At 63.1% G+C, this 57,671-nt stretch carries 45 protein-coding genes and 1 tRNA gene (2 of these 46 cut by a window edge); 23 read left to right on the top strand and 23 right to left on the bottom strand.

The window, feature by feature from the left end:
• From NUW13_08800 to NUW13_08735, 14 genes are all read right to left on the bottom strand, one after another.
• On the bottom strand, positions 1-1,485 hold the 5' portion of the coding sequence (locus NUW13_08800) for a DUF1080 domain-containing protein (GenBank protein ID MCR4439125.1). The gene continues 372 nt to the left of window position 1, outside the view; the window shows 1,485 of its 1,857 coding nt (coding positions 1-1,485); the start codon lies at positions 1,483-1,485; its stop codon lies beyond the left edge, outside the window.
• A 38-nt stretch (positions 1,486-1,523) separates the two neighbouring features.
• On the bottom strand, positions 1,524-2,351 hold the full coding sequence (locus NUW13_08795) for a sugar phosphate isomerase/epimerase (GenBank protein MCR4439124.1): 828 nt from the start codon (positions 2,349-2,351) through the stop codon (positions 1,524-1,526).
• A gap of 57 nt (positions 2,352-2,408) precedes the next feature.
• The gene (locus NUW13_08790; protein MCR4439123.1) at positions 2,409-3,659 is read right to left on the bottom strand and encodes a Gfo/Idh/MocA family oxidoreductase; all 1,251 of its coding nucleotides are present in this window, start codon (positions 3,657-3,659) and stop codon (positions 2,409-2,411) included.
• Positions 3,660-3,686: 27 nt separating this feature from the next.
• Positions 3,687-4,898: an MFS transporter gene (locus tag NUW13_08785; protein ID MCR4439122.1), complete on the bottom strand. Its 1,212-nt coding sequence runs from the start codon at positions 4,896-4,898 to the stop codon at positions 3,687-3,689.
• Positions 4,899-4,937: 39 nt separating this feature from the next.
• Complete coding sequence (locus NUW13_08780) at positions 4,938-6,539, bottom strand: Gfo/Idh/MocA family oxidoreductase (protein MCR4439121.1); 1,602 nt, start codon at positions 6,537-6,539, stop codon at positions 4,938-4,940.
• 17 nt (positions 6,540-6,556) lie between these two features.
• The gene (locus tag NUW13_08775) at positions 6,557-7,078 is read right to left on the bottom strand and encodes a DoxX family membrane protein (GenBank protein ID MCR4439120.1); all 522 of its coding nucleotides are present in this window, start codon (positions 7,076-7,078) and stop codon (positions 6,557-6,559) included.
• Positions 7,079-7,367: 289 nt separating this feature from the next.
• Complete coding sequence (locus tag NUW13_08770) at positions 7,368-8,828, bottom strand: pyridoxal-dependent decarboxylase (GenBank protein ID MCR4439119.1); 1,461 nt, start codon at positions 8,826-8,828, stop codon at positions 7,368-7,370.
• 25 nt (positions 8,829-8,853) lie between these two features.
• Entirely contained in the window at positions 8,854-10,518 is a 1,665-nt protein-coding gene (locus NUW13_08765) for a solute:sodium symporter family transporter (GenBank protein ID MCR4439118.1), read from the bottom strand.
• A gap of 369 nt (positions 10,519-10,887) precedes the next feature.
• Complete coding sequence (locus NUW13_08760; protein MCR4439117.1) at positions 10,888-12,363, bottom strand: rhamnulokinase; 1,476 nt, start codon at positions 12,361-12,363, stop codon at positions 10,888-10,890.
• Between the two features lie 27 nt (positions 12,364-12,390).
• Positions 12,391-14,208, bottom strand: coding sequence for an L-fucose isomerase (locus NUW13_08755; GenBank protein MCR4439116.1), 1,818 nt, complete (start codon positions 14,206-14,208; stop codon positions 12,391-12,393).
• 48 nt (positions 14,209-14,256) lie between these two features.
• Positions 14,257-15,459 carry an acetate/propionate family kinase gene (locus NUW13_08750; protein MCR4439115.1) on the bottom strand — a complete coding sequence of 401 codons (1,203 nt, stop codon included), beginning with the start codon at positions 15,457-15,459 and terminating at the stop codon, positions 14,257-14,259.
• Between the two features lie 29 nt (positions 15,460-15,488).
• On the bottom strand, positions 15,489-17,561 hold the full coding sequence (locus NUW13_08745; protein MCR4439114.1) for an alpha-L-fucosidase: 2,073 nt from the start codon (positions 17,559-17,561) through the stop codon (positions 15,489-15,491).
• Between the two features lie 402 nt (positions 17,562-17,963).
• Positions 17,964-19,022 carry a galactose mutarotase gene (locus NUW13_08740; protein MCR4439113.1) on the bottom strand — a complete coding sequence of 353 codons (1,059 nt, stop codon included), beginning with the start codon at positions 19,020-19,022 and terminating at the stop codon, positions 17,964-17,966.
• Between the two features lie 126 nt (positions 19,023-19,148).
• Complete coding sequence (locus NUW13_08735) at positions 19,149-21,617, bottom strand: PA14 domain-containing protein (GenBank protein MCR4439112.1); 2,469 nt, start codon at positions 21,615-21,617, stop codon at positions 19,149-19,151.
• Between the two features lie 563 nt (positions 21,618-22,180).
• Here NUW13_08735 and NUW13_08730 point away from each other — a divergent pair.
• Positions 22,181-23,002 carry a nucleotidyl transferase AbiEii/AbiGii toxin family protein gene (locus NUW13_08730; protein MCR4439111.1) on the top strand — a complete coding sequence of 274 codons (822 nt, stop codon included), beginning with the start codon at positions 22,181-22,183 and terminating at the stop codon, positions 23,000-23,002.
• Positions 23,003-23,016: 14 nt separating this feature from the next.
• Complete coding sequence (locus NUW13_08725) at positions 23,017-23,625, top strand: type IV toxin-antitoxin system AbiEi family antitoxin domain-containing protein (protein MCR4439110.1); 609 nt, start codon at positions 23,017-23,019, stop codon at positions 23,623-23,625.
• Between the two features lie 193 nt (positions 23,626-23,818).
• Here the strand turns inward: NUW13_08725 and NUW13_08720 are convergent, their stop codons facing one another.
• Both NUW13_08720 and NUW13_08715 read right to left on the bottom strand, forming a co-directional pair.
• Positions 23,819-25,792: a glycoside hydrolase family 97 protein gene (locus NUW13_08720; GenBank protein MCR4439109.1), complete on the bottom strand. Its 1,974-nt coding sequence runs from the start codon at positions 25,790-25,792 to the stop codon at positions 23,819-23,821.
• A gap of 63 nt (positions 25,793-25,855) precedes the next feature.
• Positions 25,856-26,452, bottom strand: coding sequence for a DedA family protein (locus NUW13_08715; protein ID MCR4439108.1), 597 nt, complete (start codon positions 26,450-26,452; stop codon positions 25,856-25,858).
• A 770-nt stretch (positions 26,453-27,222) separates the two neighbouring features.
• Here NUW13_08715 and NUW13_08710 point away from each other — a divergent pair.
• The 17 genes from NUW13_08710 to yihA all read left to right on the top strand — a co-directional run bounded on the left by NUW13_08710 (position 27,223) and on the right by yihA (position 44,910).
• Complete coding sequence (locus tag NUW13_08710) at positions 27,223-27,792, top strand: sigma-70 family RNA polymerase sigma factor (protein MCR4439107.1); 570 nt, start codon at positions 27,223-27,225, stop codon at positions 27,790-27,792.
• A 3-nt stretch (positions 27,793-27,795) separates the two neighbouring features.
• Entirely contained in the window at positions 27,796-28,290 is a 495-nt protein-coding gene (locus tag NUW13_08705) for an anti-sigma factor (protein ID MCR4439106.1), read from the top strand.
• Between the two features lie 39 nt (positions 28,291-28,329).
• Complete coding sequence (locus NUW13_08700; GenBank protein ID MCR4439105.1) at positions 28,330-29,271, top strand: carboxypeptidase regulatory-like domain-containing protein; 942 nt, start codon at positions 28,330-28,332, stop codon at positions 29,269-29,271.
• Between the two features lie 543 nt (positions 29,272-29,814).
• A complete protein-coding gene (locus NUW13_08695; protein ID MCR4439104.1) occupies positions 29,815-30,930 on the top strand; it encodes an exonuclease SbcCD subunit D in 1,116 nt (371 codons plus the stop codon).
• Positions 30,931-30,979: 49 nt separating this feature from the next.
• Positions 30,980-33,463 (top strand): primosomal protein N', encoded by a 2,484-nt coding sequence (priA, locus tag NUW13_08690; GenBank protein ID MCR4439103.1) that lies wholly within the window; start codon positions 30,980-30,982, stop codon positions 33,461-33,463.
• Between the two features lie 254 nt (positions 33,464-33,717).
• Entirely contained in the window at positions 33,718-34,446 is a 729-nt protein-coding gene (locus NUW13_08685; GenBank protein ID MCR4439102.1) for a metallophosphatase family protein, read from the top strand.
• A 68-nt stretch (positions 34,447-34,514) separates the two neighbouring features.
• Entirely contained in the window at positions 34,515-35,024 is a 510-nt protein-coding gene (locus NUW13_08680) for a roadblock/LC7 domain-containing protein (protein ID MCR4439101.1), read from the top strand.
• 8 nt (positions 35,025-35,032) lie between these two features.
• Positions 35,033-35,653, top strand: a complete 621-nt coding sequence (locus tag NUW13_08675; GenBank protein MCR4439100.1) for a GTPase domain-containing protein — start codon at positions 35,033-35,035, stop codon at positions 35,651-35,653.
• Positions 35,654-35,666: 13 nt separating this feature from the next.
• On the top strand, positions 35,667-36,110 hold the full coding sequence (locus NUW13_08670; GenBank protein ID MCR4439099.1) for a hypothetical protein: 444 nt from the start codon (positions 35,667-35,669) through the stop codon (positions 36,108-36,110).
• A 72-nt stretch (positions 36,111-36,182) separates the two neighbouring features.
• Positions 36,183-37,964, top strand: coding sequence for an MFS transporter (locus NUW13_08665; protein ID MCR4439098.1), 1,782 nt, complete (start codon positions 36,183-36,185; stop codon positions 37,962-37,964).
• A 168-nt stretch (positions 37,965-38,132) separates the two neighbouring features.
• The gene (locus NUW13_08660; protein MCR4439097.1) at positions 38,133-38,684 is read left to right on the top strand and encodes a hypothetical protein; all 552 of its coding nucleotides are present in this window, start codon (positions 38,133-38,135) and stop codon (positions 38,682-38,684) included.
• A gap of 524 nt (positions 38,685-39,208) precedes the next feature.
• Positions 39,209-40,567, top strand: a complete 1,359-nt coding sequence (locus NUW13_08655; protein ID MCR4439096.1) for a sigma-54 dependent transcriptional regulator — start codon at positions 39,209-39,211, stop codon at positions 40,565-40,567.
• A 170-nt stretch (positions 40,568-40,737) separates the two neighbouring features.
• Positions 40,738-40,824: transfer RNA gene (locus tag NUW13_08650), tRNA-Leu, on the top strand.
• A gap of 149 nt (positions 40,825-40,973) precedes the next feature.
• The gene (tig, locus tag NUW13_08645) at positions 40,974-42,311 is read left to right on the top strand and encodes a trigger factor (GenBank protein MCR4439095.1); all 1,338 of its coding nucleotides are present in this window, start codon (positions 40,974-40,976) and stop codon (positions 42,309-42,311) included.
• Positions 42,312-42,341: 30 nt separating this feature from the next.
• Entirely contained in the window at positions 42,342-42,944 is a 603-nt protein-coding gene (gene clpP, locus NUW13_08640; protein ID MCR4439094.1) for an ATP-dependent Clp endopeptidase proteolytic subunit ClpP, read from the top strand.
• Between the two features lie 49 nt (positions 42,945-42,993).
• Entirely contained in the window at positions 42,994-44,235 is a 1,242-nt protein-coding gene (gene clpX, locus NUW13_08635; GenBank protein ID MCR4439093.1) for an ATP-dependent Clp protease ATP-binding subunit ClpX, read from the top strand.
• Positions 44,236-44,310: 75 nt separating this feature from the next.
• Complete coding sequence (yihA, locus tag NUW13_08630; protein MCR4439092.1) at positions 44,311-44,910, top strand: ribosome biogenesis GTP-binding protein YihA/YsxC; 600 nt, start codon at positions 44,311-44,313, stop codon at positions 44,908-44,910.
• Between the two features lie 5 nt (positions 44,911-44,915).
• Here the strand turns inward: yihA and NUW13_08625 are convergent, their stop codons facing one another.
• From NUW13_08625 to NUW13_08615, 3 genes are read right to left on the bottom strand one after another with little or no spacing between them, the layout of a single operon-like run.
• Positions 44,916-46,094 (bottom strand): iron-containing alcohol dehydrogenase, encoded by a 1,179-nt coding sequence (locus tag NUW13_08625; GenBank protein MCR4439091.1) that lies wholly within the window; start codon positions 46,092-46,094, stop codon positions 44,916-44,918.
• A complete protein-coding gene (locus NUW13_08620; GenBank protein ID MCR4439090.1) occupies positions 46,094-46,402 on the bottom strand; it encodes an antibiotic biosynthesis monooxygenase in 309 nt (102 codons plus the stop codon). The genes NUW13_08625 and NUW13_08620 overlap by 1 nt, the downstream gene beginning before the upstream one ends.
• 19 nt (positions 46,403-46,421) lie before the next feature.
• Entirely contained in the window at positions 46,422-48,047 is a 1,626-nt protein-coding gene (locus NUW13_08615) for a C69 family dipeptidase (GenBank protein MCR4439089.1), read from the bottom strand.
• Between the two features lie 442 nt (positions 48,048-48,489).
• Between NUW13_08615 and NUW13_08610 the strand changes: the two genes are divergently transcribed.
• The 4 genes from NUW13_08610 to NUW13_08595 all read left to right on the top strand — a co-directional run bounded on the left by NUW13_08610 (position 48,490) and on the right by NUW13_08595 (position 50,352).
• Complete coding sequence (locus NUW13_08610; protein MCR4439088.1) at positions 48,490-48,939, top strand: hypothetical protein; 450 nt, start codon at positions 48,490-48,492, stop codon at positions 48,937-48,939.
• Positions 48,940-48,943: 4 nt separating this feature from the next.
• Positions 48,944-49,192 carry a hypothetical protein gene (locus NUW13_08605; GenBank protein ID MCR4439087.1) on the top strand — a complete coding sequence of 83 codons (249 nt, stop codon included), beginning with the start codon at positions 48,944-48,946 and terminating at the stop codon, positions 49,190-49,192.
• Positions 49,171-50,028, top strand: a complete 858-nt coding sequence (locus tag NUW13_08600; protein ID MCR4439086.1) for a hypothetical protein — start codon at positions 49,171-49,173, stop codon at positions 50,026-50,028. Before NUW13_08605 ends, NUW13_08600 begins: the two co-directional genes overlap by 22 nt.
• A 69-nt stretch (positions 50,029-50,097) precedes the next feature.
• Positions 50,098-50,352, top strand: coding sequence for a hypothetical protein (locus tag NUW13_08595; protein ID MCR4439085.1), 255 nt, complete (start codon positions 50,098-50,100; stop codon positions 50,350-50,352).
• Positions 50,353-50,505: 153 nt separating this feature from the next.
• On the opposite strand, the gene NUW13_08590 is transcribed toward NUW13_08595, so the two are convergent.
• The 4 genes from NUW13_08590 to smc all read right to left on the bottom strand — a co-directional run.
• Positions 50,506-51,459: a radical SAM protein gene (locus NUW13_08590; GenBank protein ID MCR4439084.1), complete on the bottom strand. Its 954-nt coding sequence runs from the start codon at positions 51,457-51,459 to the stop codon at positions 50,506-50,508.
• A 156-nt stretch (positions 51,460-51,615) separates the two neighbouring features.
• The gene (gene asnB / locus NUW13_08585) at positions 51,616-53,427 is read right to left on the bottom strand and encodes an asparagine synthase (glutamine-hydrolyzing) (GenBank protein ID MCR4439083.1); all 1,812 of its coding nucleotides are present in this window, start codon (positions 53,425-53,427) and stop codon (positions 51,616-51,618) included.
• A gap of 101 nt (positions 53,428-53,528) precedes the next feature.
• A complete protein-coding gene (locus tag NUW13_08580) occupies positions 53,529-54,953 on the bottom strand; it encodes a GWxTD domain-containing protein (GenBank protein MCR4439082.1) in 1,425 nt (474 codons plus the stop codon).
• Positions 54,954-54,966: 13 nt separating this feature from the next.
• On the bottom strand, positions 54,967-57,671 hold the 3' portion of the coding sequence (gene smc / locus NUW13_08575; protein MCR4439081.1) for a chromosome segregation protein SMC. It continues 874 nt past the right edge of the window; only the last 2,705 of its 3,579 coding nucleotides appear in the window; its start codon lies beyond the right edge, outside the window; the stop codon is at positions 54,967-54,969.

Below are 57,671 nucleotides of genomic sequence, written 5' to 3'. Positions count from 1 at the left end.
GATGCCAAGACCGTTGTTAGCACCCGGCGTGAGCCGGAACTCAAAGCGCAGGATAAAGTCCTGGAACTCGTCGGCAGTGTACAGGTTGGCATGGACCCCCTTGGGGCAGACGATGGCACCGTTGCGCACGTAGTAGGCGTTCGTGGCTCCCACCCAGCCGCTGAGGTCGGTGCCGTTGAAGAGCTGGCGCCACTCCCCAGGTCGCGGTATTTCCCGGATGAAGAGGTTGCGAAAGTAGAGCTTGGTGCCGTGGCTCTGCAACTCGATCTGGCCGGCGGGGAAAATCGGCTGCGCGCGGTCCCAGTAGTTCTCCATGACCACGTTGTCCACCACGAGTTTTCCGTTCAGGAGCACGGTAACTCGCTCGCCGACCATGGTGATGTCGAAGGTGTTCCATTGCCCTACCGGGCGGTCTGCGCACACCAGCGGCTTGCTGGGATGAACCTGATTGTTGTACAGTCCCCCTGAGCCTTCCGGATGGCGGTTGGCGTCCCAGATTTGCACCTGTGGGGAGCCACGCAGGTAGATGCCGCTGTCCCCGTCGCGCTCGATTTTCCAGTCGACCAGGAGTTGAAAGTCTTCATAGTCGCGGGCAGTGCAGAGGTGGCTGCCTTTGCCGTCGAAGACCAACACGCCATCCACCACGTGCCAGTGGGCGCGCATGGTGTCGTCGGCTGCGGCTTGTGCCTGGGCCAGTTCGTCGCGGCTCATCTGCGCGCGCGTGAGCGGATTGCCCACCAGGCCCTTCCAGCCGGTGAGATCACGGGCATTGAACAGAGCGACAAAGCCTTCCGGCGGCACGTTCTGCTCCTCCGGGAGGCGACGGATTCTGATGTTGCGGTACCAGACCTCCTCGCCGTGGTGTTGGAGGGCGATGTGTCCCTGCCTTGCCAAGGCAAACCAGGGGTAGTCCTTGAACTTGCTTCCGGCGATGAGGTGCCGCAGGGAGTCGCTGGCCAGGTCATAGGCCACCACCTTCGCGCCGTTCAGCCAATGCTCCACCTTAGTGCCCTGCACCACGATGCGCGCCTGGTTGTACTTTCCCGCCGGGCGCAGACGCTTGCCCAGCGGCGCGATGAGGCCGTAGAGAGCGCCGGCGGAGGTCTTTGGTTCGCGGCCGTCGGGGTGGCGTTCGTCGTCCAACACCTGCATCTCCGGAGCAGACTGCCAGACGGCGTCGGCCTCCTCAGTCACGCGGTAGAAGATGCCGCTGTTGCCCCCGGGGGCCACCTTCCATTCCAGGACCAACTCGAAGTTGCGATAGGTCTCTTTGGTGATGATGTCCACATGCTCGCCGCCGCCGATGGTCTTCAGCGCTCCGTCTTGCACGGTCCAGCCTTCGTTGGGGAAGTTCGCGCGGTGAAAGCCTCGCCAGGCCTCCACGGAGCGCCCATCGAACAGCGTGACCCATTGGTGATTTCTGCAGGCGGCAAGGCACAGGATCGCCGCCGCGGCGCTCATCAGGCAAAGCCGATGTGCCTTCATGATAAATCCTACCTCCGCATGCTGCCGAAGGCTCAGCCTCAGCGGCAGCCCAGTTTGTTCAGATACGCAATGCTCCGCCGCACAGCCGGCGACGGATTGTCGCGCTGCTCTTCGTTCTCGTACTCGATGCACAGGTAGCCGTCGTACCCTTGGCGGCGCAGTTCGGCCACCACCGCGCGGATATTGGCCTTCCCCTGGCCGCAGGGCACGTCAGTGGCGTCGCGCCTGGCAAAGGCGTTGAGGTCCTTGAGGTGCACGTCCAGGATGCGGCCACGCAGCAGGCGCAAGGCCTCCACCGGCACCACTCCGCTGCGCAGCCAATGGCCGGTGTCGGCGCAGGCGCCCAAGTGGTGGTCGCGCTGGCGGATCTGCTCGTTGAGGGTCTCCGGGCGCGCGTATCGGGATGGCGCCGGATGATTGTGGATGGCCACGCGGATGTCATATTCCTTGGCGATGCGTTCCAGCAGTGGCAGAGCCTCGAACTCGGGCTCGGCGACTACGGTGGGAATGTGCAGCCTCTTGGCAAAGTCGAAGACCGGGCGCATACTCTCCTCGTCCCGGCCGACGTCCACCACCCCGTAGGCCACCAGGCGCAGGCCGCGCTCAGCGAGCGCCTTTTCCACCCAGTTGACCTGCTCTTCCGGCATGCGGTGGTCAAAGACCGCCCCAGGCAGGTTTGCAGCGAGCGGTTGTCCTGGGTAGGCCTGCACTGCGGACAGGCCCAGCTCTTGAATCCGGTCCAGCGCCTCGATGAAGGTGAAGGCCCGGAACGTCCAGCACTGCACGGCCAGAGGAGGCGCCGGCGTGCGGGTGGCGCACCCTACCCAGCTGGCCAGCAGCAGAGCAGCACACAGTGTTCGCGCCATGATATTCATCCTCAAGGATGCGGGTTGGTTATTGCCGCGCTAGGTGCCGAGCTTGGCCTATAGCTTGCGCGGATTCCACCTGCCTTGCGCCACCGCTGGGACGAAACTGTCCAGACCAGGCGGCGGGAAGGAGAGCGTCTTCTGTTGCTCGGCGCTCATGTAGGCAGTCATGAGCAGCTCGGTCACGCTCAGGCCGTCGTCAAAGTTCTCCATGGGCCGTTTGCCGGCCAAGAAGGACTGCACCATGTGGCGGTTTTCCGCCTCGTAGCCGTACTCGCTCTCCTCGTTGCTCACCACCGGCATCAAGCCCATCTCGGCGTTCTGCTTTTCCACCAAATCCTCGCCCTGCTCGCCTTTCACCTTTCGGCTGAAGAAGACCCGCAGCCCGGACTCGAGGGTGTTGATGGCCAGAGAATACTCCGGCCCCAGAAGCTCCATGCTCAGACGCAGCCCGGCGCCCACGTAGCACCAGGAGGTGGTGGTTTCGACAATCAGCGGCTCGCCGTGCTCGTCGTGGTACTCGATGAGCGACCTGGCAAAGTCCTCGGCAGGACGCCGGCGGTAGTCCAGCTTGCCCTCGCTATACTTCTTGAGGTGACGGACGTACTCCGGACGTTGCCACTTCAGGCAAGAGGTGTGGGCGGTCACCTTGACCGGGGTGAGCACGTTGCGCGGCGCTCCTGGCGGGGTGAGCAGGAAACGCGCCGCTTCCACGGAGTGGCACATCATGTCGTTCAGTACGCCGCCGCCCTGCAAGGTGCCCTCCCAGAACCACGGCATGTGCGGTCCGCTGTGCTCCTCGGCGGCCCGCGCCAAGTACGGCCTGCCGGCAATGGCCGCTCCGCGGGACCAGACAATCTGTTTTCCCCGTACCACGCTGGGGGAGAAAATTTGGTTTTCTAAGTAGCCGTCCAGCAGGCCGGCCTTTCTGGCTAGATCGCGCATCTTGCGTGCCTCAGCCACGGTGCGCCCCAAGGGCTTTTCGCAGGCCACGCCGATCAGCTCCCCTTGGCCCGTCTCTAAGGCATGGACGATCTCCTCCATCACCTCCAAGCGCGCATAGTTGGGGATGCAGATCCAGATGGCGTGGATGGCCGGGTCGGCCACCATGTCGGAGATGCTCTTGTACGGCTTGGCATCGCCAACGCGCAGCTTTTTGGCCAAGGAGGCCGCTGCTTGCGCAGTCCGGCGATTCTTGTCCACGATGCCTAAGATGTCGGCATCGCGTACCCCCACCCACGAGCGGATGTGGAAGCTCCCCACAAATCCTCCCCCCACGATTCCGACCCCCAGCCTGGTCACTTCCATATGCTCACCTCACTTTCTGCTTGCCTCTCAAGCCGTCGCCCGTGCCTTGCCCGCCTCCCGCTCTTCGCGGAAAAAGAGCACAAAGGCCAGGGCACACAGGATGGTCAGCACACAGGGCACCATGAACACGGCCCGCCAGTTGGTCACACCTGCCGCGGTGAACGTATCCTTTATCCAACCGGCAAAGAGACTGCCGATGAAGCGCCCCAGTCCCAAAGCGATGATGGCGATCAGACTCTGCGCCGAGGCGCGGATGTCGTTAGGTGCCACCTTGTCCACGTAGATAAATGCTGCCGTGAAGAAGAAGACATAGCAGAAGCCGTGCAGGGCCAACGAGGCGATGACCAACCAGGCCGGTTTGCCGATGGCGAAGATGATGTAGCGGATCGGCCAGGCCAACGCGCCGATGGCCAGCGTGTTGCGCATGCCGTACTTTTCCAGAAAGAGGGAAAGGAGGAAGGCCATCACAAAGATTTCCGCCACCTGGGCAATGGTCATCACTGCGGAGATCGATTTGGCCGGCAGGCCAATGACCGGCGACTGCAAGAAGGGCGCGGTGAGGATGTAGTAGAACTCCAACTCCGTGGCCACCACGAAGGTGATGCTCACGAAGATCAAGAAGTTCTTGTCGCGCAGCATCTTTAGCGCCTCAAGGAAGGCGAAGGGGTTGACGCCCTCCTTCTTCGGCGGCGTGTGCGGCAGGCTAAAGGCCTGCAGTCCCATGATGAGGGAGAAGATGCCGGCCAAGAAGAGGGTGTCGCCGCGCAACATCAGGCTCTGCCCACCGTACCGCCACGCGGCCAGGAGCCACCCGGCAGCAATCCAGCCGATGGTGCCCCACACGCGAATGCGGCCGAACTCCTTCTCGGAACTCTCCAAGTTGATCATGGCAATGGAGTTGGTGATGGCCAGCGTCGGCGCATAGAGCAGGCAGTAGAGCAACATGAGGGGCAACAGGGTGCCATAGGAGGTGAGGCGCGACATGGCAAGGAGCAACACGCCGCCTGCCAACTGCAGCATGGCGATCACCTTCTCAGAGGCAAGCCAACGGTCCGCGACCTGCCCGCCAAGAAAAGGTGCCACGATGGTTGCCAGCGGCAGGACCGCATAGATCCACCCGACTTGCACACCAGTGAACCCGAGCCGGTTCATCAAATATTCCGAAAGCACCGGTGCCCATGCCCCCCAAATCGCGTACTGTAGGAACATCATGATGCCGAGTCGTGTCTTTGTCGACATAGCGCCCTCCGCTGTGCTGGCTCTTCTCGTGGCCCGCCCTCAGACAATTCTCTGCTTGACCGGGTCCCACAAGACCTTGCGCCCTTCCAGATAGGACTTGGTGGCCATGTGGCAGGTGATGGCCTCCTCGAAGCCGCGTTCGATGTTGCAACTGGGTTGCCCGCCATTGCGAATGCAGTCTAACCACTCCTTGATGTGCAGGTGTGAGACGTCCACCCGCTTGCCCTCGCGATAGGTGTACAGGAGCCCGCGCGAGGCGAAGTACTGCTCGCTGGCCGAGGTGACCGCGTCGATGCCCTTGGCGCCTGGGTGATAGGTGAACAGCGGCAGAGAGGGGTCAATGACCCCGTCCTCGATTTTTTTCTTGAAGCGCGTAGACTCATAGTCGGGGGTCACGGTGAGAACGCCGCCCACCTCCATGGCCGCGTCGTGGCCCATAAACACCTTGCCGCGATTGCGGTTGCTGGCCAGTGTGGCGCTGTAAATGAGCGTCAGGTTGCGCTCGGGATACTCAAAGACTACGTGGAAGACGTCGGGCACGTCGCGGCCGTCCTTGTAGAAGTAGATGCCGCCGGAGGCCACCGCCGAGTGCGGTATGACCAAGTCGAGGATTTGGTTGACGGCATCGTACTCGTGCGACAGCAGGTCGCCGGAGAGGCCGGTGCCATAATCGAACCAGCAGCGCCAGCGGAAGAAGCGTTCCAAGCTAAACGGCACCTTGTGCGGCGCCGGCCCCTGGAATTGCTCCCAGTCGATGGTCTGCGGGCTGCCGTCCTTGTGGATGTCGTACACCCAGGCGCCGCCCGGCGAGTTGCGATTGGTGGTGGTCTCCACCAGGGTGATGGGGCCCAAGATGCCCTTCTGCACGATCTCTCGCGCCTTGGCATGGGTGGCCTGCTGGCGGTTCTGGTGGCCGAGCTGAAAGACGATGCCGCTGCGCGTCACCGCCTCGTGCAGGCGATAGACCTCCTCCTCGGTCCGCGTCATGCACTTTTCCAAGTAGACGTGCTTGCCGGCCTGGGCGGCATCGATGGCCATCTGCGCGTGCCAGTGGTCGGGCGTGGCGATAATCACCGCGTCCACGTCCTTGCTGGCTAATAGCTCCTGGTAGTGGCGGTAGCGTTTGGCTCCTGCCAAGGGCGCGCCGGTTCCTCCTGGCCGCACCTCGTTCTTGGAGGCCGCCAAACCGCGCTCGGCGCGCACGTCGAAGACGTCGCATACTGCGGTCAGGGCGATGTTCAGGTCTTCCTGCTTGAGCCAGTCCTCCAGCCATTTGTCCAACTTGTTCTTCTCTGCGTCGCGGCGCTTTTGCTCCACCCAATCGGGGTGGGCAAAGCCTGCTGCCCGAATCAGGTCCTCGCCGCGGCCGCCGAAGCCGATGATGCCGAGGCGGATCAGCTCGCCGGCCTTCTTGCCGGTAGTCTTGGGCAGCACGGCCGGCGCCTCGCCCAGACCCAGCTCCGACAGAATCTGCGCGCGGCGGCTTTCATCCAACGACCGCTTCTTGAGCAGACCGTAAACGAAGAGCCCCAACACTGGCACCGAAGCCAGGCCCTTGAGCACCTCGCGTCTGCCAATCCCTCGACGTGCCTGGGGTGGCTGCGCCTGGTGCTCGCTTTCGCGGACGTTCTCTTCAGGCATGGAGCGTTCTCCAACTTTCACGCATGTTGTGGGTCAACGATTCGCGGCGGACCGAACAGCAATCGGTCCAGGCCTACTATCCTGCCGGTGGGGAAAAGCGCCAGTACCACCAGCGCACACAACTCGACGAGGTTCTTGTTGACGATGAGATAGCTGCCCTCGGTCGGGGAGGAGTACTTGAAGCCGACGAAGGGCGGATTGCAGAGGTAGTAGAGAAGGAGCAACACTGCGCCGGCAATAGCCGCCGGCCTGGTGAGACAGCCGACGATGAGCCCCAGCCCAATGGCGATGAGGCCGTAGATGTTCAGCCAGTCGACGAGGCGCAGCGCCGTCGGATTGGCCACGATGGAGGTGCAGAACCCGGAAAGGAAGCCCTTGGCCTCCAACAGATAGCCGGACGACGACCAGTACGGATTGAGCAGCTTGGCCAGCCCTTCGTAGAGGAAGTGCCAGCCGATGAGCATGCGCAGGGCGACCAAGGCGCCTAGCTGCCAGCCGGAGCAGGTTACCTTTTCAGACGGGGATGTCTGGGATGTCATGAGCTCCTCCTTGCTATGTGAACGACAAGAGGACGCCAGGTCCTGACCGGAAAGTGCCTGAGGCGTGTCAGCAAGGGAGAGCAGGGCATTGAGCGGCTCGCTGCGCTGTCCGGGATGGAGATTGGGGTCTGAGTTCCTCGCGTTTTCTGCACCGCATCCTCCCTCCAGGGGCGCCATTGCGCAAGGCCACCAGCCCGGGCCAGTACCGTGCGCCCTCTGGCCGACAAGATAAGGAATTTGTGGCTGGAAGTCAAGAAAAAAGATGGGGCAGTTTGGACCGATGCGGTTCCTATTCCCGCCCCACCCTCTCTGCTTCCTCCTGCACCACCCGCCACGCCAGTTCCACATCCGCCCAGGTGGTGCGCAGGTTGCCGATGGCTAAGCGCAGGGCATACACGCCACGCAGCACGGTGTGGGAGAGCATGGCCTTTCCCGTGCCGTTCACGGCGGCAAGCAGTCGCTCGTTCAGCGCATTGAGGCGCTCCTCCGGCACCCCGCGCGGCCGATAGCGAAAGACCACGGTGCTGAACGGCACCGGCGCCACCAGCTCAAAATCAGGGTGGGCAGCAATGGCCTCAGCCAAACGTTCGGCATAGGCCATGTGCTGGCGCAACGCCTGGGCGATCCCGGCAGTGCCCAGCGAGCGAATGACCATCCATAGCTTCAGGGCGCGGAAACGCCGTCCCAAGGAGACGCCATAGTCCATCAGGTTGGTCACCTGGCCCTGCTCGGCGGTGCGCAGATACTCGGGCGTGAGGCTAAAAGCCTGGCGCAGCACCTCGGGCCTGCGGCAGAAGAGCACGCTGCAGTCGATGGGAGTGAAGAGCCACTTGTGCGGGTTGACGACAATAGAGTCGGCCCTCTGCCAGCCGGTGAACAGGTAGCGCTTTTCCGGCACGATGGCGGCGGCGCCCCCGTAGGCTGCGTCCACATGCAGCCACAGGGCATGCTCGGCGCACAGCTCGGCAATTGCCGCTACCGGGTCGACGCTGGTCGTGGAGGTGGTGCCGATGGTGGCCACCACGCACAGGGGGCGATGGCCGGCGGCCTCATCGGCGCGGATGGCCTGCTCCAAGGCGCGAACATCGATGCGGTACTGGGCGTCACAGGGAATTGTGCGCAGCCACTGCTGGCCGATGCCTAAGACGATTGCCGCCTTTTCGATGGACGAGTGCGCCTGGTCGGAGGTGTACATGCACAGGCGCGGTAGGTCGCTTCTGCCACTCAGCCCCTGTTCGCGAATCGCCAAGCCGACAGCCTCGCGCGCCGCAGCCATAGCGCAGAGACTGCTCACCGAGGCGGTGTCGTTGATGACACCGCAAAAGTCCTCTGGCAGGCCGACTATCTGCCGCAGCCAGTCCAGGACAACCTGCTCCAGTTCTGTTGCCGCCGGCGAGGTCTTCCAGAGCATGGCGTTCACGTTGAGCGCCGAGGAGATGAGCTCGCCCAAGATGCCTGGACAGGAACCGGTGATGGAGAAATAGGCGAAGAAACGCGGGTGGTTCCAGTGGGTGATACCGGGCAGAACCACCCGCTCAAAGTCGGCGAGGCTGTCAGCAAACGGCTGCGGCTGTTCAGGAGGAGAGGCAGGGAGCTGTGCTTTGATTTGGCCCGGTGCGGCGCGCGACAGCACCGGATAGGAGCGCAAGTTCTCCAAATACGAGCTCACCCAGTGGAGCGTCTGCTCGGCGTGCCGCCGGAACTCCTCAGGCGACCAGTCGCCGACGCTCTCTTGAGAAGGAATGTGCATGGTGCTCCTCATCGTTCTGTGTTCGTCACCAGAAAATGGCGTACAGCGTCACCGTGAGGGCGATGACCACGGCGCCCATCAGGTACACGTGCGGGTGGTTGCGCGTGTCCAGGGAGGAAACGGGCAGCGTCACCGGCCTCTGCAGCGGCCGCGCCCGGGTGATGATGAGCATGCAGATGGCCAGCACGATGAACACCAACGCCATGTGATGAAGAAAAGCCCACGAGTTGAAAGCCGCCACTGCGCGATAAGCGCCAGGAGCAAAATTCTGCAGGCCGGGGATGTGCCAGATGAAGCGCCCGAAGCGGCAGAAGCCGTACAGCGGCAAGCCGATGAGCATGGCCGCCTTGCCTGCGGCAGGGGGCGCCTTCTTGACCACTAACCCCACCAGAAACGCGGCGACAATTCCCGGCGAGATAAAGCCCCAAATCTCTTGAATGTAGCTGAACACGCCCTTGAACTTGGAGATGATGGGCGCCCACAGGCAGGCGACCACGACAATCACCGTGGTCACCAGCCTGCCCGCGCGCACCAGGTGGCGCGCCGAAGCCTGCGGCCTGAGGTACTTGGCGTAGATGTCGATGGTGAAAATCGTCGAGGCCGAATTCAACCCGGAGTTGAAGGTGCTCATCACCGCGCCGGCAAGGGCGGCCAACATGACCCCACGAAGCTGGGGCGGCAGGAGCTTGCTGATCATGTGCGGATAAGCCTTGTCGGCCACGGTGATCTCGCTGCCGAAGAGCTGGTAAGCCATGATGCCGGGGATGACGATGATGAAGGGGATGCAGAGCTTGAGCAGCGCCGCCAACATGATGCCCTTTTGCCCCTCAGCCACACTCTTTGCCCCCAAGGTGCGTTGGCTTATGAATTGGTTGAGGCCCCAATAGAAGAGGTTGGGAATCCACAGGCCCCCGACAAAGACCGCAAGCCACGGCACATCCGGATCGTTCCAGGGGAGCACCACGTGGAGCTTGTGGGCATTGGCACTGGCAAAGCTCTGCCAGCCGTGGAAAATGTTGCCGTGCCCGAGGAAAGTCAGTCCCAAGATCGTAACCAGCGCCCCGCCGATGAGCAGCCCTGCGCCCTGGATTAGGTCGGACCACACCACCGACTTGAGCCCACCGTAGATCGTGTAGCTGCCGGCGATGATGCCGATGAGCCAGATGCCGGTGATGTTTGCCCAGTGCTCGGCGCGCGCCTGCTCCATGCCGAACCGTTGCACGAAGAGGCGCGGTATGTCGAAGATGGCGTTGAGCGCCACGGCCCCGCTGTAGAGAACCGTGGCCAACAGCACCACAACATAGGCCGCCATGATGTAGGTGGCCATGATGGTGCGCGTGGCCACATCGTAGCGGTACTCCAAGAACTCCGGCATGGTGTAGATGCCGGCCTTGAGGAAGATGGGCAGAAGCCACCACGCCACGATCACCAGGGTGATGGCTGCCATCCACTCGTAGCTGGCTATGGCCAGCCCCACGCGCCCGAAGGCAGAGCCGGCCATGCCCACAAAGTGTTCCGTGGAAATGTTCGACGCGATGAGCGAAAAGCCCACCAGGTACCAGGTCAGCTTGCGACCGGCAAGGAAATAGTCCTCAGAGGTCTGCTCGCGACGGCCGGCGTAGAGCGATACCGCCATGACCGCGCCCAAGAAGCCGGTGAAGACCACCAAATCGATCCATGTCAGTCCCATGCGCGTTCTTCCTTCGGCGAATGTCTAACAGAACCATGGACGCCAGTGACGAAGCCAGCAATCAAACCGCCTCAACCCCCTCCAGCTTCGCCACCCCTCAGCCTGCCTCGAAAGCGGCGTTGGCGCGGCTACGGCGAATAGCAGTGCGCTCCAGCCTCACTGTGGCGAAGCGCGGCTTGCTCCTTTGGGACGCGCGAGGTAGCGGTTCCTTCTGCTGCTACCCGGTGCGGGCGAGCTCTCCTCGGAGGAGCTCATTGCGGAGCAATGGCCCCGTGCCTGAGATGCGCGCCTGCCGGCGTCTCCCCCCGAGGAGCGCGATTCCGGTTGCTTACCGCTTGCCAAAGATTCCGGGCCTCCCTTGGTGCAAGGTCAGTGGAACAGCGGTGCCGCGCGGCCGTACGCCTCGTCCCAGGCTGCCCTGTGCTGAGGCCGGTACTCCTTGAGCGGGAAGGAGCGCGCAATCAGTTCGCGCGCCTCTGCAAGCGAAGCCAACTGCCCCGTGGCAATGGCCTGCACGGCGATGTTGCCCAAGGCGGTGGCCTCCACCGGTCCGGCCAACACTGGAAGCCCGGTGGCGTCGGCTGTGAACTGGTTGAGGAGCTCGTTCTGTGAGCCCCCGCCTACGATGTGCAGCACTTCCGGCTGCACGCCAGTGATGAACCTCAGCCTCTCGACCAGGAAGCGATACTTGAGGGCCAGACTTTCCAAAACGCAGCGCACGAAGCCGCCCTTGCTCTGCGGTGGTTGCTGGCCGGTCTTCAGCGCAAAGTCGCGAATGGCCGCGGGCATGTCCGGTGGATTCAGGAACGAGGCATCGTCGGGGTCCACCAGGGTGGCAAAGGGTTGGGCGTCTTTGGCCAGCGCCACCAACTCGTCGTAACTCATCGATCTGCCCGACCTTTCCCAGTCGCGTCGGCAGCGCTGCAGAAGCCACAGCCCCATGGTGTTGCGCAGGAAGCGGATCGTGCCGCCCACCCCGCCTTCGTTGGTAAAATTGCCTTGCAGGGAAAGCTCGCTGATCATCGGTTCCTGCAGCTCCACGCCCAGAAGCGACCAAGTGCCGGAGCTGAGGTAGGCCCAGGAGCCCTGGCCGGCTGGCACCGCAGCCACGGCGCTGGCGGTGTCGTGGCAGGCTGGGGCGATGACTTGCACGCGGGGCAAACCCACACGGGCTGCCACTTGCTCAGACAGCGGCGCAAGGCGGGTGCCGGGAGCAGTCAGCGGCAGGACAAGCTGGCGGGGCAGACCCAGGCGGGAGAAAAGCGCCTCTTCCCAGGTGCGCGTGCGCGCGTTGAGCATCTGCGAGGTGGAGGCAATGGTGTACTCGCAGCTCTTCTCGCCGGTCATGAAAAAGTTGAATAGGTCGGGCATGAAGAGGAGCGTGCGGGCGCGGGCCAAGACCTCAGGCTCTCTGCGTGCCGTGCACACCAACTGGAACAGGGAGTTGAACTGCATGAACTGGCTGCCGGTGAGCCGGTAGAGCTCCTCGCGCGGAATGGTGGCAAATACCTCTTCCATCACCCCTGCGGTGCGGCTGTCGCGGTAGGCGTAGGGGTCACTCAGCAGGCGATCGTCAGCATCCAACAGGCCAAAGTCCACGCCCCAGGTGTCAACCCCGATGCCAGCTAGCTCTTTGTGCCCGGCTGCAGCAGCCGCAGCGAGCCCGCGCTCGAGCTCGCCGCGCAAGTAGGCCAAATCCCAGTGGAGGTGGCCGTCGCGTGTCACCTGCCGGTTGGCAAAGCGGTGCAGTTCGGCAAGTTGGATGGAGCGCTCGTCGACTAACCCCAGCATTGCCCGTCCGCTTTCTGCGCCAAAGTCAAAGGCCAAGTATTTCCGCGCTGCCATGGTCGCTGCCTCGTGCTTGTTTGGCGATTACCGACCGTAGAGCGGCCCAAAGTTCTTGCAGGCGCGAAAGTCAGCTCCCTCCAGGTCCTTGGTGCCAAAGGCCCCCCAGGCGCTTGGCCTGAAGATGCGCTCGCGCGGCACATTGTGCATCGCTACCGGAATGCGCAGCATGGCGGCTAAGGTGATGAGGCGGTCGCCGATGTGCCCGTAGCTGACGGCGCCGTGGTTGGCTCCCCAGTTGGCCATGACCGAATAGACGTCGGTGAAAGGGCCTTCGCCATTGAGCACCGGCACGAACCAGGTGGTCGGCCAGGTGGGATTGGTCCTGCGGTCTAAGGTGCGGTGCACCTCCAAGGGCAGGTCCACCGTGTAGCCCTCAGCAATTTGCAGGACCGGCCCCAGGCCGCTCACTATGTTCACGCGCGACATGGTTACCGGCATCTCGCCCACAGTGAGGAACTGCGAAGAGAACCCGCCGCCTCGGAAGTAGCCGAGGTCTGCCGGGCACCAGCGCGTCGCCTCTAAACATGCCTTGGCCTCCTCTGGGGTGATTTCCCAGAAGGGCTTGATCGCCGGCTTGCCGCCCCGCCGTTGCTGGCCGCAGCCGTCCAAACAGGCGGAGCCGGAGTTGATGAGGTGAATGATACCGTTCTCGGCGCGGCCGCTGAGTTTCTTGCCGGTCACGCGCTGCACCGCGGCCGGACTCCAGTAGGTGCGCACGTCGGCAAAAATCTGCGCCGTGTCGGTGAGCAGATGGCCAAAGAGCATCGCTACCCCGTTCAGGCAATCGTTCTCCGTGGCAACAAGGTAAGGCTGGCGAATGCCGTTCCAGTCGAACGAGGAGTTGAGCATTGCCTCCAAAAAGTCGCCATTGGGAAAGTGGTCGGTCCACTGCCTTTGCCCCTGGAACCCGGCCAGCAGGGCGTTGTGGCCGAGCGCCTCCTCGCCATAGCCCAGCTCTGCCAAGCGAGGATTGCCCGCCATGAGGTCGCGGGCGATCATGGTCATCTTGACCACGGTCTCCCATTCCCAGTCCTTGCGCTCCCGGCTGTGCTGCCCCTCCGGCGGGTTGGGGTCCTCGCCTTCCTGGCAGTACTTCTTCACCCAGGTCAGGGCGCGGGGGAACTCCTCCGGATCGAAAATCTTCTGCTCCAGCCGACGGACGAACTCGCTCATGTCCACGTGCTCATAGCGCATCCCCAGATAGTGCAAGAGAAAGCCGGGGTCGACGATGGAGCCGGCGATGCCCATGGACACGCCGCCCATCGCCAAGTAGGAGGTGCCGCGCATGGTGGCCACGGCCAGCCCTGCCTTGGCAAAGCGCAGCAGCTTGTCGGCCACATCATCCGGGATTCTGGTCTCGTCGGCGTCTTGCACGTCGCGGCCATAGATGGCAAACGCAGGCAGGCCCAATTGGCTGTAGCCAGCCAACGCCGCCGCCAAGTAGACGGCCCCGGGCCGCTCCGTGCCGTTGAGTCCCCAAACCGCCTTCGGCGTCAAGGGATCGGTGTCCATCACCTCGGTGCCGTAGCACCAACAGGGGGTGACCGTGAGCGACACGCCCACGCCCTCGCGCGCGAACTTTTCCGCCGCAGCGGCCGCTTCGGCCACGCCGCCGATGCAGGTATCGGCTATGACGCACTCCACGGGCAGGCCGTTGGCGTGGCGCAGGATCTCGGTGAGCAGACGAGCGGCATTGCGCGCCATCTGCATGGTCTGTGCCTCCAGGGATTCGCGCACCCCCTGACGGCGGCCGTCGATCACCGGCCTGATCCCTATTTTGGGAAGCGTCCCGCGCAGCCGATTGCGTGGGGCAACCTGGAGAAAGTCACTTGTCACTGCCATGGTGTCTCGCTCTCCTTTTGCCTAAGAATTTGGTTCCTCATCGGTGCTTCACTGGACTGTTTCTATCGACTGGATGACCCGCATGGTTTCGCGCGCCACCACCAACTCTTCATTGGTGTGCACTACCAGCGCCGCAATGCGCGAGTCTTCGGCGGAAATGACCGGGCCGTGGGCCTGGTTGCGTTCGTGGTCCACCTTCATGCCCAAGAAAGCCAACGACGCCAGCACCTCGGCGCGGAGCTCGGCATCACACTGCCCAATTCCGCCGGCAAAGGCGATGGCATCGATCCCCTCCAGAAGCACCAGGTACTCGCCGATGTACCGCTTGCTGTCGTAGATGAACTTGTTCCTCGCCAACAACGCCCGCTGGTCGCCACGGGCGACGGCCGCCTTGATGTCGCGCATGTCCTCCGAAATCCCGGACAGGCCTTTCAGCCCTCCGTCCTTGCTGCACTCTTGCAGCGCCTGCTCCAGGGTGATGCCCCTTTTCTTCATGATGTACGGCAGCACGAACGGGTCCATGTCGCCGATGCGCGTTCCCTGGATGAGCCCCGATTGCGGCGTGAAGCCCATGGAGGTATCGATGGATACGCCGTTCCTGATGGCGCACAGGGAGGAGGAGCCGCCCAGATGGCAGGAGATGATGCGATGTCGGTCTGGAGGGAGGTTGAGCACCCTGACTGTCTCCTGGGCGACAAAGCGGTGCGAGGCCCCGTGGTAGCCGTAGCGCCGCACGCCAAATTTCGCGAACCACTCGTAGGGCGCGCCGTAGACTTTGGCATAGTCCGGGGCTGCCGCATGGAAACCAGGCTCGAACACGCCCACAAGGGGGGTGGCCGGCAGCAGCTCCCGAAACATACGGATAGCTGCCAAGTAAGGCGGGTTGTGCGCAGGCGCAAGCTCGGCAAAGTCCTCCATGGCCTGGAGAACTTGATCCGTGAGGAGTACCGAGCCGCTCAGCTCGCCGGCCTGCACCGTCTTGAACCCCACGCCGTCGATCTGCGCCAGGCTGCTGAGCACACGGTGGGGTGGGCCGGTGAGAAAATGGAGGGCCTGCTGCACGGCCTCGCGGTGACTGCCAATGGCTGCGGTGCTGCGTGCCACCTGTGTACCGGCCACCCAGAAGGTGAGCGTGGCCTCCGCGGAAGCGATGCGCTCCACGTGGCCGCGCGCCCGCTCGGTCTCCGCCGGCATCTCCAACAGCTGGAACTTTAGACTGGTGGAGCCGATGTTGCAAATGATGAGGTTCACGGCTGCGCTGCTCCTTGGCTTGGCCTCGGTCAGGGACGATGAAATAGGGCTGCGGCGGGAATGGGCTGCTTGTCAATTCCTGGTCCGGCCCACAGCACTTCCAACAGGTCGCCCCCCGTCCTTTCGAAAAAGGTGACCGTGATCGGGTGGAAGCCTGCCGCCAAGGGAATTGCTCCGCTGCGCTCCAGCGCGCCATGCAGCCCGTCGTTGTCCACTACCTGCTGTCCGGCGACGAAGAGGCAACTGCCGTCATCAGACACGGTGAAGAATCGGTACACGCCGTCCTTGGGGACGTGCACGAAGCCGGTGTAGCGGAAGGCAAAGTGCTCGCTGGTGTCGCGCGGCGCAAAGTCGAATGTGGACACCGTGCCCGATTTGACCGGGGTCAGCGAGTCAAAGTCAGGCAGCACGTCCCACACGCCGTGGTAGAACTCGTAGCGCAGCCCGTTCACCAGGCCAGCGATGTGCGCTGCAGGTATGGCAGGCACTTTCAAAAAATCGGCCTGGCTGACCGCGGAAAGCGCCTTTTTGCCTCGAAAGCACCGAGCTTTGACGGTGGTTGTCGCGGTCAGCCGCAGGGGGCCCGTGGCCAGCGGCGAGCGGGCAGTGGGTTCGCTGCCGTCGGTGGTGTGGCGCACCTCCAGCCCTTGCAGCGGGGAGGTGATGCGCACGGCGAGCGAGTCGATGAAGATGTCGTTTTCTGCCTCGATGAGCGGGGGACGAACTACCTGCGGCGGCCCATCGATGTCCAGCACCACAACCGAGTTCGCGCTGTCCGGTGCTTGCGCCGGCACCTGGATGACCAGCGCATCCTCCTTGCGTATTACCCTGAGGGGCTTGCGCGGCTCGGCGAGCAGGAAGGCCTTGTGCGGCCTGTTGAGGATTTCGGGCACCATGAGGCTGCCGTCGGACGGCCAGTCGAACACGTGCAAGTAAAGGCGGGTGCGTTTGCCAGTCAGCGCCTTTTGCGTGCAGCGGCCCCACGGCAGCAGCGCAAATGGGCTCGCCTGTGTGCCGTAAATGGCCTCGCCGTTCGCGCGCATCCATCTGCCAATGGCCTTAAGGCGTTCCACGCACGGTTCAGGGAATTCCCCTTCCGGTGTGGGGCCCACGTTGAGGAGGAAGTTGCCGCCCTTGGAAGCAATGTCCGCCAGCGTGCGGATGAGCTCCGTGGGGGATTTCCAGTCGTGGTCGAACTTGTTGTAGCCCCAGTGGCGGTTCATGGTCATGCAGGTTTCCCAGTCGACGCCCGGCAGGCCGGTAGCCGGCACCTCCTGCTCCGGCGTGCCAAAGTCGCCCACGAATTCCCCCTCGCGGTTGAGGCCGGCCATTCCTTCGCGCCCCACATCCACGCGGTTGTTGACGATGACCTGCGGTTGCAGCGTCCGGCACAAGTTGTACAATTGCACGCCGTACTCATGGCGCCAGGTATCCTCCCACTCGCCATCGAACCACATGACGCCGATGGGCCCATAGTTGGTGAGGAGTTCGGTGACTTGGCCGTGCAGGTACTGGCGGTATCGGGCATAGTCGGCCCCGACAGCCGGGCGCTTTTCCCAAGGCCGTCTGGGCAGATAGTCGGGGTGGTGCCAGTCCATGATGGAGTGGTACCAGCAGATCTTCAGGCCGTGTTTGGCGCAGGCCTCTGCCAACTCCCGCATGATGTCGCGCTTGAACGGCGTCGACATCACGTCATAGTCCGTGTGCTTTGAATCAAACAGGCAGAAGCCGTCGTGGTGCTTGCTGGTGATGACGATGTACCTCATCCCCGCTTCTTTGGCCAGGCGCACCCATTGGTCGGCGTTGAATTTGGCCGGATTGAACTGGTGGAGGAACTGTTCGTACTGCTCCAGCGGGATCTGGGCGGTGTGCAGGATCCACTCGCCGTGTTCGGTGTTGCCCTGCCACTCGCCGGCAGGGATGGCGTACAACCCCCAGTGGATGAAAAGGCCGAACCGGGCCTCGCGCCACCAGTGCATGCGCGCATCCCGTTCGGCCGGGGTCTCGGGGAGCTTCTGAGCATTCATCGCACCCACCATGGCAAACAAGACAGCGATGGCTGCAAGGCGGATGCCCTGCCGCATACGTCGGTTCTCACGCATCGGGGCTCCTTTCTGCGCAAGGGCTTTGTCCTTCATGGTGGAAACGAACAGCGCAACTCGGGGAGGCCAATTTAACAAATCCCGGGCAGGAGTGCAAGGACAATCTTGCCTATTGCACCCGCCAGAAGAGAGCCACGCGTACTGCCCCCCGGCCTGTCGCGTGGCGCCGCCTCCAACTTGTGACCGGGCCAGAACGAGGCCGCGGCCGGTTCATGTGGGAGGCGACACCATGGCCGAAACGCCTGCAGAAACGACTCGCATGGGTCCTATCGGGGAAGACGGCGAAAAGCAGCCCGTTCTCCCCCGTGGCCCGGAAGAATGGCGGCAAGGCGGCGTTTGCCCGCCTGCACCGGGCAAATCAACCTCGATAGAGTCTCGTGGCCCTTGCGCCCTGGGTCTGTCTCAGCGCGCGGAAAAGCGATAGACTGTGCCCTGCCGATACGTCTCTCCGGGGCGGAGCACGACGGACGGGAAGTGCGGTGTGTTCGGGGAATCCGGAAAGTGTTGCGCCTCGAGGCAGAAGCCGCTGCGGTGGCCGTAGGCCTTCCCGCTCTTCCCCACGTGATGCCCGTCCAGGAAATTGCCGCTGTAGAACTGCAGTCCGGGCTCGGTGGTGAGGACTTCCATCACCCGGCCGGAGGTGGGCTCGTACACCGTGGCCGCCAGCGCGAGCATCCCGCCGCCGGAGTTGAGGACGAAGTTGTGGTCGTACCCCCGACCATTGCGCAGCTGTTCGTCATCCCAATCGATGCGCTGGCCGACGGGCGTCGGCTGGCGGAAGTCGAATGGAGTTGCCTCCACGCTGCGGAGCTCGCCGGTGGGGATCAGCCCCGCATCCACCGGCGTGAAGCGGTCCGCCAAGATTTGCAGCACGTGGCCGAGAATGTCGCCGCTCCCCTCGCCAGCCAAGTTGAAGTAGCTGTGGTGCGTGAGGTTCACGATGGTGGGCTTGTCGCTGGTCGCCTCGTAGTCGATGTGCAGCTCGTTCTGATTCGTGAGGCGGTAGGTCACGACGGCCCGGAGATTCCCGGGATAACCTTCCTCCCCATCCGGACTGAGGTACGTGAGGCGCACGCCCACGGCGTCCTTCTCCCGAACCGGCTCGCCCTGCCACACCACCTTGTCGAAGCCCCTCACCCCGCCGTGCAGGTGATTCGGTCCGTCGTTGGTGGCCAGACGGTACTCGACGCCGTCCAGCACGAAGCGCCCGTTGGCAATCCGATTGCCGTAGCGCCCCACGATCGCACCGAAGTACGGGGAGTCCTCCAGATATGGCTGCAAGCTACTGTAGCCGAGCACGACATCGGCGAACTTCCCCTGCCGATCGGGCACCTCCAACGACACCACTATGCCGCCGTAGGTGATGATCCGCGCCTTCATTCCGTGCGCATTGCGGAGGTCGAACGCCTCCACGACCCGCCCGTCCGGCATCTTCCCGAAGACCTCGTGCGAGACCTGCATGCCTCCTCCTTGCTGCTTACCGCAGTTCACGTGGATCCAAGCTCCCAAGCCGAGCAGAACCAGTGCCGTGCCGACCGTCGTTCTCATAGCCAATCTCCCTCCTCCTCAGCCATACCGGTCACGCCTTCAATGGAAAAGGATCCCGGGGGAAAGCGGCTGCTTCGGCAAGCCGGGGCCTTCGATGCCGACCTCGAGCGCCCAGCCGCCGCGTCTCTGGAAGTACTCCACGCGGAACGGATGGAATCCCTCTTGCAAGGCGATGGCACCGGACTTCTCCCTCGCGCCGTGCAACCCATCGTTGTCCACCATAAGCTGATCGCCGACGTGGAGGCGAGACCCATCGTCGGAGCGCAGGTAGAACAGATACACGCCTGTGACCGGGACGTGGAGGTAGCCGGAGTAGACGAGGCCAAACAGCGTGTCGCGTCGCGTGGGAGCAAGATCGACTGCCGGGTGCGTCGTCTCCTGCACCGGCTGCAGGCTGGCAAAATCCGGGAGCTTCTCCCATTCCCCCTCGTAGTAGCGGACCCGCAGGCCGGGCGCGAAACCTTTCTCCGGGACGGGCGCAAGCGGGGCAACCTTGCGGAAGCTGTACGTCGCCACATCGCTCTCCTGCCCATCCGGCCAGAAGGCCTTCGCCTGCAGGATGCGGTCTTCCGTGATCGGGATCGGCCCGCTGTAGACGGGATCTTGCCGGGTCGGAATTCGGCCGTCCAACGTGTAATGGATCTCAGCTCCGGGCCGGAAGGTGATCAGCGCGGCATCCGCGCGCTCGATGAAGAGGGTCACGCGGTTGGCGAGCGGCGGCGGCAAGTAGCCACAATTGGCCCGTGCCACGGCCTCGGGCGGGATCTTGGCCACCTCGCGATCGTAGGTGAGCAGGCCGTTGTTCTCCGTCTCCACATCGGTGATCTGCGTGTACACGGCGGCGCTGAGCCCCTCCTCTCGGGCCAAGCGATGCACGCCGGTGAGCACTTCGACGTACCTCTCGCGCAGCCGTTCCCGCGTGGGCAGGAGATCGTAGCCCCAGCCCCGCTCCGTCCAGGTGTGGCCTGCCACGACGTGGCCCAATCCCCCGAATTCACCCAACACAGCGGCCCGCCCCGGCTCCACCGGCGGCGCGATGGGATCCGGGTAGGAGTGGACGTCGTGGACGTCGCCGACGCCAGCGTCCGTCCAGCCGCTGGCGTTGTCCACGAGCCGACTGGGGTCGAGCCGCCGGACGAATTCGACGATGCGCTCCGTGTCGTACTGTCCCCAGTCCTCATTAAAAGGCACCCACATGATGATGCAGGGGTGATTGAAACGACCCCGCACCATCGCCTCGAGTTCGCGCTCGAATTGCTCCCGCTCCTCCGGGGTGCGATTGGCGCCGCTGGGCATGTCCTGCCACACGAGCAGGCCCAGGCGATCGCACCAGGAGTACCAACGCTCCGGCTCCACCTTCACATGCTTACGCACCATGTTGAAGCCCATGCGCTTCATCATCTCCAGGTCGAAGCGGAGCGCTTCATCCGTAGGCGCCGTGTAGATCCCGTCCGGCCAGAACCCCTGGTCCAGCGGGCCGATCTGGAAGAGGGGCACGCCATTGAGCAGGATGCGAGTGACGCCGCTACTATCCGGTCCGATGGTCACCTTGCGCATGCCGAAGTAGCTCCGCACTTCGTCGATCTTCCTGCCGCCTCGCTCGAGGGCAACGGTCAGATCGTAGAGGAACGGGTCGTCCGGTGACCAAAGCCTGGGGGATGGGATGGTGAGGACCAGCTCCCTGTCCGCCGGCCCCGATTGCCGGGCAACTTCTCTGCCACTGGCCGTCGCCCTCGCCACCAGGCGCAGGCTCTTTGTCTCGTCGCGGATTTCCGCCGACACAAGCAGCGTGCTCCGATCCACGTCGGGCACCAGGCGCAAGCCCGCGATGAATGTCTCCGGCACCGGTTCCAGCCAGACCGTCTGCCAGATGCCGCTCGTCGGTGTGTAATAGATCCCGCCGGGGGTGAGGGTCTGCTTGCCCCGCGGCTGCCCGCCTGCATCGGTCGGGTCCCAGAGCGCAACCACGAGCTCCTGCTTTCCGCGGGGCCGGAGCGCCTCGGTGACGTCCAGGCTGAACCGATCGTATCCACCGCGATGTTGGCCCAGCCGGACGCCATTGAGATAGACCTCCGCCTCCCAGTCCACGGCGTCCAGGTGGAGGAGAACCCGGCCCTGCTGCCAGGAATCGGGGAGCCGGAACGTGCGGCGGTACCACAAGCGCTCCTCCAAGCTCACCCGCCTCGCCAGTCCGGAAAGGGCCGATTCCACGGGGAACGGGGCGAGGATCCGGTGCGGAAAGCTAGCCGGGCGTGCACTCTGCCTCGCGACGATCGCCAGTTGCCAGAGGCCATTGAGGTTTAACCAGTCCTTCCGCGCCATTTGCGGCCTCGGGTACTCTTGCCAGGCGTTGTCGGGCGAGACCTCCTTCGCCCAGCGCGTGAACAGTGGGCTTGGAGCCGGTTGCCAGCCGGGGCTCCGCTTGCGGCAGGCCAAGAAAGAAAGGAGCATCGCCACCGCGAGGGTCCAAAGGACAACAGAGATTGTGCGATGGTAGCATGCGTCCATCTGCTTCCTCCTAAGCCCGGCGGATTGGGGGCGTCGAGCATGTCCCCTTGCGCTTAAAGCGGTGTCCACCCACGGCGCTTCGCAAATTAAGGAATCACTAGGAAAAAGTCAACCTGTTTCTTAGGCATTGGAAAAGTGAGCCGGCCCGACTCCTACGCAGCTGAGCGTATTGCTCAGTTCGGCCTTTGGCCCGGAGGCGTCCCGATCACTTTGCGGCCCAAGCGGAAGGCGGCAACGCCCCGGGCCGAACGAAGCGGCGGATGGCCATTTCGAGCCCGAAAAAGAGTCCTGAATGGCGCGGGGGGCAGGAGAGGCTTCCGAGCTCATGCGCGCTTCCTCTCTCGTGAACCCTCCGATGTTGTCGCTCCTTCCCACAAGGGGACCGCAGATGTGCCCGACGCTCGGGGCGCCTGTCCCGGCCCTGTTTCGCGTGGCATGCAGGATGAGCGGCCCAAGCGGAGCTTCTACGGTGTGTCGCTCCAGGGGCATTTTTGGCTTGGAATTTCGCCACGCGTGCCTTATATTTCCGCAGAAGGACGGATCAGTCCAGAGGCGGAAATATCATGCTTTGGCAGCAACTGACAGAGCTGGCTAAGGAGCAGCGACTTCCCCTGAGCATTGTCCTGGCGGAAGCACTGCACCTGGCGGTGTTGCAGGCGCTTTTCACCCGGCCGCAAAGCGATAGGATCGCCTTCCAGGGCGGCACGTGCCTGCATCTGGTCTACGGGGGGTACCGCTACTCCGAAGACCTGGATTTCGCCGGCAAGGAGATCGACCGCCCCTTCTGCGACCGCCTGGTGGAGGAGGCTCGATCGCCCATCGAGAAGGCCGTGGTGCAGATGTTGGGGTTGGGCTCCTTCGAGTGGCGCTTTCCCGAGACGACCAGAGGAGCCAAGGTCTCGGCCTATTGGTTCCTTTTCCAGCCGCAGGGGCAGAGGCAGAGGTACAGGCTCAAGATTCAATTCGGCCAGTTTCCGGTCTACCAGGTTGAAGCAAGGCCCGTGCGCTCGCAGATGGATGTGCTTAGCCGACAGCCGCTCGTTGTCGCGCTCTCTCCGGCTGAGCTTCTGGCGGAGAAGCTGGCCGCGCTCTACGGGCGGCGCTTTCTCAAGGGCAGAGATGTCTTGGACATCTGGTACCTGACGGAAGTCCTGAAAGCCCCGCTTGACCGCGATCTGGTTGCGAGGAACTTGCAGGACTATGGCGTCCGCATGAGTCCAGAGTCTTGCCGGCAGAGGATAGCGCTCATCGCCTCCTCGTCGTTGGCCGCGGAAATGGCCCGATTTCTGCCCGAGCGCTACCGCACGCACCTGGCCCGGAATGATTACGAGGCGGTGAGGAGAAAGATGCTGGCCGTTGGGGAAGAGGTTGCACGGACCCTCTGAGGGAGATGGCCGACATGCAGCAGCTTTTCACACAAGCCCGGTGGATCGACCTCCTGCGCCGCGGAAAGGCCATTCTCACCTTTGTGGAGCTGCGGCGTCTGACCGGTCTCTCCGGCGCCGCTTTGCGCAAGGCCGTCAGCCGACTGTGCCAGGCGGGCTTGTTGCTCAAGTTGGGTAAGGGGCTCTACGTCAACGGGCTGCAGCGCACAAGCCTGGAGGAAGTGGCGAGCCTCCTGTACCCGCCAGCCTACATCTCGTGCGAGTCCGCCCTTTTCTTGCACGGCGTAGCCGACCAGGCTCCTCATGTGCTGACCTGCGTGACCACCAACAAGACCAAGGCCTTTCGCACTGCCTTAGGGGAGATCGTGTACTTCCACATCAAGGCGCCACTCTTCTTTGGCTATGGGGTGTGCGACCGCATCTTCCTTGCCGAACCCGAGAAGGCAGCCCTGGACTTTGTCTACCTGCAGCGCCAGAACGGCCTGGAGCCTGCACTCGACGAATGGAACTGGGAAAACCTCTCTCCGCAGAAGGTTGCGGAGATGTCACCCGGATATCCCAAGACTGTGCGGCGGCACATCGCTCGTTTTGCGCCTCCCGACTGGGATTTCCACGGCGAATAGAAACGCTCGCCTTTGCGCATGAGCGGTCGCTCCCCCCGACCATCGTGTGCCCGAGGCTCCTGCGTTTGCCTCAGGCACTGCCGCGCCATCAAGCTTTTAGACCATTCGCCGATCGAGTTTCAGTGGCTTGCCGAAACGGGTGTTCCGTGCTCCTTGTCAGCGATGCCGTCGCTGACGAAATGCGATCTTTCTGTCAGTCTGGCGTCGGCACGATGTATGTTGCCCAGCCACCTCCGGGTGCGAGGTGGATCTCCTCCCGGTGACCCGCATCGATCGTCTTGACCACCCGCTTGTAGTCCATGGCACAACGATCGGCATTGATCCCATCCTGGTAGGCCTGGAGCTCGAACCTGCCGGGGCCGAGGAAGGAGAAGTCCACCTGCAGGTCGCGCGGCGTCCAGTTGGTCATCGCCCCGAGCCACCACTCCTGGCCGTTCCGCCGGGCCAGGAGGATGTACTCGGCGACGCGGGCGTCCAGGACCCGCGTCTCGTCCCAGACCATGGGAACCTTGGCGAGGAATTCCATGCATTCCGGTTCTTTCAGGTAGCGGGTGGGGCTATCGGAGAGCATCTGCAGGGGGCTTTCGTACACGACGTACATTGCGAGCTGGTGGCAGCGAGTCCCCTGGCTCATCGGCAGCGTCATCACGGGGCGGAACTGGTCGCGCGTGGCGTTCCACATCGCGCCCGGGGTGTAGTCCATGGGCCCCGCGAGCATTCGCAGGAAGGGGATGGTCACCGCATTGTCGGGCGAGGCACCGGTGCTCCACTTGCTCCATTCCATGCCTCGCACCCCCTCCCGTGTGAGGACGTTCGGGTAGGCCCGCCGCAGGCCGGTGGGCTTGTGCGCCCCGTGAAAATTCACCACCAGGTGACGCTTAGCGGCTTCTCGGGCCACCCGCCAGTAGAAATTGACCACCTCCTGATCGTCCCGCTGCATGAAGTCGACCTTGATCCCTTTGATGCCCCACCGCTGGAACTGGTCCAACGCCTCCTGCATTTGATTGTCCAGCGTCTTCCACACAACCCAGAGGATGAGGCCGACGTTCTTTTCGCGGGCGTACGCCGTGAGTTCTTCCATGTTGATGTCCGGATTCACTTCCAGAAGATTGCCCAGCTTGTACCATCCTTCATCGAGGATCACGTACTCGATCCCATAGCTGGCGGCGAAGTCGATGTAGTACTTGTAGGTGGCGGTGTTGATCCCTGCACGGAAGTCCACGCCGTACACGTTGAGCGCATTCCACCAATCCCAGGCAACCTTCCCCGGTTTGATCCAGGAGGTATCGTCGAGCTCCAGGGGGCGGGCCAGCTTGTAGACCATCTGGTTCTCCACCAGATCCCCGTCGCGATCGGCGATGACCAGCACCCGCCAGGGGAAAACCCGCTCACCGCGCGTCCGGGCGAGGAAATCCGCGCGCCGGGTGGGCACGAGGTCGCGGTCGCTCCGGGCGCTATCCTCAAGCACGTAGTGGGGGAAGAGGCCTACGAGGGTGTTGGGCCCGTCTCCCGAGCCGGTCAGGTACATCCCCGGGTAGTCCTCGAGGTCCGATTCGGTGATCGCCACCTTGGGTCGATCCGGGATCTCTACCAGTGCCGGCAACGAGCAGAAGCGGCCCGGGGTGATCAGGCTCAGGGGGATGTGCAAATAAAGTCGCTCCGAGTGGGAAAAGAAACTCTCCTCCTCGGGGAAGTAGGTCATGCAATCGGCTGGGAACCGGAACGAGGCCTGCTCCGCCTTCACCGTGATCTCTCCGGGCAGCCGCGTGACAAAGCGGTAGGCTACCCCGTCATTGTAGGCTCGGAAAACGAGGGAAAAGCCTTCTTCAAAGTCGAGCACGAGCTCCCGGTAGTGGTCCAGGATCTCCGCGGATTTCTCCTTCACCACCGGGCGGATCACCTGCTTGATCTCGCGCTGCTGCGTCCTCCGGAGCGCGGGCCGGAGACCGAGGACGGTGCCATCGCCCAGCGTCAAGGAGATGGGTGAGGGGGAAACGATCTCCCTCCCGTCGTGGCGGACCGAGTAGGTGATGGCCTCCGCGACCTTTACCATCACCTCTGTGCGCCCTTCTGGAGAAAGGAGGAGACTTCGTTTCGCCTGCGCGGTGCGAAACCCGAGGCTGAACACCACGGCCAGGATCAGTGCGCTGGCTGGGAAACGTTCCATGCTGGTTGCCTCCTATGGCTATTGCGGACGTCCGCTTGAGCTACTGAGAAGGACCTACACCCACTATCGATGAGCATCTTTGGGTTTTCCACCCGCGGGGCCTTTGCCGGCCTGCGACCAGGGCCTGCACCAGCGGACGAGCGCCAGGATCAGCGAAAGGGAGATCGTCCCGAAAAGGATTCCACGCTCCAGTGCACGGAGGTTGGCGGCAACCAGCGAGGCCCCGTCGCCGACAACGTAGCCGATAGCGGCGAACAACCCTGCCCACAAACAGGCCCCGACACTATTCAACAGGGTGAATTGCCAGAAGCCAACCCGGGAGAGCCCGAGGACTCCGGGAAGGAAGGGACGTAGCCCGTAGAGAAAACGCATGAGCAGCACGATCAGGGCTCCATGCCGCTGAATCACTTCTTCAGCTTGACAAAGCTTCTTTGAACTGGCAAAAAAGCGCGCTAACCACCTCCTCCCTTGCCACCGGGCCAGAGAGAAGTAAAGCTGATCGCCCAGCGCAGTAGCCAAGCTTGCCCAGAAGATGAGCGGAACCCAGTCAAAGTAACCCTGGTGGATTAAGAAACCGCCCAAAAGCACGGGCAGCTCACCCTGAAGCATCACCCCGATAAAAACGAGGGGGTAGCCGAATTGCAAAATGGCCTGCGTCATATTTCAATGGAGCTCGTCTGCACAGGGGGAATCTGCCCCTCGCAGATGCTTGGCGACCTCGCGAAAGAGGGGGGCGAACCCTTTGAGCAGAGCCAACCGACCATTTGACCTGTAGGGCTATGGAGGCCGGAACCTTGGTGCCCCGCGACCTCAATCGTCCACGTGGCAGAAGAGAGCCTAAGGTGGCGTGGCATTCGCCCAGGGCAGGAGGGATGAGTTGACGCTACGGTCTTGCCTCGCATCAAGCTCCTGTGGGTTTCGCTTCGCAAGAGTGAACAGTTCAGGGTGAGCGACATCTTGAAAAGATCTCCGGCCGGTCCGCTCGAGAATCAGGGCCCGCTTTGTTCGAGACGGAAGTCCGAGGCCCAGGTGAAACGCTGGCTCGCATGCTGCCCGCAAAGATAGAAAAGCAGAGGGAAGCAATCAAGGACCATTTTGTCGTGAGCTGGAGAGGTCAGGTTGTCCACCTGCTGCTTGAGTGTGATGCGGAGAGCAGAAGGCAGCGTGCCAATCCAGGGGAGGCGACCTCTATTCTCGCCGCATGGCGGGCAAGTGAGGAGGGCGCGATTACCCGGCTTCCAGGCAAAGCGGCCTTTCGCCCCGGTGCCGGGTTGTTGCTTCGCTGTGCGGGCCACATCCACCTGTTCAGGAGTTTTTCAATTGCCACGAAACCGACTCTTTCCGTTCAGCATTTTGGGGCGTGGCACGGTATCATTACATGGAAAGTCGATCTCAGGGCCTGGTGAGAAGCAGCGTGCAGCAGAGGCGGCGTGCAGGCAGTCGATGAGCGACAACTCCTCCAGCAGGCGCGCCGCGGAGACAAGGCGGCGTTTGGAACCATAGTGGAGCGCTACCAGAGCCGTGTCTTCGCCTTGGCTCTGCGCACGTTGGGCGACAGAGGCTTGGCGCGCGAGGCAAGCCATGAGGCTTTTGTGCGCCTATACTGCTCCCTGCACAGGGTGGACCTCGCGCGGCCTCTCTTCACGTATCTCTACCGGATCGTGGTCAATCTCTGCTACGACATCGTCGCCCGCGAGCGGCGTTCGGGACGAGGGCTCGCACGCGACGAAGATGCCCAGGAGGAGCCAGACCATGACGCCGGGCCTGAAGAAGAGACCGAACGCGCGGAGCTCTTTGCCGTGGTGAGGAGCCTGGCGCAACGCTTAGGTGTTAAGCGACGTGCTGCCTTTGTGCTGCGCGACCTCGAGGGCCTGGAGATTGGCGAAATCGCGCGCATCCTACGCTGCCGGCAAAGCACCGTGAGGAGCCACCTCTGCTTGGCGCGGCGGGCGCTGCGCGACATCATCGAAAGCGAATTCCCTGAACTGCTGGAGAGGTAGGAGATGAAGTGCACACGCGTGCGGGAGCTGCTCGAACTCTACGCGGGGAACGACCTTCCGCCGCGGCTGCAGGAGCGGGTGAGCCGCCACCTCGACAGTTGCGCTGCCTGCCAGGCTGAGCTCGTGCGCTTGCAGCGTGTCTTGGCGGCGGGCAGGCGGTGTTTTGCCCCTGCGGAAGAAGTCGCTGCGGGGGTGCGGCTGTGGCCCAGGGTCCGCGCAGAACTTGCCCGGGATCGCCAGCGAGCGCAATTTGCGAGAGCGCGTGTGAGGCTGGCTTTGGTGGGCGTCGGCTTGACCGTGCTGGTGGCAGGTGCAGCCTTTTGGCTGCGTGATTTCGCCATGCGCTCAGCTGGGGAGAGTGCGCTCCAGCCGGCGAAAAAGCTGGTGAGCCAGGGCGCTGCCCTGCCCGTAGTTGAGGGGGGGCTTGAGCCCGGTACCACCCCGTTGGTCTTGCATGTCGATGACCCGCGCATGACCATCGTCTGGTTCTTGGATTAGCGGCAATGCGAGAAGGGACTTTTCGAGGGAGGAACAGACATGAACCTGCGGTGTGTGACAGTGCTTGCCGTTCTGCTGACCACAGGTATGGCCCTGGCACAGGAGACGGGCAGAATCGAGGGGACCGTTGTAGATGAAGCGACCGGCAAGGGGATCGCGGGAGCAAGCATCTTGGCCTACCCGCAGAGCGAAGGGGGGCGGCTTGTCGCAACCGAGAGCGACGAGCGCGGCTCGTTTGTCCTGCAGGGTCTGCAGGCCACAGCCTACGACCTCCGTGTGACGGCGCCAGACTACGCCCCGCAACTGCAGCAGTGGCTCGTCGTGACGGCGGGCAAGACCAAGTCGCTGACCATAAGGCTTCGCGGCAAGGGCTCCATGGTCGCTCGCACCTTTGACCTCAGGTACAAGAATCCTGTCGAGCTGGCGAACCTGATCAAGCCGTTCCTGAGCGAGAATGGCGAGGTCATCCCCGGGCAGACCATGCGCGTGCTCACCGTGCGCGACACCCCCGAGGTGTTGGACAAAGTCGCCAGCCTGCTTGCCCGCTACGATGTGCAGCCCAAGCAGGTGCGCCTCGACCTGCATCTCTTCTTGGCGGACGGGAGGGGCGAGCGCAAGACGGAGATTCCCGCAGACATTGCTCCGGTGGTGAAGAAACTGAGCGCGCTTTTTCGCTACAGCCACTACTCGCTGCTCGGCACCGGAACCGCCACGGTGTACAGCGGCGAGCTCTGCCTGTTGCAAGTCGGCGTCTCCGAGCACAGGTTCGCCTCCTGCAGCATCGAGCGCGTGGAATACCTCGAGGCAGACGGCGGCGCGGTGAGGCTTGAGAAGCTGCACTTGAACACGCCGATCCCAGGGGTGAACTTCGGCACGAGCCTCAACCTGCCCCTCGGTGAGTTCGTGGTGGTGGGGAGGGCGAGCAGCAAGGGCCCGGAGGAGGCGGTAGTCGCCGTGATGAAGGCGGAACTGGTCAAGTAGGCACACGCCAGGCGGCGGCAGAGTTGGTGCGAGGATGGCTGCCTCGAGAGACGACCGCCTTCCAGAACCGCGAAAGGGCCTGGCTCGGCCAAGTTTGTCTTCTGCCTCCGCGCAACGGCCAACCGGCCTGTGATGGGGGGGAGAGAGGCGCTGGGGTGTGGGTTGCCCTGTTCAGCCCCGTACGGAAGACTGCGGCGAGGCAAGGCGGCCCTCATGCCAATGGCCATGATTCCCCCAGGGAAGCGGCTGTTTTGGTACGGAACTCTTGGCGGAGGGCGCCAGCAGCCGCATGCTGCGCCCTCGCTGTTCGTGTTCTTCCCTTTCAGCCTCTCCTCCATCATCCTGCTTGATTCCCACCTCAGACTTTGCTATCTTTCGGCGACGAGGGAAGGCGCGCCTTGGTGCAATGCGGTCGGGAGCGAGGGGTGGATCCTCGCCTGGTGGGGCAGCGCAGCGGAAGCGCCGGCTCCGTGGCAGCACTGCGCAAAGGAGGCTGCGCGCCGGGCTTCGGTGAGGGCAAGGGGTGGCACACGCGGGAGTCCAATGAAACTTCTTCACGTCTCTGACACCCATCTGGGGTACTCAGAGTACGGCAAGGTTGACCCGCGCACTGGACTCAACCAGCGCGAACAGGACTTTTACGATGCTTGGAACCAGGTGGTGGCGGCCGCCTTGGCGCACAGGCCCGAGGTGTTCGTCCACGCGGGGGACCTGTTCCATACCTCCAGACCCACCAACCGCGCCATCAGGGTTGCCTTGGAGGGGATCCAGAGGATCGTGGAGGCAGGGATCGAGCTCGTCATGGTGTCCGGCAACCATTCCACCCCGCGCATTGCTGCCACAGGGTCGATCTTCGAAAGCATTGCCCTCTTCCCCAAGGTGCATGCCGCCTATGGCGGGCGCTATGAGCGCTTTTCCATCGGGGATGTGGATTTCCACTGTGTGCCGCACTGCGCGCTGAGTGAGGAGCTCGAGGCGGCGTTCAAGGCGGTGGCCTTCCGGCCCGAGGCCCGCTACAACGTGCTGGTCACCCATGGCGCTTGGACCAGCGGGCAGACCTACTCGATGGGGGAGTTCAATGAACAGCGCCTCCCCGACGTGGAAGCCGCGTTGGTGAAGACGTTCGACTACGTCGCGCTCGGCCACTATCACCGGCACATCGCCATAAAGCCGCATGTCTGCTACTCCGGGGCCACCGAGCGCACCAGCCTCAATGAATGGGCGAACGAGACGGGGTTTCTGCTCGTCGACCTGGAGAGCAAACAAGTGCAGTACTGCCCGGTCACCAGCCGCCCCATGGTGAAGCTCCCTGCGGTGGATTGCACTGGGCTCGACGCGCCGCAGATCTACGATGAGCTGGCGGCGCTGAGTAGCAAAGTGCCCGAAGGTGCTATCGTCGGCCTGAGCCTGGTGAACCTGCGCCATCAGACGTTGCTGCGGCTGGATGTGCGCCAGATCGATGCGCTTTTCCCCCAGGCATTTCACCTGGACAGGCAGTTCTCCCAACAGCCCGCAGAGGAAGGCAAGGCAGCGGGCGCAACGGCCATCGAGGCCCTGCCTGTGGAGTTCGACCGCTACGTGCAGAGCCTCGACGCCTCGGAGGCCGAGAAGGAGCGTCTGAGACAATTGGGCCATCGCTACTTGGCGCCGGAGCAGTGAGGGTCAGGGCACGTGTGGTGGTATGCGTGCCTTGAAGTCAGGATGCAGAGTGAACGAATACGCGAACATTGTTTTCCCGATCCCCGTTGACCACGCTTTCACCTATCGGGTGCCGGAGGAGTTGCGCGAGAACCTCAAGGTGGGGCAGAGGGTGCTGGCGCCGTTTGGCCGGCGTCGCCTCACTGGCTTTGTCGTGGAACTTGCCGAGCGCTGCGATCTGACCGAGCTCAAAGAGGTCGCCGACATCCTGGACCCGGAGCCGCTCTTCGCCGAGGAGATGCTGCAGCTCTGCCGGTGGATTGCCGACTACTACATCTGTCCTTTGGGCGAAGTGCTGAAGGCGGCTCTGCCTGCGGGTATCCATCTGGAGTCGCGAAGGATGGTGAGCCTGGGCACGGAGGTCAGCGCGGACCTGCTGCCCGACATGGAGAGGCGCGCACCGCGGCAGGCGCTCATCTTGCGGGCGCTGATGGCCAAGAGCCCCCTCAGCATGGCGCAATTGGAGCGAAAGGTGGGCGCGCGCGGGGTGTCCTGTGCCGTGGCACAGCTGCAGGAACAGGGGTTAGTGCAGGTCGAGGAGCTCTTGCCGAAGGCAGCGGTGGGCGTGCGCACGGAGCGATGGATTGTGCTGCAGGACGGCCGTTCGCCCGAGGAGTGGCATACGCTGGTGGGGGAGCTCACCACGCGGGCACCGCGCCAGGCAGAATGCCTGCGGGTCTTGTTAGCAAGCGAGGGGTATAAGACCAGCTTAGCAGACCTGTTGCGCGCCGCTCGTGCCTCGGGCCAGTCGGTCGCTGCCTTGCTCAAGGCCGGCCTGGTGAGAGTGGTGCACCGGGAGGTGTCGCGCGATTACTACGATCGCGTTCCAATTCCCGAAGCAAAGGCGGTGGTGCTCACCCAAGAGCAGCAGCAGGCGCTGGACGTTATCAGCCAGGGGCTGAGTGCGGGTACGTTTTCCGCCCTGCTGGTGCATGGCGTCACCGGCAGCGGCAAGACGCAAGTCTACATCGAGGCGATCCGCCGTGCCTTGAGCATGGGTAAGGGCGCGATCGTGTTGGTGCCGGAGATTGCGCTCACCCCGCAGATCGTGGCGCGCTTTCGAGCCCACTTTCAGAACCAGGTCACCGTGTCGCACAGCCGTCTCTCGCCTGGGGAGCGTTTCGATGCCTGGCGGCGCATCCGCAAAGGGGTGCACCGCATCGTCATCGGGCCGCGTTCGGCGATCTTTGTGCCGGTGCAGAACCTCGGCCTGGTGGTGGTGGACGAAGAGCAAGAAGCCACCTTCAAGCAGATGGACATGGACCCGCGCTACCACGGCCGCGATGTGGCCGTCATGCGCGCCAAGTTGAACAATGCGGTCGTCGTCCTGGGCAGCGCCACCCCGTCCTTGGAGACCTTCTACAACGCGCAGACGCAGAAGTACCAGCTGGTGCGACTTACCCACCGCATCGACCATGTGCCCATGCCCGAGGTGACCATCGTGGACATGACCGCCGAGCGTCGCGCCGGCCGTCCCCGGCAACCAGTGGTTTTTTCCCGGCTCCTCGAGCAGAAGATCGAGGAGAAGCTGTCCCTCGGCGAACAGGTGATCCTGCTGCAAAATCGCAGGGGCTACGCCACGTTCATCAAGTGTCGCGACTGCGGGCACGTGGAGCAGTGCCGCAACTGTAATGTCACCCTCACCTTCCACATGCACGACCACACGTTGCGCTGCCACTACTGTTCCTTCACCAAACGCGCGCCCACGGTCTGCCCAAACTGCGGCGGCACCGATATTCTGTTCAAGGGGACTGGTACGCAGAGGGTTGAGGAGGCTCTGGCGCAGCTCTTCCCGCAGGCGCGCGTGGTGCGCATGGACATGGACACAACCAAAGGGCGTCGGGCCCACGACCGCATCTTGGAGAGCTTTGAGCGCGGGGAATTCGACGTCCTCCTCGGCACGCAGATGGTGGCCAAGGGGTTGGACTTTCAGCGGGTGACGCTGGTGGGGGTGATTTCGGCAGATACCGGACTGTTCTTCCCGGACTTTCGTGCCGCCGAGCAGACTTTTCAGCTCCTCACCCAGGTGGCCGGCAGGGCTGGCCGTGTGGACAAGCGCGGGGAGGTGGTCATCCAATCGTATTCGCCGCACCACTACTGCCTGCGGTTCGCGCAGCATCATGACTTTCAGGGCTTTTACCTGCAGGAGATCGAGGACCGCCGCATCCTCGGTTACCCGCCGTTTGGACGCCTGGCAGTGGTCTGTTTTGAGAGCGTGAAGGAGGAGAAGGCGGCCAGGGCGGCAAGGAGCTTTTTTGACCTGCTCCCCAAAGAGGGGGCACCGTTTCGCTGTTTCGGCCCGCTCCCTGCGCCGCTGGTCCGCTTGCAGCGCCACTATCGCTGGCAGGTGGTGCTGAAGGGCGCGAAGAACAGAGACCCGGCAGGTCGCGCCATGAATGGCGCCCTCAGGCAGGCCCTGCAGCGCTACCAGAAGCAGCACAAGGACCAAAGCGTCAGCCTCGCTGTGGACATAGACCCGGTTTGGATGCTGTAGACAAGCCTCCAGGCGACTCAAGCGGTGGGTCTGAGCGCAAGCTGTGGACAGGCCGGCGATTCGCCGTAGCACGGATGCGGTGAATCTCCTCCGGCCACTGTCCGCTGACGTGGCCGACGAGCGAATTCGCCGGGCGCAGTGCAGTCGGCTCGGCTACCGCGAAAATCGGTGAAATAGTGCTTGCTTTCTGGCTGTCTGGGTCGTATATTAGTGCCCACAACCGGCGGCAGACACGCGACGAGCAGGTGCTGGCGATGCGCATGGCAATCATCTCCGATATCCACAGCAATCTCGAAGCGCTCACGGCGGTCCTGCAGACCATCGATGACTTGCACGTGGACGATGTGCTCTGCTTAGGGGACATCGTCGGCTACGGCCCTGACCCCAACGACTGCATCGACCTGGTGCGCAGCCGGGCCTGGGTCATCATTGCCGGCAATCACGATTTTGCCAGCGTTGGCCTCACCGACACCACCTACTTCAACCACATGGCGCGGGTGGCGGCGGCGTGGACGGGGAACGTGCTCAGCGAAGAACACCGGCAATTCCTGTCGGGCCTGCAATACGTTTACAGGAGGGAGAGCCTTCTTTTCGTGCATGCTACCCCAGAGGCGCCAGAACAGTGGGACTACCTGGAGACTCTGGACGACGCTCGGCGCAGCTTTGCCGCTTTTGGGGAACAGGTCTGCTTCATGGGGCACTCACATGTGCCTGTGGTGCTCGAGCTGGGCGAGGATGAGCAGATCGGAGTCAGCACGGAGCAGAGGGTGGCGCTGGCAAAGGATCGGCGCTATCTCGTGAATGTGGGCAGTGTGGGCCAGCCCCGCGATGGCAATCCTGACGCCTGCTTTGGCGTCTTCGACACGGAGGAGTTGACTTTCGAATTGGTACGTGTTGCTTACGCATTTGAAAGCACCCAAGAGAAGATTCTTGCGGCAGGACTTCCGGCGTATCTGGCCGACCGACTTGCGCTGGGCCGTTGACCTGCGCAGGCTCGATAGGCGCGCTCAGGAGATGCGCCAGGCTGCCGACCACCATGGGGAGACCTGGTATGGATCTTGCGCCTAATGCGGACAACAGGAGGATCCTGTTGTCAGAGTCCAACTATGCCGAGATCCGCTCCATTGTCACCGAGCTGGTCACCAAAACCAGAGCGCGCACCATCGTCTTTGCAGACATGAACGGTCACCCCATTTGCCAAGGCGGTGCCCGCGCGGACTTGGACATCGCTTCGCTGACGGCGCTGGCCGCGGGGGAGTTCTCCGCCACAGCCGAAATCGCCCGCTTGCTTGGCGAGCCCGGAAAGTTCCGCCTCCTTTTCCATGAGGGAACACGGGGCAACGTCTACATCGCCAGCGTGGGCGGCAGCTACCTGCTACTGATTGTCTTCGAGCCGTCAGTTGCCTTGGGGATTGTGCGCGTCTTCGCCAACAAGGCCGTTGCCCTGCTCAATCGCATCCTTGAGGAAGCGCGCCGGGCAGAAGAAGAAGCTGCTCGCTTCCTGGACATGGAATTCGGCGAGCTGCTGAAGCGCGAGTTGGAACGCTCCTTTCGTGGTTGACCTGCCCCATGTTTATCAACACCGCCCGAAATGAGATCCTCTTCAAGATCGTCTACTACGGTCCAGGGTTAGGTGGCAAGACTGCCAACCTGCTCTACATCTACGAGCATATCGACCCAAGGCTGCGTGGCGAGCTCATCTCCCTCAGGACGCGCGAAGAGAGGACGCTGTTCTTCGACTTCCTGCGACTGGAAGTGGGGCGCATCAAGCAGATGCGGCCGCGCTTCAACGTCTACACCACCCCGGGGCAAGTCTACTACGGCTCCAGCCGCAGAATCGTGCTGGAGGGGGTGGACGGCATCGTCTTTGTGGCCGATTCGCAGCGAGAGCGGTTGAGCGATAACCTGGCCTCCATGGCAGAACTTGAAGAGTACCTGATCGGTCGGGGCACGACCCTTGCCGAGTTTCCCTGGGTGATGCAGTACAACAAGCGCGACTTGCCAAATGTCCTGCCGGTGCCGATCTTGCAGGAGAAGCTCAACTTCTGCAACGTACCCTTCTTCGAGGCGGTGGCACCGCAGGGAGTAGGAGTGTTCGAATCGCTGCGGGCGTGCATCAACGGCGTGGTTGCCTATGTGCAAAGGGGCGAATCACGGTCAGCCGCCTATGCTACCCATGGTGTTCGATAGGAGCCGATAGAGGATGCTCCACCTGAACTTTGACAAGGTCGAGACGCAGCCGGAGGTGGCCCCGGATGAAGGCGCGCAGGTGCTGGGGCCACAGCAGTTCATCGAGCAGCAGATGCTCCAGCTCATTCGCCTTGGGCATTATGAAGCGGCGTATCTCTTCACCATCGACGGCCTACCGCTTGCCGGTGTGGCCGGGGAGACCGCGGTCAACCAAGATCTCTTGGCAGAGATCGCCATCGTATTGGAGCAGGTGCAGCGGACCGCCACGCAGCTGGGGGGGATGGCGAAACTGGCCGAGGTTCTGCTTGAAGACCAAGGCGGGCGAAAGATTGTCCTCCGCTCCGTCCAGGCGTTCGGGCAGCCAGCGGTGTTGGCGGCCGTGGTGGCTCCCCACAAGAGCTTTCGCGGCCTCACCAATCGCCTGGTGCGTCTGATCGGACAAGTTACCCGCGAGTAGCCGGCGGCGGAGCTTTGCGCGCGCCGGTGGTTTCCGCATCCTCAATTCCCAGCACACAGGGAGTAAGGCAGCATGCGCCGTGCACCTGCCCGTGCCGTTGCCTCATGGATCCTCTACGACTTTGCCAACACCATCTACTCCATGAATGTGGTGACCATGTACTTCCCGCTGTGGATGACGGTCAACCTTGCCATGGAGGACATCTGGGTGAGTGTTGGCAACTCCCTTTCCATGGTGCTGGTGGGGCTGACCATGCCGGTCTTGGGCGTGGTCTCGGATCGTTTTCGGGCGCGCATGCCGTATCTCATCGCACTGACCCTGCTCTGCGTAGCGGGCACGGCCATGATCGGCATCGTGGGTGCGCTCGGCATGCCTGGTCTGCCCACCGCCTTGTGTGCCCTCCTGTTCTACATTTTGGCGAACTTTGCCTACCAGGGGAGCTTGGTCTTCTACAATGCCCTCTTGCCAGAGGTCAGTACCCCGCGCACGATGGGCAAAATCTCCGGGTACGGGGTCGCCGTGGGTTACCTTGGGAGCTTCTTTGGCCTGCTGGTGGTCATGCCTTTCGTCACTGGCGGGATAGAGTTCCTGGGGATAGAAGTGCCGTTTTTGCGCGGGCAAGAGGTGGAGGTCGCACGCCTTGAGGGTGGGGAGCGCGCCTACCTTGATGTGAGTGTGGGCCGCGATGCCCACTATGAGTATATCCTGAAGGCTGTCGACGCGCAGGGGAAAGCGAGGGCCCTGCCCATGCGTATTCAGGCGCGGGACACGACCTTGGCGCCTCAGGGGGAAGGCGCGCGGCGCGCGGTGATGGTGCGCTGGCAGGCGCCCGTCCACGAAGATGTCCGCACCTGGCGATTGTACCGGCATCAGGGCGGGTGGGGGCATGTCGGAAGCTTCCTACCCACTGGCTTCCTCTTCCTGCTCACGGCCATACCCACCTTTGTGTTTGTGCGGGACCGCCAGCCGGTGCCGTCAAAGACAAGGGAGATGGCGCGAAACTCGCTGCAGGCCGCCCTGCCCGCCGCCGCCTATGTTCCTTTTCTCCTTGCCGCGCCCTTAGCCGTGGGAGGCTGTGTTCTGTGGCGTCTTGCCGCCCGAAGGCTGCAAGGCGAGTCCGGGCGCGTCGAGGTGGGCAGCGTTCTGGCTGCTTACCACCGTTTCGTGCTCCGCAAGATCCTGCAGCCGGTCTTTCCTGGAGCACATGAGTTCGAGGAGACGGCGCAGCGCATCGTGGCGGGGCTTGCCAAATCCAAAGAGACGCCTGGGGTGCTGCGCTTCCTGGCAGCCAAGTTTTTCTATGAGGAAGCTGTGGAGACGATTATCATTTTCATGGCGGTGTATGCCGTGAAAGTGGTGGGCTTTTCCAGCGATGTGGTGGTGCCGTTCTTCTTAGTAGCCACCACTGCCGCCGCCATCGGTTCTTTTCTCTTCGGCCTTCTTACCGACCGGTTCGGTCCCAAGTCTGCGCTCACGGTGGTGCTCACCGGGTGGATTGTTTCTCTGGTGCTGGTGGTAGCCATCGACAACAGGGCCCTCTTTTGGGGTCTGGCCTGCGCCATCGGCATGTTCTTGGGCGGTACCTGGACCTCGGCCAGGCCCCTGTTGGTGACCCTGGTCCCCGCGGCGAGGCTGGGCGAGTTCTTTGGCTTGTACTCGCTTTCGGGAAAGGCGGCAGCCATCACCGGACCCTTGCTCTGGGGGACGGTGGTATACGCGCTGGGCGCCTACGGTGATGAGGTCAAGTACAAGGCCGCAGTGGCTGCGCTCGCGCTGCTCATGTTGGTCGGACGCTTGCTGCTGCGTGGCGTGCCGGACCGCTGGCAGCGCCACTCGCCTTTGTCTCACGCGTGAACAACGCTTCGTCCTCGCGCAGTCGGTGCCCAGGTGCGGCAAGGGGCGCCAGGCTGCCTCATTTTTGAAAATCCGCCGCTTATCACACCTGCCGATCGCACCTTTCTTGTGGCACGAAGATTGTAAGTGCAAGGCCCAGAAGAGTTAGTGGTGACCTTGGAGGAATGCATGGTGCGACGACTCTTGCTGAGCTCGTTTCTCATGGGTGTGATGGTGGCGGGTGCATTGGCCACAAGCGGCAGAGGAGGCGCGCTTGCCGCCGGCACGGCTGAGGTTCTTACGGGAATGGATGCCAACGTGCATTTGCGCACGATGGTGGTGCGTCCTGGACTCGCCGACGGAGCGCTGACCATTACGGTCGCCTACAGCGATAGATTCGTAGCCATAGCCCGCGAGAGCATGGGGACCGAGGTGATTCCGCTGATACTTTCTGTCTCGGCCCTGGCGCCACAGGGCTCCTATTTTTACCCCGACCGGATTCGGGTAGCCCAGGGTGGGCGTGAGTGGACACCGGTCGTGGTGGGCGAGGAGCGCGAGCTGTTCTCCTTGGACGGACAGCGTGCGGCTGGTGGGCTCCTCGCTGCCAACGAAGTGCGGCAGGTCGTACTCCTGCTGCCTGAATGGTTTGATATAGCGCGGCCGCTGCACATCTCCTATGGGGCGAGCACCAAAACCCTGCGTCTGGTGCACACGGAGAGCAGCATAGCGGCGAGACGTTGACGTCAGACGTGACATGAGTGGTAGGACCGCCTTGAGAGGCGCGGTGCGTGTCTCAGGGAGAGACAATGTTTTGTTCTGAGACACTTTGCTTTTGCACGTTGAGGCGCGGTAGGTTCGAGCTGTAACTCCGCGCCTTTTTTGTCCCTGCGCGAGCATGTGGTGGCCCAGAAGGGGATAGGACACAGGCTTTCGCCCACGGTTTTTTCGGAATTTGCTTGACTTTTAGCCAAGAATTGTGTATATATTCAGAGCACTTTTGGCCCTCAGTGCCTCGATAGGGTCGAGAGGGAGGTGTGGGTTGCGGGGCAGCGCGCCTAGCATTTGGTATGATGATTGCGTGAAGGCCATCAGCCGTGAACGGAGCTTTCTCGCCGCATAGGCCCACGCGGCGACTCCATCTGGTTCAGAGGTTGCACGCATTGCGCTAACCTGCTCGTTCCCGCAGAGTCCGGGGCTGAGAAAACGGCGTCGCGCCCAGGATTCCGCAGCGGAGAACTATGCGCGTGGAGTCGGAGGAAGGCAACATGGAGCGCGAGAAGAGGGTCCTGTTTGTGGATGAGGATGTGAACCTGGTGGCGCTGGTAGAGGCCTCCTTGGCGCGGAAGGGGATGGCGATTGTCGCCATCAGGACACTCGAAGAGGCGTGGCAGGCACTGGCGCGCGGGGAAGGCTACGACTTTGTCCTCTTGTCGATGAAGAACCCGCCGGTGGAGGAAGTCAGGCTGCTGCGCAGGATTCGCGCCGAGCAACCCGAGTGCGCCGTGGTGGTGATGGCGGGCTACGGGGCCATCAACGATGCCATCGTCGCGCTGAAGAACGGGGCAGTGGACTACTTGCTCAAGCCGGCGCGGCCCTCGCAGGTGCTCTTTGCCCTGGAGCGTACTGCCGAGCGGGTGGCCAGGCGAGGTCTGAGCGATGCCCTCCTCCTCGGCCACTGCCGCGAGTGCCGGTTCAGCGGCGTGGTCTGCGTCTCCAGGCGGATGCGCAACGTCTGCCACCAAGTGGGAACGGTGGCCAACTCCAACGCCCCCATCCTGCTCATGGGGGAGCCTGGCACAGGCAAAGAGCTGTTCAGCCGCACCATCCACTGCTTGAGCCCCAGACGCCTCAATCCCTATCTCAAGGTCAGTTGCAGTACCCTCAGCACCAACCAGTTGCAGGCGCAACTCTTTGGCGGCGACCCAGAGATGGCCGACCTGCGGCGTCCGTCGGTGCAAAGCAGTCCCTTGATCACCGGCGGCACGGTTTACCTGGACGAGGTAGCTGCTCTGCCGATTCCCATCCAGGGCAAATTGGTACAGGCACTGCAGGAGCGGGAAATCCAGGGAGCGGACGGAGTGACCACCTACGGGCTGGATGTGCGCCTCATCTCGTCCACGCGCGAGAACTTGGCCGAGCTGGTCGACCAGGGAAAATTCCGCGAGGACCTTTACTACAAGCTCAACGTAGTCTCTGTCAGCATTCCACCTCTGCGTCGCCACCCTGAGGACATATTGCCACTGGCCGAGTACTACCTCGACTACTATTGCGACGCTACCGGCAAACGGATCCGCGGCTTCTCGACGGCGGCGGAGGAAGTGCTCACCCGGTACGACTGGCCGGGCAATGTACGCGAGTTGCGCAATGCCGTGGAGCGGGCGGTCATCCGGGCGCGCGGCGAAAAGGTTGAAATCGCCGACCTGCCAGAAGAAATCCTTCCCCCTGCAGATCCGAAGGTGGTTCATCTCCGCCTGGAAGACCGTCGTCTGGAGGCGGCGGAGGAGGCCCTTATCGAGCAGGTGCTCACGGAAACCAAAGGCAACATCAGCAAGACTGCCGATATCCTCGGCGTCAGCCGCGGCACTCTCTACAACAAGCTGGAAAAGTACAAGCTTCGCAAGTAGGTCTTTCCCAGGCAATCGGCTCCGGAGGCCCCGCTGTTGGGGCCTCTTCTGTCTTGCGGCGGTGCAAGAACCATTCTCGCAGCCACCACACAACCTCACGCCGCGTCGCTCCCTCCGGGACAAAACGGTTGACAATGCAGGCAAAAATATGTATATTAACGCCGCGTTTGGCGAGAGTGGCGGAGTTTGGCAGACGCGCTAGACTTAGGATCTAGTGCCTTTACGGCGTGGGGGTTCGAGTCCCCCCTCTCGCACCAGGTGATGGAGGGCACGCTCCCTGCGGACAAGAACCTGCAGCAGGAGCCTTCACCCTGCCTGTGCTCCTCACGCAGATCAGGATGGCGAGGAAAATCGGAAACCGCTCGGCGGTTCTTTTTTTGCGAAAGGATTGAACAAGGAGAAGTTATTGCGAGTCGACATTCAGGACAGAGAACAGTGGCAGAAGCAAGTGACCATCGCCTTTCCGGCGGAAACGGTGACGCCGAAGCTGGAGGAGGCGTACGCCCAATATCAGAAGCGCGTGGCATTGCAGGGGTTTCGCAAGGGGAAAGTGCCCCGCTCGCTTCTTCGGGAAATGTTTGGCAAAGAGATCGAAGCGGCGGTGTTTGAGGAGTTGGTCTCGGAAGTCTACCCTGGCATCATCGACCAATATGGCCTGAAGCCAGTCGGGTCGGGGCGCATCACGGAGACCAACTTCGACCCCGACGACGGCTTGACGGTCACGCTTCTGGTCGATGTGGAACCGGAGATCCGCGTGGAGCACTACAAGGGGCTCACGGTGGAACACGAGGTCTACCGGGTGAGCGACCAGGACGTAGACGAGATGCTGGAGAAGATCCGCCGCGACAATGCGATGAGCACTGCGGTGGAAGGCGGCGCCGAGCTCGGGCACATCGTGACCATCGACGTGCAGCGCTTAGACCGCACCGGGGTGCCCATCTTAGGGGAGCGGTATGCAGATCGACGCCTCGAGCTCCGCGAATCGCCGGCTACCGAGGAGCATGCTGCTTTCAGTCGCCAGCTGCTGGGAGCGCAGGTGGGCGAAAGGCGACGCGTGCGGCTGGTGCGCCCGGCCCCTCCAGCCAAAGCCAACGAACCGCCGCGACAGGTCGAAGACCTGTTCGAGGTCACGGTTAAAGAGATCCTGAAGAGAGAGCTCCCGGACATCGACGACGATTTGGCCAAGGACGTGGGGGATTTCGAGTCCCTGGCGGAGTTGCGCAGCTACGTGCGCGAGCAGTTGGCCGCCCATTATGCCGAAGAGGCCCAGGAGCAGCTCCGGCGACGCCTCATGGACGAAGTCATCAAGGCCAATAACTTCGATGCTCCCGCTCACATGGTAGAGGCCTACCTGGACGGGCTCATCGAAATGGCGCGCAAGGAGAGCACCCGCCGCCTCGATGAGAGGACGCTGCGCGAGAAGCTGCGCCCGGATGCCATCTGGTGGGTCAAGTGGGAGCTCATCCGCGACCAGATTGCCAGAGCAGAGAAAATCGAAGTCACCGAGCAAGACGTGGAACAGGCCATCGCGGCTATGCGCGAGCAAGCAAAGGGCGAAGGGCGCGCGGAACGCTTCGAGCAGGTCGACGAGAAAACGCGGCGCCGCATCAGGCGCAGCTTGCTTGAGCAGCGCGTGCTGGATGTCATCGCGCGCCACGCCAAAATCAAAGAGCGCAAGGTGAAGCACAAAGAGCATGGGGCACATCCGTTGGTGGTAACCGCAAGCCCTGCGGGGCAGTTTTGACGAGAGAACAGACGAGGTGACGACATGGGTCTGGTACCGATTGTGATTGAGCAGACGGGTCGAGGGGAACGCGCCTACGACATATTCTCGCGCCTCCTCAAGGAGCGCATTATCTTCATCGGCACGGCCATTGACGATGCCGTGGCGAGCCTGGTCATTGCACAGATGCTGTTCTTGGAGGCAGAGGACCCGGAAAAGGATGTCTACCTGTACTTGAACACCCCGGGCGGCATCGTCTCCTCCGGCCTGGCCATCTACGACACGATGCAGTACATTCAGCCGAATGTGGCGACCATTTGCATGGGGCAAGCCTCCAGCCTGGGGGCGCTGCTTCTGGCAGCCGGCGCCAAGGGGAAGCGCTCCGCACTGCCGCATTCGCGGATCATGATCCATCAGCCCATGGGTGGGGCACAGGGGCAGGCCTCGGACATTGAGATTCACGCCAAGGAGATTCTGCTGCTGCGCGAGAAGTTGAACGAGATCCTGGCCGACCACACAGGGCAGCCGGTGGAGAAGATTGCGCGCGACACGGACCGCAACTTCTTCATGTCGGCCGAAGAGGCAAAGGAATACGGCATCATCGACGAGGTTCTTACCCGTAAAGAGTTGGCAAGGAAGAAGGCAAGCAAGTGACGCCCTTCAGGAGAGAGCGGCGCGTCCCGGTCTGTAGCGGAGTGAAGTCATGAGCGACGAGGCGCACAAACGGTTGTACATCTGTTCCTTCTGTGGCCGCAACTCCCACCAGGTGGAGAGCATCGTGGTCGGCCCGGAAGTGAACATCTGCGACGAGTGCGTGGAGAGCGCCAGCCGCATGGTGATGCAGATGCGGGCGCAGCGTGCTCCTCGCGAGATGCGCCGCATCCCTACGCCTGCGGAGATCAAGAAAGAGCTGGATGACTATGTCATCGGCCAGGAGCAGGCCAAGAAAAACCTGGCAGTGGCCGTGTACAACCACTATAAGCGCATCTCCTCCCAGAGCAGCCGCCACGAGGTGGAGATCGACAAAAGCAACATCCTGCTCATCGGCCCGACCGGCACCGGCAAGACGCTCTTAGCGCAGATGCTGGCCCGCTTCCTGCAAGTGCCGTTCGTGATTGCTGATGCCACCACCATGACCGAGGCCGGCTACGTGGGCGAGGATGTGGAGAACATCCTGGTGCGCCTGCTGCAAGCTTCGGACTATGATGTGGCGCGCGCCGAACGTGGCATTGTCTACATCGACGAGATCGACAAGATCGCGCGCAAGGACGGCAACCCCTCGATCACCCGTGATGTGTCCGGCGAAGGAGTGCAGCAGGCGCTGCTCAAGATCTTGGAGGGGACGATCTCCGCAGTGCCGCCTAAAGGCGGGCGTAAACACCCCGAACAACCCCTCATCAACGTCAACACGCGCAACATACTGTTCATCTGTGGCGGGGCGTTCTGCGGCTTGGAGAAGATTATTGCGGCACGCGTGGGCAAGAGCACGGTCGGCTTCGGCGCCAAGGTGACCGCCAAGCAGAAGAAAGAAGTGAGCGAGCTGCTGCACCAAGTGGAGCCGGAGGACTTGCTCAACTTTGGTCTCATCCCAGAATTCATCGGACGTCTGCCCATCATCAGCGTTCTGGAGGAGTTGAGCCGCGATGCCCTGTTGGCCATTCTCACTGAACCCAAGAACGCCCTGACTAAGCAGTACCAGCGCCTGTTCGAGTTGGACGGGGTCAAGCTGGAATTCGACCGCCAGGCTCTCGAGGCCATCGTCGACCTTTCCATCAAGCGCGGTGCGGGTGCGCGCGGCCTGCGCTCCACCATGGAGCGGGTGATGCTGGACATCATGTACGCCCTGCCGTCGATGCCGGATGTGGTGGAATGCCGCATCACCCGCGAGGTTGTCCTCCATGGCGCCCAGCCGATGTACCAGCGGCGGGTGCGCAAGACTGCCTGAGGCGGGCCAAGGAGGGGGAACAGGCGGCATGCCGCCTTGCCTTGAGCCGAGTGCGTGCAGAAGGGAGGGGTCGGGATGAAAGTGACCAAGGCCGAGTTCGCGCGCACGGTCGCTGTGCTGACGCAACTGCCCCGCGATGAGCGCCCGCAGATCGCCTTTGCCGGGCGATCCAACGTGGGCAAGTCCAGCCTCATCAATTGCCTGGTGGGCCGGCGTAAGCTGGCGCTGGTGAGCAGCACCCCGGGCAAGACCCGCCATCTGAACTTCTACCTGATCAACGACGCCGTCTACTTCGTGGACCTGCCCGGGTACGGCTTTGCGCAGGTTTCGCGCCAGGCGCGCGAGCAGTGGGGTGAGCTCGTCACTGCCTATTTGGAAGGTTGCGCGGCGCTGCGCGGTGTGGTGCTCATCACCGATGCCCGCCACGAGTTGAGCCCACTAGACCTGCAGACGGTCGCCTGGTTGCGCCAGTTAGCCCTACCGACCGTGGTTGTCGCCACAAAAAGCGACAAACTGTCCCGCGCACAGCTTCTCCAGCAGCAGGCGCGCAATGGCGAGCTGCTTGCGCCGTTGGGGGTAGGCGAGCTGGTCGGCTTTTCGGCGCGCACCGGCCATGGCAAGCACCAGCTCTGGGCGCGCATCGATGCGCTGCTGGCAGCTCCGCCTCGGGGGTGAAGCTCCTACAGGCGCTCCTGCAGCAGTGCCAGGCGCTGCTCTTGGTCGAGGGCCGCGGGGTTATTCTTGTTCTCGCCCTGTCGCGCCACTTCGCGAAGCAGCGCCTCATCCAGACCAAAGCTCCCCAAGCGCGGTATGCGAAACCGCACCGTCCATCTTTCCAGCTCGTCGACCAGCCTGCGGCACTGCGTGAGCACGTCGCCTTCTGCGCCGGTCAGCAGTGCCCCAACTGTGCCATACTTTTCCAGGGCGAGCCGGCTTCGTGCGTCATCCGCCTGGCGGAGCGAGTCGATGGTCATTCTGGTGGCCGTGGCCAGCAATGTGCCGCAGGCCACGCCGTGAGGTATCGGGGCCAAGGCGCCAAGTGGCCCCGCCAGGCCGTGGACAATGCCCAGGCCGGCATTGGCCAGGGTCAGTCCGGAGAGGAGAGCCGCATAGGCCATCCCGTCGCGCGCCTGGATGTCTAGCGCACCGTCTCTTACTGCGCGCTCCAAGCAGTCGCGCACGCGCTCCATGCCTTGCACAGCCAAGAGGTCGGTGAGCGGCGAGGCATTGGTGCTCACGTATGACTCCAAGAGCTGCGTGAAGGCATCCATGCCGCAGGCGGCAGTCAGCTCTGGTGGACAGGTGCAACTGAGCACAGGGTCGACGAGGGCGACCTCGGGCACAAAGTGCTCATGGCGCAGGGACTTTTTGAATCCCCCCGGTCCGCGCATGGTAAGCACGGCGTTCTTGGTCGCCTCGCTGCCCGTGCCGGCAGTGGTGGGCACCGCGATGAAGGGCACTTTTCCGCCACTGTGCCGCTCTGGGTCACCTATCCCTTCCAAAAATGCGGCAACGGAGCCTTCCTCGGGGAGCATCGCCGAGATGGCTTTGCCGGCATCTAACGCGCTGCCGCCGCCTACTGCGACCACTACCTGCACGGCCTTCGGACGGAGAGCTTCCACGGCCTCATCCACCAGTTGGGGTGAAGGCTCTTCGGCCAGGGTGAGGTGTTCCACCACGACGCCCACGTACCGCAGGGCGGCCAGGATTTCCTGCAATTTGCCTGAGGTGCAGAGGGCGTGGGTTCCCGTGACGAGAAGAAGGCGCGAGCCGAACCGGTTTACCAGCTCAGGCAGGCGCGCGAGGCTCCCGCAGCCGAAGACGATGTGCGGCGTGCGAGAGAACGAAAAGGCGGCCATCACCACTGGCTCCGATCTGCGGGGAAGAGCACGCGGTGTGCCACCCCTTCGCGCGGTTTCGCCATCCACGGTTCCACCGTCGCGCGCCACTTGAGGTAGTGCGGCGTCTGCTTGTGGGCCGCTGCCGCCTCTTCTGATTCATAGGCCTCGTAAAGCAAAAAGCGCGTGGGGTCGTTGGCGCACTGCAGCACATCGAAGCGGAGGTTGCCGGGCTCTTTCACAGAACCCTTGTGGTTCTCGGCGGTGGCTTGAATAAAGTCCTGGATGTGTTCCGGCTTGACAAAGACCGAGACGGTGTTCACCACCATTGTCCTTCCTGCTGCTGGCTTACCACAGCTCATCGTACTTGGTCCATAGTCGGTCGCCGAGCTCCCAGGCTGCCTGCACCACGCGCTCGCCGCACTTGATGGCATAGTCGGTGAGGAATCTCCTGGCGGCTGCGGGATCGGCTCGATAGAGGCGCAGAGCGTCTTGTTCAATTTGCTCCTGATTGGCAAAGAGTTCCGCCTGCAGAGGTCCCCAGGTGGCTGCCACGTCCTTGCGCATGTCGCCCCAGCGCTGTGCCGCCAGCGTCCCCAGCCGGTTGAAAGCCCACCAGGCGCAGTCGCGGCTGAATCCACGTGCACGGCCATCGACCTTGTAGCTGGGGGCGACGTCGGTGATTCCGCAGTACAGGGGAATGTACACCGAGGTGGCCACGTTGTCGAGCGCCAGCCACACCACGCCGGCGATCTCATCGGGCAGGCCCTCGCGCGACTGGGTGATGGTGGCGTACATGGTGTACCAGCGCGCAATGGTGCGCTCGCCGCGCCAGCCCCAGCCGCCGTTGATTTTGAAAACCTTGTTCATGTCGTAGGGCATGAAGGGATTGGCCAGCGGGGAGATGATGGTGCGTCCGCTGTCGTCAGTGACGGTGATGTTCTTGACAAAATTGTACTCGGTACCCTCGTAGTAGTCCTGGAAGATGCGCACAAGCTTCTGCAAGGTCACCAGGGTATCTGGGCGCACGGAGAAGGGGTAGTTCTCCGACTCTGGGTTGAGCTTGAGCGAGGGCGCCAGGAGGTCCAGCACGCGCCATTCCCGGCGGCGCGCCGCCAGCGAGGTTCGACCTTCGGGCGCATAGGCATAGCAGAATTCGAAGGGCCCCTGGCGCGGGTCCCACCAGCCACTGTCCTGAGCTACCTGGAACACGTTGGCCGAGGCCACGAAAAAGTCAGGGTTGCCAAGGTCGATCTGGCGAATGCGGCTGGCATTGGCGTTGACCGAGACATGGTCGTCGGGCACGCGCTGTGCCGCCCAGATGGCGCCCACTTGCCCTTTGCCTGGCCCCACAATCTCGAGGTGCCACACTTCCTTGGTATCGGCGATGGTGAGGCATTCACCCGCATCGTTGTAGCCATAGGTGCGGGTCAGTTCGTCGGCCAGGCGGATGGCCTCGCGCGCCGTGGCGCACCTCTCTAACATCAGCCGTACCAGTTGCTGGCAGTCGATGAGCCCCTTGTCCGAGCGCAGGCTTTCGCGGCCGCCGAAGGTGGACTCGCCCACCGCCAGCTGGCGGTCGTTCATGCACGGGTAGGCCGTGTTGATGTAGCCATGGGTATGTTCGGCCTGCGGGATCTGGCCGACGGCGACGCAGCGGTAGGAGGGCATGGCCAGCGAGTCGCTGTTGGCGCGTTTGCGCAAAGTGAGCAGAGTGCCGGGCCGGTAGCGCCGCGCCGGCACGATGTCCAACGACGAGTGGGTGCGGTGGCTGTCGCAGGTGTGCGAGGTACTCACCCAGCCGCTTGCGGACGCCTTGCGCCCGACGGTGATGGTGGTGCAGCCATCTGGTCGGCCATCGGCCCAATCGCTCGCCTGGCCGCGCAGCTGCCGCCCAGCCTGAGCCAGGAAGACCAGCGCCATCAAGCTGCTGGTCAGGCATGGACGCGCGAAATACGCAGAGCATTTGGCCATCAGGTGTCCTCCTTGCTTGTTTCGGTTGGGTAGGCCACTTTGGTGGCATAGGGAGCTTTGGCGGAAAAGATACCGCAAATCGGAGAAAAAGTCAAGCTGTTTGCAGGGGGAGAGAAGCTTTCCGGATGCGCGCCGAACAGGCCCCATGGTGCGGGAGCTGCCGGGACTATCGATGTTTCTCCGCCGAAGTTGGGCTCAAATTGCAAGAGAGGGAGCCAGCACAGACGCCGGCAGGTCTTCTGTGGGCCGGGGAATGAACTGACGACGGTGCGCGGTGAGAGCGCGCGAGTTGCGCGCGTTGGGTCGGGCCCTGCGCCCGACCTCCCCGAGATTTTTTGATTTCCCTCTTGACACGAACGCTTCTTCTTGTACATTGCAGTTCGGGAGAGGGAGGGGAGGGGTGCTACAGAGGATGCGTGCTGTCACATGGAGGGTTCGCGCCATGCAGTCCAGGACAGGCGAGCGGCAGACGCGGTTGGTGACCCTGGTGGTGGTCTTTTGCCTGCTGCTTGCAGTGAACGCCGTGCTGCTCCTGGTGGGCCGGGGGAGCAAGGGAGGGCGGGCACGGCAAGCGGCAACGACACTGGTGGGCCAAGACCTGGATAAGCGTCTGCGGCGCGCGGGGATCGACCTGGGGAGAAGGCGTGCCTCGGTGGAGGTGATCCTGTTTGCGGACGAGGAAGTGCAGCTGAGGCTGGGCTCACTTGGGGAGCGACTTGGCGAACTGTTGCGCAGGGGGTGTGCCGCCGGGGGTCAGGTACTTTGTGGACCGGTCTGGCCGGGCGCGGCAGGCTTGTGGCGTGGCCACCACGGGCAGTGGCCTGCTCGTGTGCGATGGGCGGGGCAAGGTGCTTGTGGCGCTGAGCCGGCTGGAGAGGGCAGGGCAAGTTGAGAATGTGCTGAGCACGCTGTGGCTGAACCCCCAGGTGGCAAGCCATCTGCCTCCTGCCAAGGGAGCGGCGCCGAGCAGCGAGTGGGGGCGGAGGCTGGCCAATTTTCCATTTGATAGTCTCCTTGCTGCTGCAGAGGTAGTGGTCATCGATCTGCATCGGGTGCCGCGGCGAGCGCTGCGTTTGGTGCGCAGCGTGGGGGATAAGGAGGTGCCGCCACCGGGGAGCCGGTGTTGGGGGCACCCATTGCCATAGCCGCCGACCAGAGGGGGAGGGTGTTTGTCTGCGACGAGAAGCTGAACGCCGTCATTGAGCTGGACAGCACAGCTACCATCAGGGGGGAGATAGCGCAGAGGGGGGTAGGTCCTGGGGAATTGAGCCTGCCGACGGCGGTGGCGGTGCAGGAGGGGAGGCTGCTGGTGGCAGATGCTTGCTTTCGCCTGCAGGTGTTTGACAGCACGCTACGCTTTGTGAACTCCTATCCCCTGGACTGGGAGGTGGTGCCGTTCGAGGGGCTGGGGGTGTTCGGCAACGTGGTGTGCATTCCCTTTGGGCCTCTTCCTGCCTACCGCTCCAAAATCGTCCACTTCTATGAGTTGGGCGATGGTCACATGCATCTGATCGGGTCTCTTTTCGATTATGTGCGGCCGAAGAAGCGTTACTCTGATCCCACTGGGGCGCTGCTGACGCAGAACCGCGTGCGCCTGGCCACGGACGGCCGCCGCTACCTGGCCGTGGGGAGGCCGCACGAGGCCTTCGTCTCGGTAGTAGACGTGACCGCAAGGGTAGCGTGGAGATATGTGTTCCAGGGGGCGGAAATCAGGCGCCGCAAAAAGAGGGGGTTAGGACCTGGTTGGCCCGATTTTGCCGCCATCCCGCTATATGGTGCGTTGTCGTTTGACCCGCCGGGCAAGCTCTGGGTGCAGTTCGAATTCGGCATCCTGCGACTCGAGCCAGGCGCAGATTTGCAATGTGTGCTGTTCGTGCCGGAAAGCGCTTGCACCGCGGGTGAAGCGGTACTTCCTGGCGCTCTCTCTGGCGATTGCGCACTCCCGCACATTTCTCGCCTCGGCCGGCGAGGGACGCCTTGAGGTCTACAGTTGGTAAGTTACCTCTCTCCAACGGGTGGAAGAATTCATCAGGGGGGCGAGGGGGGAATAATGAATTGGGCCCTGGGCCTGTTGATCGCGCGCACCGCGGTCAACGTGAGTTCCGTTCTTCTCTGCGGCACCAATGCCCGTGCGGAAGGCGGCGAGGTCAAGTGCGCTTTTTGCCTCGGCGAGCTCGGCTATCCCAATTGCCGCGCAGGTGGCTGCCGTGGGGTGGGCGCGGACTATTGCTATGGTCGGTGCGTTGACTGCGGGTGCGAGCCGGGGTACCAGGCCCTGTGTTCGGTGCGCTGGGACCCGAATTAGCCACCTTTGCGCCCTGCGAAAGTGAGAAGGGGCGCGCGGCAGGTACACCAGGAGGCCGCAACCAACGTCTTGGTTGTACAGGGATGCTCAGCCACCTGCGGGGAGGCACCCGGGGCAGCGCACGCAGGGTTTCCCGTTGGCTCGCGAGGCCATTCACCCCAGCTCCTGCACCCAGCCGTTTTCCAGGCCGTAGCGGTCCAGCAGCGCGAGCGCCTGGTGGTACTCCTCCTCAGTAACCCGGCGCATGAGCTCCGGAAAGCGGCGCGCCTCCCAAATGGGCAGGTACTGGCTCATGAGACTCATGTGCACATTGGGCGAAAGCTCGCGGGCGATGGTGGAGAGCACCCGCTCCGTGTTCTGCAAGGCGCCCGGCAGGACCAAGTGCCGCACCAGCAGCCCGCGGCGGGCAATGCCCTCTTCGTCCAGTTGCAGGTCGCCCACCTGGCGGTACATCTCGCGCAGCGCCGCCAGGCACACGCCCGGATAGTCCGGCGTCGCAGAGTAGCGCCGCGCCAGCTCCGCGTCTGCGTACTTGAAATCGGGCAGATACACGTCCACAACTCCCTCCAGCAGCCGCAGCGTTTCCAGGGACTGGTAGCCGCTGGAGTTGTACACGATGGGCAGGTGCAGCCCTTGCCGGGCGGCCAGGTGCAGGGCCTCGAGCACGCGGGGCAGAAAGTGCGTGGCCGTCACCAAGTTGATGTTGTGCGCCCCACGCCGCTGCAGATAGAGCATCGCCCTTGCCAGCGTCGCCGGCGACAGCACATGTCCCGACCGCCAATGGCTCATGGGGAAGTTCTGGCAGAAGACACAAGCCATGGTGCAACCGCTGAAGAAGAGGATGCCGGAGCCACGCGTGCCGGAAATGGGCGGTTCCTCGCCAAGGTGCACCTTGGGCTTGTACAGGACCACCTCGGCTCCCATGCCGCAGAAACCCAATTCGCCGGCGAGCCGGTTGACAGCGCATGCCCGAGGGCAAAGCCGACACTCCGTCAGCTGCGCAGCCGCCACCCGTACCCGCTCCCTGAGCTCACCACTGCGCAGGAGAGCGCGATAGCCCGGTTCATAGCCGTGAGTCGGTTCCACAGGCGTCATCGTCGCAGCCATGGAAGGCACGGAACTGGGCCAAGCACCAGCTCATTCACCTGAGCGCAGGCGGAAACTGTGGCGGTACCCCGTTTGGCCCACAGTGGGAGGTAACTTGGGGACTGGCCGCGAGGCAGCCCTGCGCGGGGCCGTGACTCCAGGCAAACTGCCGGCCGGTCATAGCGTCACCTCGTAGAGGCGAGCCCAGAGTGCCACATTGAACAGCTTCCACAGGGCCCTATCGTCCGGCGCCATGGCAGGAGAGTGAAGCGCTTGGGGAGTGAGCATCTGGTGCAGCAGAGGACTGCGCTCAATTTCCTGCACAAATTGCTCGCGGGGATTCATCCAGCTGGCTAATGGCGCCTCGAACCCCACCTTTTCGCGGCGCCAGGCAACCTCCGGCGGCAGCACCTCGATGGCGCGGACGATGTACTTTGTCCAGCCGTCGCGAATCTTCAGGCGGTTGTTCAGGGAAAGCGCCGTTTCCGCAAGGCGAAAGTCCAGGAAGGGCAGACGGGCCTCTACGGCAAAGTGCATGGAGTTGCGGTCTTCGTAGCGCAACAGGTGAGGGAGCTGGGTCTGGGTCAGTTCGAGGCGCTGCAGCTCGACGATGTCGGCAAAGCTCTCCGCAACCTGCCGGGCCAGCGAGGAGTTGACCTGCGCTAAGAGCTCCGGCTTCAGGTAAGCGTGGCGGGCCTTGAGGCGGCTCAGGCGCACCCTGGCGCGCGGAAAGTAGAACGTGAAGAGCGCCAAGCGCCACGCCGAGAGCCGCGAATGCCGGGCGCAGTTGAGGAATTCCCGGGCCATGGACGGCAGAGGCAGGGAGCGCAGGTAGGCGGTAAAGTAGCGTTCGTAGCCCAGCAGACATTCGTCGCCGCCCTGGCCGTCCAGAAGAACAGGACAGCCTACCTCGCGGGCAGTGCGCATCACGAAGTACTGGAGAAAGACCGAAGGGCTGCCAAAGGGCTCCTCTTGAGCGCGCACTACCTCCTCCAAGGCTGCAATAAAGTCCGCGCGCTGAGGCGCAACCACATGCCACTCTAAGTTCGCAGCCCGTGCCACCCGCTCGGCGTAGGGCGTCTCGTCGACGCGGGGATCGCTCGCCTTAGCGGTGATGGCCACAAAGCGGCGCCCTGTCTGGCTCTGGTAGGCGGCCGAGGCAAGGGTGGCAACCGTGGAGCTGTCCAGGCCGCCGCTCAGGCAGGTGCCCACCTGCACATCGGCACGCAGACGGATGGTCACCGCACGCTCCAGCTCCTTGCGGAACAGGGCAATGGCCTCGCGCTCGTCCACCCGGGCAAGGGAACTGTCCACGGGGAGCTCGTAGTAGCGCTTCACCTCATGCCGGTGACTGCGCACATCGTAGTGCAGATTGTGGCCAGGGGGGAGCTTGCGGATGCCCGCAAAGAAAGACTCGTCATCGTACTCCTCAAGCCCAAGCACAAGATAGTCCACGATCTTGCCGGGGTTGGCGCGGCGCTCGCCGAACAGAGGGAGAAGCTGCTTGATCTCGGAGGCAAAGGCAAAGGCCTTGTCCGTCTCGGCATAGTAGAACGGTTTGACGCCAAACCGGTCGCGGCTGCAAAAGAGGATTTCGTGTCGGCGGTCGTACAGAGCAAAGGCCCACATGCCGTTGAAGCGGTGCACGCACTGCTCACCCCAGCAGTCATACGCGGCAAGGACAACCTCCACATCGGTGCGGGTGCGGAAGCGGTAGCCGAGCGCCTCCAACTCCTGCCGCAGCTCGACAAAGTTGTAGACTTCCCCGTTGAAGACGACCACGTACCGGTCGAGGTAGTGCATCGGCTGATTGCCTGCGGGTGTGAGGTCGAGGATGGCCAGACGGCGGTGCCCCAAGGCAAAGTGGGCACCGAAGAAGTAGCCTTCGCCGTCCGGCCCACGATGACGAACCAGCCCCGTCATCTGCGCGACGGTCGTCTTGTCAACGGGCGTGTTGTCCTTATGGACGATGCCGGATATTCCGCACACCGAAGGTGCTCCTTTTGGGGCCTATGGCAAAAGGTCAAGCGCAGCGGGGCGCTTGACCTTGCGTTGTGCGATGAATCTGCGCAGCAAGGGATGGATCTGGGCTACCGGTTGGGGTCTATCCAGCGCTGCCAATCGGCGTCGAACAGCTCACCGCGCGCCGTAGAGTGCACAAGCTCAAAGTCGCCCATCTCCCGCTTATCCACGAAGATGAACATCACGCCGCCCTGCACGGAGTAGTAGTGCCAGATGTGGTACGCCTTGTTCTCGGCGCTGAAGGGGAAACGCTCGATCTCATCTGGCCGACCGTATTGCAGCAGGATGCGCCCGCGGTCGGTCTTCCATCCTTCGCGAAACCCCCTGAACACGGCATTGGCTTCTGCCACGCGCGCCAAGTAGTCCTGCTTGAACTCGTTTTCCGGCGTGCCGGGGGTTTGGTCCATGCGTGCCCAGAGCTCCCGCAGGAAATTGCGCTTGCCTGCCAGGTTCAGCTTCTTCCAGGTGGCGCGGTCCTCGGCGGTGTTGATGTAGCGCGTCACCTCAAACTCGTGGTCGAGCTCCTTTTCGCTCATCACGTTGTACCGCTCGGCATCCAGCCCTGGCGAGCCCTTACCTGTGGGTGTCTTCTGCTGCTGAGCCGCGAATGTTTCGCCCTCGCGGTAGACGAAGAACTTTTTCATCACCGAAGCCCGCTCGCCGGTAGTGGGGTCTTCGACCTCTAGGACGATGTAGTACGTGCCAGAAGGCAGGGTGATGATGTTGAGCCCGCCGACTTCCACTGCCGAGGTTCCGGGCTTTGTCTTCCTGCTGCTGGGGAAGGCCTTGACACGTTGCCCTTCGCCGTTGAGGATGAAGTAGTTAACCCGATAGGAGGCGGAATCGCCCGGGTGCCCGTAAGTCAGGTTGTAGACCTCGGCGTAAAAGTACAGGATGGGCAGCGTAGTGCCGTAGATGCCCGGAGGGTTGGGCAGAACCAAGTAGTTGCCCTTGGTGAACTGGCCATGCGTGGTATCGCGGGAGATCTGCGCGGCCAGTTGCAGGTCGCTCAGGCAGAGGCCGCTATCCGGGAAGGCGATAGCTTTGATGTCGAATATGGCACGGGCGGTGTCGCGCGAAGCGGTGTCCACGACCAGCAGGTCCACGCGGTAGTGGCCGCGAGGCACATTGAACTGGCCGACGGTGAACAGGCTGAAGGCTCCCCGCGTCTCTGCCAGACTGTCGGCAAAGTCGACGTTGCGCCATGCCCGGTGAGCGACCGTGTCGGCCCCGGAAAACAGCAGGGCATCCACCAGGAATTCCGCGCGCAGGCGTCCGTCTTCTGCACGCTGGTACATGAGGGTACTGCGGGGCAAGGAGATGTAGGTCTCCAGAAACGTGTGATCCTCTGGGCTGCGAAATCGGGCAAAGTCCACGGTGAATTGTAGAGGAGCGCGCACCGAATCGGCAACAGCCCCGCTGGCCTGGTTGGTGGAGAGGGGAAGCAGGGCGAGGGCCGCCAGAGCCAACGCCCGAATTGCTGATGAGTTCATGACTTGCTCCATGCTAACTTTCTGCCGCGGCCGCATTCCTCGCTTCAGGGGCAGTCTCCTGTTCCCCGAACCTCACCGATACCAACCGGGAAATGTGATCCTCGCTCATGGTGACTCCGTAAAGGTAATCGGCCGCCTTCATGGTGATTTTGTTGTGCGTCACGGTGATGAACTGCGTGTTGCTGGTAAACTTGCGCAGCGCCTGCACAAAGCGGTGCACGTTGACGTCATCCAGGGGGGCATCCACCTCGTCGAGAATGCAGAAGGGACTGGGCTTGACCAGGTAGATGGCAAAGAGGAGCGAGATGGCGGTGAGGGCCTTTTCGCCGCCGGAGAGCAACGAGAGCGACTCCATGCGCTTGCCCTTGGGGCTGGCGACAATCTTGATTTCGGCCTCCAAGGGGTCGTCCCCTTCTTCCAGGCGCACCTCGGCAGTGCCCCCGGCGAAGAACTCCGCAAAGACCTGCTTGAAATTCTGGTGGACCGTCTGGAAGACCTCCGCAAACTTTTCCCGTGCCGTCTGATTAATGCGGCGGATGGTCTCCTCCAGGTTGGCCCGCGCATCGAGCAGGTCTTTGCGCTGGCTGAGCAGGAGGTCAAGCCTTGCCTTCTCTTGCTCGTACTCGCGCAGGGCAAGGAGGTTCACCGGACCCAGCAGCTTGAGCTTCTGGCGCAGCGTGGAGATTTCCTGCTCCACGGTCGCCACGTCAAGGTCCTCGATGTCTTGAGCGGACAGTTCGACTTCGAACTCAACGCGGGCTCGTTCCTTGAGGTTGTTGATCTTGAGCTGCAGTTCGGTGACCTGGAGTTCCAGCTGATGGACAGCCTCGGCGAGGCGTTCCCGTTGGATGCGCACGTCGCGGCAGGCGCGTTCCTGCTCGTCGATCTGCTGCTTGTAGCTGCGGTAGCGTTCCTCGAGCTCCAGGACCTGGTGTTCCAGCTGGTCGCGCTTGGCAAAGCTCTCCTGGAGTTCGTGCTTCAGTTGGGTGATGCGCTCGCTGAGGGCGGCAGCTTGCTGTTTTGCCTGGCGAGCCTCGTCCGCGCGGGTGGCGATAGCCTGCTGGGTCTCGGCGATGTGCGCCTCGGTGCGAGAGAGCTCCGCCACCACCTCGTCCAGGTCGCGGCGCTGGCTGACCAGGGCGATGTGCAGCCGCTCCGCCTCAGTGGCCAGCTCAGACGCCGTAGACTCGACCTCGCGCAGTTGCTCACGCAGGTGTTCGGCCTGGGCAGTGAGGGCCTGGCCCTGGGTGCTGAGCTGAGCAAGCGCCGCTTGCTGACGGGCAAGTTCCTGTTCCACCTGGCGGCTTCTGGCGCGCAGCTGCTCTTCCTCGGTTGCGATGGTCCGCTGGCGCTCGCCCAGGTTCCGAGCGCGCTCTTCGAGCTGTCCCACCCGCAGCCGATAGGTCGCTATGTCGGCCTCGCGGGACTGGAGCGCGGCCCGGAGCTCGTCTTCCTGGCGGCTGAGGGTTGCCATCTCGGAGGCCTGGCGTTCGGCCTGCTGGCGCAGTCCTTCCATTTTGCTGGCCAGGGCATTCATGGCCGCCGTGGCCTGCTCCAGCTGTTGGCGGCGGCCGATGAGGCTGACCTCCTGGCGCACGACCTGTCCGCCACGAACGAGCCCGGCAGCAGTGAGGCGCTCGCCGCTCAGGGTCACCAAGTCGCAGCCATGTGCGGCGGCAGTGGTATGCAGGCGGCGGGCCACCTCCAGGTCCTTGACTACGGCGGTACTCCCCAGCAGAGCAGCGGCCAGGGGGCGATAGGCCGCATCGCAGGTCACCAGTTCGTCTGCCCAGGCGAGTATCTCCTCTGCCTGCCAAGACCTTTGCGCCGACGCACGCGGACGCATGTCCGCCAGGGGCACGAACCACGCCGGCCCCTGCTGCTGAGCGCGCAAAATTGCGACCCCGCGAAATGCCGCACTCTGATCAGCGACCACCACGAAGTTGAGGGCCTCGCCCAGGACCGCCTCGATGGCCGGGCGGTACTGCTCGTCCACTGCCAACATATCCGCCAAGGTGCCGAGGGTACGGAACGACTCGCTCGGCTGGCTGACGAGCAGGCGCACGCTCTCCGGTTGGTCCTCATAGCTCTGCAACAGGCGGCGAAGGATTTCAGCGCGATGGCGCGCCCGCTCCATTTCCCCCTGGGTGTCCAATTGCTGCATGCGCAGCTGCTCGTTCGCCTGACGAAGCGAGGCGAGCTGCTCCTGGAGGGCTTGCAAGGCAGTGCGCGTCTGTTGCGCAGCCCCCTCGAGGCGCGCTAACTCGTGGCTCTGCGTTGCGAGCTCTGCCCCTATCTCGGCCAGGGCCTGCTCGTTGCGCGCCCTTTCCTGAGCCAAGGCAGCGGCGCGCTCCTGGAAAGCCGATTTTTGGGCCGTCGCTCGTTCCGCGCGGGTGCGCAACTCGGCCAGTTGCCGCTCGTGGTCGCGCACCTTTAATTCTGCTGTCTGGTACTCCTGACGGAGCGTGGCCACCTGCGCCATCTGCTCCTGGTGGCGGGCGCGAGCCTGTTCATAGGCCTGCTGAGCTTCGGCCACAAGCTGTTCAACCCTGCTGCGATGCTGTTGCTGCTCTGCCAAGTGGGTCTGCAGCTTCTCCAGGCGCCTTTGCAGCTCGGCAGCGTCTCTTTGCAAGAGCTCAGCGCGGCTCTCCAGCGAATGCATCTGCTCCCGGCCGACCAGCACTTCTTCCTCATGGGCGCGCAGCGTGCTGACCGCCT

This window comes from candidate division KSB1 bacterium, assembly GCA_024655945.1.
GTDB lineage: Bacteria > Zhuqueibacterota > Zhuqueibacteria > JANLFK01 > Oleimicrobiaceae > Oleimicrobium.
The sequence above is the reverse complement of the archived record's forward strand: the minus strand, read 5'-3'. Positions and strand labels throughout refer to the sequence as shown.

Coding starts and splice junctions, on each gene's coding strand:
- NUW13_08795 (MCR4439124.1), bottom strand. CDS start 2,351: ATGGCGCGAACACTGTGTGCTGCTCTGCTGCTGGCCAGCTGGGTAGGG.
- NUW13_08790 (MCR4439123.1), bottom strand. CDS start 3,659: ATGGAAGTGACCAGGCTGGGGGTCGGAATCGTGGGGGGAGGATTTGTG.
- NUW13_08785 (MCR4439122.1), bottom strand. CDS start 4,898: ATGTCGACAAAGACACGACTCGGCATCATGATGTTCCTACAGTACGCG.
- NUW13_08780 (MCR4439121.1), bottom strand. CDS start 6,539: ATGCCTGAAGAGAACGTCCGCGAAAGCGAGCACCAGGCGCAGCCACCC.
- NUW13_08775 (MCR4439120.1), bottom strand. CDS start 7,078: ATGACATCCCAGACATCCCCGTCTGAAAAGGTAACCTGCTCCGGCTGG.
- NUW13_08770 (MCR4439119.1), bottom strand. CDS start 8,828: ATGCACATTCCTTCTCAAGAGAGCGTCGGCGACTGGTCGCCTGAGGAG.
- NUW13_08765 (MCR4439118.1), bottom strand. CDS start 10,518: ATGGGACTGACATGGATCGATTTGGTGGTCTTCACCGGCTTCTTGGGC.
- NUW13_08760 (MCR4439117.1), bottom strand. CDS start 12,363: ATGGCAGCGCGGAAATACTTGGCCTTTGACTTTGGCGCAGAAAGCGGA.
- NUW13_08755 (MCR4439116.1), bottom strand. CDS start 14,208: ATGGCAGTGACAAGTGACTTTCTCCAGGTTGCCCCACGCAATCGGCTG.
- NUW13_08745 (MCR4439114.1), bottom strand. CDS start 17,561: ATGCGTGAGAACCGACGTATGCGGCAGGGCATCCGCCTTGCAGCCATC.
- NUW13_08740 (MCR4439113.1), bottom strand. CDS start 19,022: ATGCAGGTCTCGCACGAGGTCTTCGGGAAGATGCCGGACGGGCGGGTC.
- NUW13_08735 (MCR4439112.1), bottom strand. CDS start 21,617: ATGGACGCATGCTACCATCGCACAATCTCTGTTGTCCTTTGGACCCTC.
- NUW13_08730 (MCR4439111.1), top strand. CDS start 22,181: ATGCTTTGGCAGCAACTGACAGAGCTGGCTAAGGAGCAGCGACTTCCC.
- NUW13_08725 (MCR4439110.1), top strand. CDS start 23,017: ATGCAGCAGCTTTTCACACAAGCCCGGTGGATCGACCTCCTGCGCCGC.
- NUW13_08720 (MCR4439109.1), bottom strand. CDS start 25,792: ATGGAACGTTTCCCAGCCAGCGCACTGATCCTGGCCGTGGTGTTCAGC.
- NUW13_08715 (MCR4439108.1), bottom strand. CDS start 26,452: ATGACGCAGGCCATTTTGCAATTCGGCTACCCCCTCGTTTTTATCGGG.
- NUW13_08705 (MCR4439106.1), top strand. CDS start 27,796: ATGAAGTGCACACGCGTGCGGGAGCTGCTCGAACTCTACGCGGGGAAC.
- NUW13_08700 (MCR4439105.1), top strand. CDS start 28,330: ATGAACCTGCGGTGTGTGACAGTGCTTGCCGTTCTGCTGACCACAGGT.
- NUW13_08695 (MCR4439104.1), top strand. CDS start 29,815: ATGAAACTTCTTCACGTCTCTGACACCCATCTGGGGTACTCAGAGTAC.
- NUW13_08685 (MCR4439102.1), top strand. CDS start 33,718: ATGCGCATGGCAATCATCTCCGATATCCACAGCAATCTCGAAGCGCTC.
- NUW13_08680 (MCR4439101.1), top strand. CDS start 34,515: ATGGATCTTGCGCCTAATGCGGACAACAGGAGGATCCTGTTGTCAGAG.
- NUW13_08675 (MCR4439100.1), top strand. CDS start 35,033: ATGTTTATCAACACCGCCCGAAATGAGATCCTCTTCAAGATCGTCTAC.
- NUW13_08670 (MCR4439099.1), top strand. CDS start 35,667: ATGCTCCACCTGAACTTTGACAAGGTCGAGACGCAGCCGGAGGTGGCC.
- NUW13_08665 (MCR4439098.1), top strand. CDS start 36,183: ATGCGCCGTGCACCTGCCCGTGCCGTTGCCTCATGGATCCTCTACGAC.
- NUW13_08660 (MCR4439097.1), top strand. CDS start 38,133: ATGGTGCGACGACTCTTGCTGAGCTCGTTTCTCATGGGTGTGATGGTG.
- NUW13_08655 (MCR4439096.1), top strand. CDS start 39,209: ATGGAGCGCGAGAAGAGGGTCCTGTTTGTGGATGAGGATGTGAACCTG.
- clpX (MCR4439093.1), top strand. CDS start 42,994: ATGAGCGACGAGGCGCACAAACGGTTGTACATCTGTTCCTTCTGTGGC.
- yihA (MCR4439092.1), top strand. CDS start 44,311: ATGAAAGTGACCAAGGCCGAGTTCGCGCGCACGGTCGCTGTGCTGACG.
- NUW13_08625 (MCR4439091.1), bottom strand. CDS start 46,094: ATGGCCGCCTTTTCGTTCTCTCGCACGCCGCACATCGTCTTCGGCTGC.
- NUW13_08620 (MCR4439090.1), bottom strand. CDS start 46,402: ATGGTGGTGAACACCGTCTCGGTCTTTGTCAAGCCGGAACACATCCAG.
- NUW13_08615 (MCR4439089.1), bottom strand. CDS start 48,047: ATGGCCAAATGCTCTGCGTATTTCGCGCGTCCATGCCTGACCAGCAGC.
- NUW13_08610 (MCR4439088.1), top strand. CDS start 48,490: ATGCAGTCCAGGACAGGCGAGCGGCAGACGCGGTTGGTGACCCTGGTG.
- NUW13_08595 (MCR4439085.1), top strand. CDS start 50,098: ATGAATTGGGCCCTGGGCCTGTTGATCGCGCGCACCGCGGTCAACGTG.
- NUW13_08590 (MCR4439084.1), bottom strand. CDS start 51,459: ATGGCTGCGACGATGACGCCTGTGGAACCGACTCACGGCTATGAACCG.
- NUW13_08580 (MCR4439082.1), bottom strand. CDS start 54,953: ATGAACTCATCAGCAATTCGGGCGTTGGCTCTGGCGGCCCTCGCCCTG.